General features: G+C 39.7%; 52 protein-coding genes (2 of these 52 running past the window's edge). 28 read left to right on the top strand and 24 right to left on the bottom strand.

What is annotated here, in order from left to right; all coding sequences use genetic code 11:
- The 12 genes from AAC000_RS03540 to rmf form a co-directional block, all read left to right on the top strand.
- Nucleotides 1-382 carry the 3' portion of a sodium-dependent transporter gene (locus AAC000_RS03540; protein WP_339720155.1) on the top strand. Its footprint begins 956 nt before the window's first position, so the window shows 382 of its 1338 coding nt (coding positions 957-1338); its start codon lies beyond the left edge, outside the window; the stop codon is at nucleotides 380-382.
- 39 nt (nucleotides 383-421) lie between these two features.
- Nucleotides 422-1921, top strand: a complete 1500-nt coding sequence (gene nhaC, locus AAC000_RS03535) for a Na+/H+ antiporter NhaC (protein WP_339720153.1) — start codon at nucleotides 422-424, stop codon at nucleotides 1919-1921.
- Between the two features lie 69 nt (nucleotides 1922-1990).
- Complete coding sequence (gene pepN / locus AAC000_RS03530) at nucleotides 1991-4600, top strand: aminopeptidase N (RefSeq protein ID WP_339720151.1); 2610 nt, start codon at nucleotides 1991-1993, stop codon at nucleotides 4598-4600.
- 31 nt (nucleotides 4601-4631) lie between these two features.
- On the top strand, nucleotides 4632-4853 hold the full coding sequence (locus tag AAC000_RS03525; protein WP_339720149.1) for a DUF2835 family protein: 222 nt from the start codon (nucleotides 4632-4634) through the stop codon (nucleotides 4851-4853).
- Between the two features lie 565 nt (nucleotides 4854-5418).
- Nucleotides 5419-10257: an NAD-glutamate dehydrogenase gene (locus AAC000_RS03520; protein WP_339720147.1), complete on the top strand. Its 4839-nt coding sequence runs from the start codon at nucleotides 5419-5421 to the stop codon at nucleotides 10255-10257.
- Between the two features lie 137 nt (nucleotides 10258-10394).
- Nucleotides 10395-11402 (top strand): quinone-dependent dihydroorotate dehydrogenase, encoded by a 1008-nt coding sequence (gene pyrD, locus AAC000_RS03515; protein WP_339720145.1) that lies wholly within the window; start codon nucleotides 10395-10397, stop codon nucleotides 11400-11402.
- A 116-nt stretch (nucleotides 11403-11518) separates the two neighbouring features.
- On the top strand, nucleotides 11519-12043 hold the full coding sequence (locus AAC000_RS03510; RefSeq protein ID WP_339720143.1) for a cell division protein ZapC domain-containing protein: 525 nt from the start codon (nucleotides 11519-11521) through the stop codon (nucleotides 12041-12043).
- 145 nt (nucleotides 12044-12188) lie between these two features.
- Nucleotides 12189-14288 carry a bifunctional 23S rRNA (guanine(2069)-N(7))-methyltransferase RlmK/23S rRNA (guanine(2445)-N(2))-methyltransferase RlmL gene (gene rlmKL, locus AAC000_RS03505; protein ID WP_339720141.1) on the top strand — a complete coding sequence of 700 codons (2100 nt, stop codon included), beginning with the start codon at nucleotides 12189-12191 and terminating at the stop codon, nucleotides 14286-14288.
- Nucleotides 14289-14303: 15 nt separating this feature from the next.
- Nucleotides 14304-14537, top strand: a complete 234-nt coding sequence (locus AAC000_RS03500) for a glutaredoxin family protein (RefSeq protein WP_339720140.1) — start codon at nucleotides 14304-14306, stop codon at nucleotides 14535-14537.
- On the top strand, nucleotides 14534-16435 hold the full coding sequence (locus AAC000_RS03495; RefSeq protein ID WP_339720138.1) for an ABC transporter ATP-binding protein: 1902 nt from the start codon (nucleotides 14534-14536) through the stop codon (nucleotides 16433-16435). The genes AAC000_RS03500 and AAC000_RS03495 overlap by 4 nt, the downstream gene beginning before the upstream one ends.
- A gap of 61 nt (nucleotides 16436-16496) precedes the next feature.
- A complete protein-coding gene (locus AAC000_RS03490) occupies nucleotides 16497-18233 on the top strand; it encodes a DUF3466 family protein (RefSeq protein WP_339720136.1) in 1737 nt (578 codons plus the stop codon).
- A gap of 408 nt (nucleotides 18234-18641) precedes the next feature.
- The gene (gene rmf / locus AAC000_RS03485) at nucleotides 18642-18818 is read left to right on the top strand and encodes a ribosome modulation factor (RefSeq protein ID WP_339720135.1); all 177 of its coding nucleotides are present in this window, start codon (nucleotides 18642-18644) and stop codon (nucleotides 18816-18818) included.
- Between the two features lie 58 nt (nucleotides 18819-18876).
- On the opposite strand, the gene fabA is transcribed toward rmf, so the two are convergent.
- A complete protein-coding gene (gene fabA / locus AAC000_RS03480) occupies nucleotides 18877-19395 on the bottom strand; it encodes a 3-hydroxyacyl-[acyl-carrier-protein] dehydratase FabA (protein WP_339720134.1) in 519 nt (172 codons plus the stop codon).
- Between the two features lie 127 nt (nucleotides 19396-19522).
- On the opposite strand from fabA, the gene AAC000_RS03475 reads away from it, so the two are divergent.
- On the top strand, nucleotides 19523-19774 hold the full coding sequence (locus tag AAC000_RS03475; protein ID WP_339720133.1) for a hypothetical protein: 252 nt from the start codon (nucleotides 19523-19525) through the stop codon (nucleotides 19772-19774).
- Between the two features lies 1 nt (nucleotide 19775).
- Complete coding sequence (locus AAC000_RS03470; RefSeq protein WP_339720132.1) at nucleotides 19776-20495, top strand: heparan-alpha-glucosaminide N-acetyltransferase; 720 nt, start codon at nucleotides 19776-19778, stop codon at nucleotides 20493-20495.
- 57 nt (nucleotides 20496-20552) lie between these two features.
- Here the strand turns inward: AAC000_RS03470 and AAC000_RS03465 are convergent, their stop codons facing one another.
- Complete coding sequence (locus AAC000_RS03465; protein WP_339720130.1) at nucleotides 20553-21845, bottom strand: NAD(P)/FAD-dependent oxidoreductase; 1293 nt, start codon at nucleotides 21843-21845, stop codon at nucleotides 20553-20555.
- A gap of 372 nt (nucleotides 21846-22217) precedes the next feature.
- Between AAC000_RS03465 and AAC000_RS03460 the strand changes: the two genes are divergently transcribed.
- The 7 genes from AAC000_RS03460 (at nucleotide 22218) to AAC000_RS03430 (ending at nucleotide 30940) form a co-directional block, all read left to right on the top strand.
- On the top strand, nucleotides 22218-23582 hold the full coding sequence (locus AAC000_RS03460) for a dicarboxylate/amino acid:cation symporter (protein WP_339720129.1): 1365 nt from the start codon (nucleotides 22218-22220) through the stop codon (nucleotides 23580-23582).
- On the top strand, nucleotides 23570-25225 hold the full coding sequence (locus AAC000_RS03455; RefSeq protein ID WP_339720127.1) for a Na/Pi symporter: 1656 nt from the start codon (nucleotides 23570-23572) through the stop codon (nucleotides 25223-25225). The genes AAC000_RS03460 and AAC000_RS03455 overlap by 13 nt, the downstream gene beginning before the upstream one ends.
- A 23-nt stretch (nucleotides 25226-25248) precedes the next feature.
- Complete coding sequence (locus AAC000_RS03450; RefSeq protein WP_339720126.1) at nucleotides 25249-26652, top strand: MBL fold metallo-hydrolase; 1404 nt, start codon at nucleotides 25249-25251, stop codon at nucleotides 26650-26652.
- An 18-nt stretch (nucleotides 26653-26670) separates the two neighbouring features.
- On the top strand, nucleotides 26671-27555 hold the full coding sequence (locus AAC000_RS03445; RefSeq protein WP_339720125.1) for a TIGR00730 family Rossman fold protein: 885 nt from the start codon (nucleotides 26671-26673) through the stop codon (nucleotides 27553-27555).
- A gap of 71 nt (nucleotides 27556-27626) precedes the next feature.
- Nucleotides 27627-28577, top strand: a complete 951-nt coding sequence (locus AAC000_RS03440) for a universal stress protein (RefSeq protein WP_339720123.1) — start codon at nucleotides 27627-27629, stop codon at nucleotides 28575-28577.
- A 159-nt stretch (nucleotides 28578-28736) separates the two neighbouring features.
- Complete coding sequence (locus AAC000_RS03435) at nucleotides 28737-29756, top strand: DUF21 domain-containing protein (RefSeq protein ID WP_339720121.1); 1020 nt, start codon at nucleotides 28737-28739, stop codon at nucleotides 29754-29756.
- Nucleotides 29757-29902: 146 nt separating this feature from the next.
- Nucleotides 29903-30940, top strand: a complete 1038-nt coding sequence (locus AAC000_RS03430; RefSeq protein WP_339720119.1) for a mechanosensitive ion channel domain-containing protein — start codon at nucleotides 29903-29905, stop codon at nucleotides 30938-30940.
- A gap of 20 nt (nucleotides 30941-30960) precedes the next feature.
- Here AAC000_RS03430 and AAC000_RS03425 read toward each other — a convergent pair whose 3' ends face one another.
- The 17 genes from AAC000_RS03425 to AAC000_RS03345 all read right to left on the bottom strand — a co-directional run bounded on the left by AAC000_RS03425 (nucleotide 30961) and on the right by AAC000_RS03345 (nucleotide 45358).
- Nucleotides 30961-32109, bottom strand: coding sequence for an ABC transporter permease (locus AAC000_RS03425; RefSeq protein ID WP_339720117.1), 1149 nt, complete (start codon nucleotides 32107-32109; stop codon nucleotides 30961-30963).
- The gene (locus tag AAC000_RS03420) at nucleotides 32106-33044 is read right to left on the bottom strand and encodes an ABC transporter ATP-binding protein (RefSeq protein ID WP_339720115.1); all 939 of its coding nucleotides are present in this window, start codon (nucleotides 33042-33044) and stop codon (nucleotides 32106-32108) included. The genes AAC000_RS03425 and AAC000_RS03420 overlap by 4 nt, the downstream gene beginning before the upstream one ends.
- Nucleotides 33041-34012 carry an HlyD family efflux transporter periplasmic adaptor subunit gene (locus AAC000_RS03415; protein WP_339720113.1) on the bottom strand — a complete coding sequence of 324 codons (972 nt, stop codon included), beginning with the start codon at nucleotides 34010-34012 and terminating at the stop codon, nucleotides 33041-33043. Before AAC000_RS03415 ends, AAC000_RS03420 begins: the two co-directional genes overlap by 4 nt.
- Before the next feature lie 241 nt (nucleotides 34013-34253).
- Entirely contained in the window at nucleotides 34254-35153 is a 900-nt protein-coding gene (locus tag AAC000_RS03410) for a F0F1 ATP synthase subunit gamma (RefSeq protein ID WP_339720112.1), read from the bottom strand.
- Entirely contained in the window at nucleotides 35146-36771 is a 1626-nt protein-coding gene (locus AAC000_RS03405; RefSeq protein WP_339720110.1) for an alternate F1F0 ATPase, F1 subunit alpha, read from the bottom strand. The genes AAC000_RS03410 and AAC000_RS03405 overlap by 8 nt, the downstream gene beginning before the upstream one ends.
- Nucleotides 36768-37610: a hypothetical protein gene (locus AAC000_RS03400; protein ID WP_339720108.1), complete on the bottom strand. Its 843-nt coding sequence runs from the start codon at nucleotides 37608-37610 to the stop codon at nucleotides 36768-36770. The genes AAC000_RS03405 and AAC000_RS03400 overlap by 4 nt, the downstream gene beginning before the upstream one ends.
- A gap of 3 nt (nucleotides 37611-37613) precedes the next feature.
- Entirely contained in the window at nucleotides 37614-37892 is a 279-nt protein-coding gene (locus AAC000_RS03395) for a F0F1 ATP synthase subunit C (RefSeq protein ID WP_339720107.1), read from the bottom strand.
- Between the two features lie 2 nt (nucleotides 37893-37894).
- On the bottom strand, nucleotides 37895-38617 hold the full coding sequence (locus tag AAC000_RS03390) for a F0F1 ATP synthase subunit A (protein WP_339720106.1): 723 nt from the start codon (nucleotides 38615-38617) through the stop codon (nucleotides 37895-37897).
- Nucleotides 38607-38942, bottom strand: coding sequence for an ATP synthase subunit I (locus AAC000_RS03385; protein WP_339720104.1), 336 nt, complete (start codon nucleotides 38940-38942; stop codon nucleotides 38607-38609). Before AAC000_RS03385 ends, AAC000_RS03390 begins: the two co-directional genes overlap by 11 nt.
- The gene (locus AAC000_RS03380) at nucleotides 38935-39339 is read right to left on the bottom strand and encodes an AtpZ/AtpI family protein (protein WP_339720103.1); all 405 of its coding nucleotides are present in this window, start codon (nucleotides 39337-39339) and stop codon (nucleotides 38935-38937) included. The genes AAC000_RS03385 and AAC000_RS03380 overlap by 8 nt, the downstream gene beginning before the upstream one ends.
- Nucleotides 39336-39731: a F0F1 ATP synthase subunit epsilon gene (locus AAC000_RS03375; RefSeq protein WP_339720102.1), complete on the bottom strand. Its 396-nt coding sequence runs from the start codon at nucleotides 39729-39731 to the stop codon at nucleotides 39336-39338. The genes AAC000_RS03380 and AAC000_RS03375 overlap by 4 nt, the downstream gene beginning before the upstream one ends.
- On the bottom strand, nucleotides 39732-41165 hold the full coding sequence (gene atpD, locus AAC000_RS03370) for a F0F1 ATP synthase subunit beta (RefSeq protein ID WP_339720101.1): 1434 nt from the start codon (nucleotides 41163-41165) through the stop codon (nucleotides 39732-39734). It lies immediately after the preceding gene.
- Nucleotides 41166-41591: 426 nt separating this feature from the next.
- Nucleotides 41592-41891 (bottom strand): chaperone modulator CbpM, encoded by a 300-nt coding sequence (locus AAC000_RS03365; protein ID WP_339720099.1) that lies wholly within the window; start codon nucleotides 41889-41891, stop codon nucleotides 41592-41594.
- A gap of 2 nt (nucleotides 41892-41893) precedes the next feature.
- Nucleotides 41894-42856 (bottom strand): DnaJ C-terminal domain-containing protein, encoded by a 963-nt coding sequence (locus AAC000_RS03360; RefSeq protein ID WP_339720098.1) that lies wholly within the window; start codon nucleotides 42854-42856, stop codon nucleotides 41894-41896.
- A 168-nt stretch (nucleotides 42857-43024) separates the two neighbouring features.
- The gene (locus tag AAC000_RS03355) at nucleotides 43025-43414 is read right to left on the bottom strand and encodes a response regulator (protein ID WP_339720097.1); all 390 of its coding nucleotides are present in this window, start codon (nucleotides 43412-43414) and stop codon (nucleotides 43025-43027) included.
- 104 nt (nucleotides 43415-43518) lie between these two features.
- A complete protein-coding gene (locus AAC000_RS03350) occupies nucleotides 43519-44157 on the bottom strand; it encodes a response regulator (protein ID WP_339720096.1) in 639 nt (212 codons plus the stop codon).
- 7 nt (nucleotides 44158-44164) lie between these two features.
- Nucleotides 44165-45358, bottom strand: coding sequence for a PAS domain S-box protein (locus AAC000_RS03345; RefSeq protein ID WP_339720094.1), 1194 nt, complete (start codon nucleotides 45356-45358; stop codon nucleotides 44165-44167).
- A 219-nt stretch (nucleotides 45359-45577) separates the two neighbouring features.
- Between AAC000_RS03345 and AAC000_RS03340 the strand changes: the two genes are divergently transcribed.
- The 3 genes from AAC000_RS03340 to AAC000_RS03330 all read left to right on the top strand — a co-directional run bounded on the left by AAC000_RS03340 (nucleotide 45578) and on the right by AAC000_RS03330 (nucleotide 47478).
- On the top strand, nucleotides 45578-46342 hold the full coding sequence (locus AAC000_RS03340) for a helix-turn-helix domain-containing protein (RefSeq protein ID WP_339720092.1): 765 nt from the start codon (nucleotides 45578-45580) through the stop codon (nucleotides 46340-46342).
- Between the two features lie 123 nt (nucleotides 46343-46465).
- The gene (locus AAC000_RS03335) at nucleotides 46466-46891 is read left to right on the top strand and encodes a universal stress protein (RefSeq protein WP_339720090.1); all 426 of its coding nucleotides are present in this window, start codon (nucleotides 46466-46468) and stop codon (nucleotides 46889-46891) included.
- A gap of 20 nt (nucleotides 46892-46911) precedes the next feature.
- Nucleotides 46912-47478, top strand: a complete 567-nt coding sequence (locus AAC000_RS03330; RefSeq protein ID WP_339720088.1) for a cytochrome b — start codon at nucleotides 46912-46914, stop codon at nucleotides 47476-47478.
- A 49-nt stretch (nucleotides 47479-47527) separates the two neighbouring features.
- Here the strand turns inward: AAC000_RS03330 and AAC000_RS03325 are convergent, their stop codons facing one another.
- Nucleotides 47528-47716, bottom strand: coding sequence for a DUF2892 domain-containing protein (locus AAC000_RS03325; protein WP_339720086.1), 189 nt, complete (start codon nucleotides 47714-47716; stop codon nucleotides 47528-47530).
- A 97-nt stretch (nucleotides 47717-47813) separates the two neighbouring features.
- Here AAC000_RS03325 and AAC000_RS03320 point away from each other — a divergent pair, with 97 nt between their 5' ends.
- From AAC000_RS03320 to AAC000_RS03305, 4 genes are read left to right on the top strand one after another with little or no spacing between them, the layout of a single operon-like run.
- A complete protein-coding gene (locus AAC000_RS03320) occupies nucleotides 47814-48113 on the top strand; it encodes a metalloregulator ArsR/SmtB family transcription factor (RefSeq protein ID WP_339720084.1) in 300 nt (99 codons plus the stop codon).
- A 9-nt stretch (nucleotides 48114-48122) separates the two neighbouring features.
- The gene (locus tag AAC000_RS03315; RefSeq protein ID WP_339720082.1) at nucleotides 48123-51431 is read left to right on the top strand and encodes an efflux RND transporter permease subunit; all 3309 of its coding nucleotides are present in this window, start codon (nucleotides 48123-48125) and stop codon (nucleotides 51429-51431) included.
- Nucleotides 51428-52477 carry an efflux RND transporter periplasmic adaptor subunit gene (locus tag AAC000_RS03310; RefSeq protein WP_339720081.1) on the top strand — a complete coding sequence of 350 codons (1050 nt, stop codon included), beginning with the start codon at nucleotides 51428-51430 and terminating at the stop codon, nucleotides 52475-52477. The genes AAC000_RS03315 and AAC000_RS03310 overlap by 4 nt, the downstream gene beginning before the upstream one ends.
- 28 nt (nucleotides 52478-52505) lie before the next feature.
- Nucleotides 52506-52862, top strand: a complete 357-nt coding sequence (locus tag AAC000_RS03305; RefSeq protein WP_339720080.1) for a rhodanese-like domain-containing protein — start codon at nucleotides 52506-52508, stop codon at nucleotides 52860-52862.
- A 173-nt stretch (nucleotides 52863-53035) separates the two neighbouring features.
- On the opposite strand, the gene AAC000_RS03300 is transcribed toward AAC000_RS03305, so the two are convergent.
- The 4 genes from AAC000_RS03300 to AAC000_RS03285 form a co-directional block, all read right to left on the bottom strand.
- On the bottom strand, nucleotides 53036-55000 hold the full coding sequence (locus AAC000_RS03300) for an LTA synthase family protein (RefSeq protein WP_339720079.1): 1965 nt from the start codon (nucleotides 54998-55000) through the stop codon (nucleotides 53036-53038).
- 261 nt (nucleotides 55001-55261) lie between these two features.
- Nucleotides 55262-55627 carry a diacylglycerol kinase gene (locus AAC000_RS03295; RefSeq protein ID WP_339720077.1) on the bottom strand — a complete coding sequence of 122 codons (366 nt, stop codon included), beginning with the start codon at nucleotides 55625-55627 and terminating at the stop codon, nucleotides 55262-55264.
- Complete coding sequence (locus tag AAC000_RS03290) at nucleotides 55627-57315, bottom strand: phosphoethanolamine--lipid A transferase (protein ID WP_339720075.1); 1689 nt, start codon at nucleotides 57313-57315, stop codon at nucleotides 55627-55629. The genes AAC000_RS03295 and AAC000_RS03290 overlap by 1 nt, the downstream gene beginning before the upstream one ends.
- An 11-nt stretch (nucleotides 57316-57326) precedes the next feature.
- Nucleotides 57327-57671, bottom strand: the final stretch of a protein-coding gene (locus AAC000_RS03285) for a hypothetical protein (RefSeq protein ID WP_339720074.1). The gene runs 1266 nt beyond the window's last position; the window shows 345 of its 1611 coding nt (coding positions 1267-1611); its start codon lies off the right edge, out of view; the stop codon is at nucleotides 57327-57329.

The following is a 57671-nucleotide window of genomic DNA, read 5'->3' as shown; positions in this document are numbered from 1 at the left end:
AATTGCAGCGCTAACCTCGTCAATATCAATGCTTGAAGTGCCAGTTGCCTTTGTAGTTGAAAGCAAGGGAATTGGTAGAAAACGTGCAGTATGGTCACTCACACTGATTATTTTTGTACTCAGTTCTACAATTGCATTTAATATGGAAAGTTTATTTGGTTTGGTCATTGATTTAACTACTAAATATAGCCAGCCTTTGCTTGGCTTAGTATTATGTATATTTGCTGGGTGGGTCTGGAAGCGGGATCAAATATTAACGGAATTGAAATTAGGTAATGAGCAGGCTGAACATAGCATTTTTTGGAAAATTTGGCCTTGGTATATACGTTTTGTGTGTCCAGTGGTGATTGCCATCATGTTTTACCGTTCGATAGCGGCTTAAAATACCCCCTTTTTAGACCTTTCAGGATTGTATAGCGTTATGACAGTTGAAAAACCAAAAGTAGAAGCCTCATTATCTGATGCACTTATTCCCATAGTATTATTAGTCCTGTTGTTAGGTGGGTCAGTATATTTATTTGAAGACAACTCATCATTTGGGCCTAATCAAATTGCGTTATTGATTGCCATGGGCATAGCGGCGATTATCGGCTTAAAGAATGGTTACAGTTGGGATGATATTGAAAAAGGCATCATAAAAGGGATATCTCGTTCCTTAGGTGCGATTCTTATTTTATTAGCAGTAGGATCACTTATAGGAACTTGGATGTTAGCGGGTACTGTTCCTACTCTCATTTATTATGGTTTGGATCTATTAAACCCCTCTATGTTTTACGCGGCTAGTTGTCTTATTTGTGCCATAGTTGCTATGAGCATTGGTAGTTCATGGACTACAGCAGCAACAGTGGGTGTTGCACTAATGGGCGTTTCTATTGGTATGGGAATGTCTGAGGCGATTACAGCCGGTGCCATTATTTCTGGAGCCTATTTTGGCGATAAGATTTCGCCTCTTTCAGAAACGACTAATTTGGCACCCGCAATAGCCGGCACTAATTTGTTTGAGCATATTCAATACATGTTGTGGACTACTATTCCGAGCATAGTTATTACGCTTATTTTATTTGTGGTCATTGGTTTAGGAGCTGATTTACCTGAATCTGCTAGTAGCATTCAAGAAATGCAACTGTTGTTACAGCAAGAATTTAATTTGGGTTTACATATGTTGGTGCCATTATTGGTATTGCTCACTATGGCAATTAAGAAAGTGCCGGCATTTCCTGCAGTGGCTATAGGTGCTTTGTTAGGTGGTGTATGGGCGGCAGTGTTTCAACCAGAAGTCATTTCCAGCTTAGCGGGCGAGGGGATAAGCGCACTGCGAGGCTCAATTGTTGTGGTTTGGACGGCACTATTTGATGGCGTTTCATTTTCGACACCTAGTGATACCTTAAATGACTTATTAAGTCGTGGTGGCATGTCAAGTATGCTGAATACCATTTGGTTAATTATGTGTGCAATGACTTTTGGGGCTGTACTAGAGAGAGTCGGGCTGCTGAAAAGAGCGGTAAGTGCCTTCTTAAAAGGTGCTACAACGGCAGGTGATATGATTACTCGAACAATTTTGACTTGTATAGGTACAAATATTATTACTGCAGATCAATATATGGCGATTGTCATGCCTGGTAGAATGTACAAAAATGAATTTGAAAAGCGTGGTTTACATCAATTAAATTTATCCCGCAGCCTTGAAGATGGTGGCACATTAACTTCACCACTTATTCCATGGAACACTTGTGGCGTATATATGCACGGTGTGTTGGCGGTTAACCCCTTAGATTATATATTTTATACATTTTTTAATTTAATCAATCCAGTATTAGCCATTATTTACGCTTACTTAGGAATTAAGATTTTGCGCATACCCGTTCCTGAGATTGCCCCTGAACCGGCTCTTATTAAGGAACCGGCTGAAACTAAGGCCTAATTTACAAACTTGCTGCTCAGGCAGCAAGTCTTGTTTGTCCGTTAAAACATTTTCATTATTGAGGATATAATGTCCACTATTAATCCCGCTGTAAAAAAACGAGCTGATTATCTTCCACCCGATTTCTTAATCAATCATGTGGATCTTGAATTTACTTTGATTGAAACCAATACCAAAGTGGTATGTGTTTCACAGGTAACTAGGAATGGGCAACATGACAAGGCACTGGTTTTAGATGGCGAGGGTATTCATTTAATTTCTGTGCACATTAATGGCATAGCAATTACCAATTACCAAATAACCGACAGCTCTTTGATTATTGATACTGATTCTAATGAGTTTGAATTGCGTATCGAAAACACGGTCAATCCTAAAGGTAATTCTAGCCTGGAGGGGCTCTATCTATCAGCTGGTGCTTATTGTACCCAATGCGAGGCTGAAGGGTTTAGAAAAATCACTTACTTTTTAGACCGACCAGATGTGCTGGCTAAATATGATGTCACTATTATTGCAGATAAAAAAGCGTTTCCTTTTCTGCTTTCTAATGGCAATAAGGTGGATTCTGGTGACTTAACAGACGGAAAGCATTGGGTAAAATGGTCTGACCCTTTTAACAAACCTTGTTATTTGTTCGCGTTGGTCGCGGGGGACTTCGATCTTTTAGAAGATTCATTTGTTACCCAGTCGGGAAGAACCATTGCCTTAGAGCTTTTTGTAGATAAAGGTATGCTTGGTCGTGGACAACACGCACTCGATTCTCTTAAAAAAGCCATGAAGTGGGATGAAACAGAGTTTTCACTTGAGTACGATCTTGATATCTACATGATAGTCGCCGTGGACTTTTTTAATATGGGAGCAATGGAGAACAAGGGCCTAAACGTATTTAATAGCAAATTTGTGTTAGCCGAAGCAGAAACGGCCACCGATGAAGATTATTTTAATATTGAAGCGGTAATCGCCCACGAGTATTTCCACAATTGGACAGGAAATAGAGTAACCTGCCGCGATTGGTTCCAATTAAGCTTAAAAGAAGGGCTAACGGTTTTTCGGGACCAGCAATTTAGTGCCGACATGTCTTCTGCAATTGTGAATCGTATTCAAAACGTCAAAATTATACGAGAGCGTCAGTTTGCTGAAGATGCGAGTCCTATGTCACATCCCATTAGGCCTGATGAAGTGATAGAGATGAATAATTTCTATACGGTCACTGTCTATGATAAAGGTTCCGAAGTGATCAGAATGCTGTTTACTTTGTTAGGTAAGACAGGATTTTTAGCGGGCATCAAATTGTACTTTAAACGTTTTGATGGCCAAGCAGTCACTTGTGATGATTTTGTGCAGGCTATGCAAGATGCCAATGATAAAGATCTCACACAGTTTAGGCTGTGGTATAGCCAATCTGGCACCCCCCAGATAATTGTGAAAGACTATTATGAGCCAAGTACAAAGCTCTATCGAATAGAATTTGAGCAGCAACATTCAGTTACTTCTGATCAAAATGAAAAACAAAATTTAGTGATACCCATTCAATTTAGTTTGCTGAACGACAAACTTGAGACGTTGCCTTTAGGGGAGGCAAACGAAGTACAAACAACACTAGAACTCAATGAAAACAAACAAAGTCTTGAGTTTGAAAATGTTGATGCTAAACCTATTCCTTCATTACTACATGGATTTAGTGCGCCAGTTCGCCTTGATTACCAATATGGCGAGTCGCAGTTGGGTAAAGTTATGTTGGGCTCACCTGATGAATTTGCTCGCTGGGATGCGGGGCAAAAGTTATTCAGTGATTGTATTCACAATTTAGGGGGAAAAACTGCACAACAGCAAAGCACTTCAATTGGGGAAACAGTCGCGCTGTTTGAACCTATTATTCAAGCAACAGAAATATCCTTAGCCTTAAAGGCTGAAATTCTCACCTTACCTAGTTTTGAAACCCTGTTTCAACAAAAGGATTCGGTGGATATTGACGTTTTGAACCAGTCTAGAAAACTATTATTTAAGGCGTTGGCAGACACATTCCAGAATGAGTGGTTAGCGCAATATACAGCGTTCGAAATACATCCTTATGCCTATGAATCAAGTCAAGTTGAACAAAGAAAAATGCGTAATTTAGCGCTTAAATATCTCACATTGTCTGGTCATTCTGAGGTGGAAGCACTTTTAAACGCGCAGTTTTCCAATGCAGACAATATGACCGATTCCTTAGGGGTACTTGGTGCTGCACAACTTGGAGATTTGCAATTATTTGAAAGTCTAATGTTAGCATTTGAACAAAAATGGCAGGCCGATCCGCTAGTTCTAGATAAGTGGTTTGCATTACATGCAAACACCGATCGTAGTGATATTTTGGCGCGTATAAGTATGTTAATGGGGCACAGCCAATTCACCATCAATAATCCTAATAGAGTGCGTGCATTAATCGGTACTTTTAGCTTTTTTAACGAGGCTGGTTTTCACAATATTGACGGTACAGGCTACAAATTTGTAGCGGACTATTTGATTAAATTAAATGAAGTGAATCCGCAAATTGCAGCTCGTATTATTACGCCCCTAATACAATGGCAGAAAGTGGATAAAAAGAGGCAACAACTTATGCAACATCAACTGATGCGTATTGGTGATACAAAGGGGTTGAGCAACGATCTATTTGAAAAAATATCCAAAAGTTTGCCTTAGAGCCAATAGATATTAGATTAAGAAAAGAGAAATGCAGACCTTTTATTTTACCCTGTCGCTCAAATATGAATTGTGTGAGCAGCTTTATGTACCCGGTATAAATTCTGTTGTTATGCAAGCTGATAATGGCAAAAGGATCCAGTTGCCAGTAAAAAACTTAAGACCCCATGTTAGCCCTATTGGCATAAAAGGGCGATTTAGATTGATGATTGATGAAAACAATAAAATCAAAAGTTTTGAGAAGATTGCGTAGCAGTAAATAGTTAATAATCCCCCTTAAAATAGGGGGATTATTAACCCTTATTTGATGCTGTGTTATTCCCCAGAATTGAGTTGCACCAAGGGCAAGACTATTTTTCCATTTTAAAAATTTCTATTTTATTGGTTTAACCTATCTATGAACTAGACCTTCGATTCGCATTTTAAAACACGCTAAACATTGCTGTCATATAACGATCCAACCGACTCTAATTCTGTAAAACCCTACAACCCCCTTGTATACGCTGTAACCTCATACTGAGTCGCACTTTGTTACGAAAAAATATTTGCATAAATATTAAGTTATTTTCGGGCTAGTACCGGTGTTTTTGACTTTTTTATGCGGTGAATTTGCATAGCTATTAATTTTGTTAAAATTAAGTAAATATAAGTCTTTTATTGCGTGATAATTTTAGCGAGAATGAACCATAAAATACAAAAAACTGTATATATCTCAGTCTTTTGTCTAATCTAAGTAGGGCTAACGTTTAAAAGGTTAGTATGCTTGATAATGACAAATTTTCCTACCACTCACATGTTACAAAAGAATGGACAAACACATGACGGTTGCAGATAACCAACATTCAATTCTACTAGAAAATGTCTTTAAATTAATTAATAAAAAAGTGGCTCCTGAACGAGTTGAACAAGTGACAAATTTTTCAAAGATATTATTTAAAAATATTGCCCGTGACGATTTGGATAATCGCAGTGAAGATAATTTGTACGGGGCAACGTTAAGTTTGTGGAATCAATTTATTGATTATAAAGGTGAAGCTCCTTTTATTCGGGCATTTAATCCAGCAATAAGTAAACATGGGTGGCAATCAACCCACACTATAGTTGAAATCATTGTTACTGACATGCCGTTTTTAGTGGATTCGGTGCGCATGGCACTCAATAAAATGGGGATAACCGCACACTTGTTGTTGCATTGTCCAATTGATCTCAAGCGTGATAAACAACATTCATTTGTGGCATTTGAAGACACTAACAGTGCTAAAAAAGAGAGCATTAGACAAACTGTTTTCATGATTGAAGTGGACAGACAAACCTCAAAACTTGCGTTAACACAACTGACTGAAGAATTAATGTCAGTGGTTAATGATGTGTCGGTTGCCGTGGAAGACTGGCAGCCAATGCGCGCTAGACTAAAAACAATCATTGACGAGTTTGAAAACAGTAATTGCCCAATTACTGCTGAAGAGAAAAAACAAACCGAAAACTTTTTGGCATGGTTATATGATCATAATTTTACTTTAATGGGATACCGCTCCTATAGTGCCAAAGGTATAAAAGGAGACTACCGATGGGTAGCCGATAACGATTCTAGCTTAGGATTGATGAAAAACTCTAAAACTGACCGTGAAAGGGTATTGTCAAATATTCCTCCGTCAGCACGAGAAGAAGCCTTAAGTAACAATCCATTGATGCTGACAAAAACGAACTCTCGCTCTAGGGTGCATCGTCCAGCCTATTTGGATTACGTGGGTATTAAACGTTTTAATGATGAAGGTAAGGTCATAGGTGAAGACAGGTTTATCGGTCTTTATTCCGCGTCATTTTATAATAGTAGCGCTACACAATTACCTGTACTGCAGGATAAAATTAATGCGATTTCTAAATTGTCTGGTTTTGATCCCGATTCACATGGACATAAAGCCTTTTTAAATATTATTGAAACCTATCCTAGAGATGAATTATTGCAAGGCAGCGTAAAGGAACTTGCGCAAATTATTTTGGGTATTTTCCAAATGCAAGAACGCGGAATATCTAGGTTGTTCGCTCGTAAGGATGTATTTGGAAGGTTTATTTCCTGTTTAGTCTTTGTTCCAAGGGAACGCTATAACACTCAGTTACGAAAAGATACTCAGATTCTTCTTCAACAATCATTTGCCAGCGAACAAGAAGTTGAATTTACCACTTATTTTTCAGAGTCTGTATATGCTAGAACGCATTACATTGCCAGAGTGAAAAACAACAACGCGGATTATAATGTGAAGGAAATCGAGAAAAACATCATAGAATTAACTAAGAGCTGGGATGACAGACTAGCCAATACAATTCGTTCTAATCATGGTGAAGCAAAAGGTAAAAGGCTCGAACAGAGATATGTCAATGCTTTTCCTAGTAGTTATAAAGAATATAATTTGCCAAGCGCAGCCTTAGTCGATATCGAAAAGCTCGAGTTGCTTAACACAGAACATACTTTAGATATGTTGTTTTATCGCCCTCAAGAAGAAGGGCCCGAAAGTAAAGCGGTGCGCTTAAAACTCTTTCACAAAAATGAGCCTATCCACTTATCTGCCGTATTACCTATGTTAGAAAACTTTGGTTTACGAGTCATAGATGAAAGTCCTTATAAGATCAGTCCCAATGAAGAGCAAGTTAACTGGATTATGGATTTCTCGATGTTGCATAACACCAGTAACGATATGGATATGGAGCGAGCTCAAACGTTATTTCAAACCGCTTTCTCAAAAGTTTGGTACAAAGCGTTAGAAGACGACCCCTTTAACCGTTTAGTCTTAGGTGCTGGGTTAACGGGTAGAAATGTGACTATTTTGCGCTCATACGCTAAATATATGCGTCAAATTGGTAGTTCATTTAGCCGTGATTATATTGCTAATACACTGGCTAATTATCCAAATATTGCCAGGCTACTGGTTGAATTGTTTCATCAAAAATTTGATCCAAATGCTAAGCGCAGTAATAAATTAGAAGAAACCACGCTTAATTCTATTAAAGAACAATTAGAAAACGTGTCTAACCTAGATGATGACAGGATCATACGTCGTTATCTGGATTTAATTTTGGCTACGCTGCGCACTAATTTTTATCAAAAAGATGAGCAGGGTAATGAGAAGTCTTATGTTTCATATAAAATGTTACCTGAGCTTATTCCTGAAATGCCCTTGCCTAGACCTAAATTTGAAATTTTTGTGTATTCGCCTCGTATTGAAGGGGTGCATTTAAGAGGTGGGAAAGTCGCCCGAGGTGGCTTGCGATGGTCTGACCGCCAAGAAGATTTTAGAACTGAGATTTTAGGACTAGTAAAAGCCCAACAAGTAAAAAACACTGTGATTGTGCCTGTGGGTGCAAAAGGTGGTTTTGTTTGTAAAAATTTACCCATGGACCAAGGACGTGAAGCCTTCCAAAAAGAAGGTCAAGAGTGCTACAAAATCTTTATCCGTAGTTTACTAGATATCACCGATAATATAGTCGAAGGCAAAGTGGTGCATCCTAAAGAGGTGGTCAGATTAGATGAAGATGACGCCTATTTAGTGGTGGCAGCAGATAAAGGAACGGCCACTTTCTCTGATATTGCTAATGGTATTTCAGAAGAGTTTAATTTCTGGTTAGGTGATGCCTTTGCTTCGGGTGGTAGCATTGGATATGACCATAAAAAAATGGGGATTACCGCAAGAGGCGCGTGGGAGTCTGTAAAACGCCATTTCAGAGAAATGGGCAAAGATTGCCAGAGCAGTGATTTTACTTGTGTTGCAATAGGTGACATGGCGGGGGATGTTTTTGGTAATGGAATGTTGTTATCGACTCATACTAAGTTAATTTGTGCGTTTAACCACTTGCATATCTTTTTTGACCCTAGTCCAAATATAGAAACGACTTATAAAGAACGTAAACGTTTATTTGAAAACCCCTCTCTGAGTTGGGACGATTATGACCGTAAACTTATTTCTAAGGGCGGGGGCATTTTCAACCGTTCAGCTAAGTCTATAAAGTTAACCACAGAAATGAAAAAATGGTTGGGGACTAAACAACAAACTATGACTCCAAACGAACTTATCCATAATGTATTAAAGATGCCTGTTGATTTACTTTGGAATGGCGGCATTGGCACTTATGTTAAAAGTACTAAAGAAAGCCACGCCCAAGTTGGTGACAGAGCCAATGACGATGTGCGAGTTAATGGTAACCAGTTACAAGCCAAGATAATTGGTGAAGGTGGTAATTTGGGCGCGACGCAACTCGGACGCATCGAATTTGCTGCTAATGGTGGCAAGGTCAACACTGACTTTATCGATAATGTCGGTGGCGTGGATTGTTCAGACAATGAAGTCAATATTAAGATCTTACTTAATTCATTAGTCAATGCCGGTGATTTAACGGTTAAGCAGCGCAACAAAATTTTATATGACATGACCGATGAAGTGGGCGATTTAGTTATTCAAGATTGTTATCGCCAAACAGAGTCCATATCTATATCCGCGTTAGGTGGGGTTGGTCAATTAAGAGAACAAATGCGCTTTATTCATGGACTAGAGCGAGAAGGATATTTAAATAGAGAGTTGGAATTTATTCCAACTGATGACGAAATTTCAGACAGATTAGCGAAATCATCTGGTTTAACCAGACCTGAGTTATCGGTATTGATTGCCTATGGAAAAATGGTCATGAAAGAGCAATTTAATGTTGCATCTATTACTGATAATCCATATCACGGGCAATTGTTGATAGAAGCCTTTCCTAAAAAGTTACAAGAGAACTTTTCAGTGCAGATGCAACAACATCCACTTCGAAGCGAAATCATAGCCACAAAATTAACGAATAACATCATTAATGATATGGGCATGAATTATGTCTTTAGGATCCAAGAAGAAACAGGCGCCGCCATTGATGAAATAGCAACGGCTTATGCTGTTGTTAAAGGCATTTTTGGTATGCAAAGTTTATGGGATGATATTGAGGATTTAGATAACAAAATATCCTCAGAAGTACAATTGCGTATGTTAGATAGTATGCGAAGAACGATGCGTCGGGCGTCTCGCTGGTATTTACGTCATGGTAGTAAAACCCTTAGTATTCAAGATTCAATTGCTAGTTATCGTTCTACCTTTGATGATCTTTTTGCCAATATTCAAGACTATTTGGTAGAAAGTGAATACCATCAACTTGAAAGTTTGAGTCTAGAATTGACCTCTGCTGGTGTACCGGACGCAATTGCCTATCGGGTTTCTTCACTTAGCAATATGTTCCCTTGTATGGATTTAGCACAAATCGCCGAAACAGAGAAACGAGACATTAAATTAGTGTCTAACTTGTACTTTAAGTTAGGTTCAAAACTCGAATTACATTGGTTCTTGTCACAAATAGATGGACAAGCCGTGAGTAATCATTGGCAAGCTTTGGCCCGAGCTTCTTACCGTGAGGAGCTTGATTGGCAACAAAGATCTATTACTACAGTGCTGTTGGCAGGCGATCCAAAGAATAAAGATGCAGAATCGATTCTAAATAATTGGATGGACAATAACCAAGTCTTGCTCGATCGCTGGTATCATATGATGTCTGAATTTAAAACCAGCAGTACACATGAGTTTGCTAAGTTTTCAGTTGCTCTTAGGGAGTTAATGCTGCTAAGCATCAACGCCAACAGCTGATAATTGCACCTAGTGATTTAGGTCCAATGCTCATACCACCTCATAATGCGCCGTTCGAAGTGGTATGAGGATTTGTTTAACAACGCCCTGGTTTTCGTTAATACGTGCCGGGGCTTTTTTATGTTTAAAGAGAAATTATGTATCCACTTATCCAAAAATTATTATTTACCCAAGATGCCGAATGGAGTCATGACTTCACTATAAATTGGCTTAAACGCACTCAAAATACCTTATTAGATTGTGTATATAGGCAAAATTTAGCCGATAAACCAGTGCAAACATTGGGTTTAACCTTTAAAAATCCTGTGGGGTTAGCTGCCGGTTTAGATAAAAACGGTGAGTGTATTGATGCCTTTGCCGCTATGGGTTTTGGTTTTATTGAAATAGGCACAGTTACACCTAAGCCACAACCTGGTAATGACAAACCAAGAATGTTTCGTTTACCAGAAGGGCAGGCCATTATTAACCGGATGGGATTTAATAATAAGGGAGTCGACTATCTTATTGAAAATGTTAAACGCGCAAAGTACACCGGTATTTTAGGAATAAATATTGGTAAAAATAAAGACACACCGGAAGAGCAGGCACTGCAAGATTACCTGATTTGCCTTCGAAAAGTGTACAACTATGCGAGTTATATCACAGTCAATATTTCCTCGCCGAATACTCCTGGATTAAGAAATCTTCAGCACGGTGAAGCATTAGATGAGCTTCTAATGGGACTTAAAACAGAGCAACAATTATTAGAAATTAAACATAGTAAATATGTGCCGATCCTCGTTAAGATCGCTCCAGATCTAACGGACCAAGAAATTGTCGACATGTGCAATTCTCTGATCAACGCGAAGATCGATGGAGTCATAGCAACCAACACAACTTTAGATAGAACTGAAGTGTTGGGACAACAAAACGCACAAGAAATGGGAGGCCTTAGCGGTGCGGTGTTGTGCTCTAAAAGCCAAGCGGTTACTGAGAAGATATGCAAATTGATCGCTGGTAGAATGCCGGTTGTAGGGGTAGGGGGTATTCACTCCGCTGACACGGCAAAGGCAAGGATCAGTGCCGGATCAAGCTTGATCCAAGTCTATTCCTCTTTGATCTACCAAGGGCCAAAAGTGATCAAGGAGATCATTAATTCCATATAATGATCTTGTCCAGATCTGCTTCTTTTATACTAAATAAATAGGTAATAAATCACCCAAAGGCTAGAGACATATGTTAATTTTTTAGCCTTTGTTATTTATTGAGTTTATGGTCGTATATGCTTCAACCCATGTCAGATTGGTATTGGTTTTCTGAAAATAGTCAACTTATGTTGTCTATGGGAAAAGAGTGGCAGTGTACAACGGCATATGGGCAACAACACATTATAGATTTGCCAAAATCTCATCAGTTATTTAATTTATCCGATACTGAATATTATTTGTCCTTTGCCAATCATCTACTTGCCAGTGGTGCACAATTTTCTGATGCACAGCTTACTCACATCTTAATTAATGCCACAGCTGCAATAATGTTTCATAAACCAGTGGCGCCAAAAAGCTGGTTTTTTGATGAAGTTGAGTCATATGGTTTCCACCATCGCCTAGCCAGAGTTTCCAATAAGTTTAATTCAGGTGTTGTATTGGTGTTGACCGATGAACATTCTTTGGCGACTTGTATGTTGATTTCCTCGAAACTACAGCTAAACGAAAACAAATTTTTAAGGCAGTTTGAATTAATTAAACTCGCAAAAAACCGTCTTGAACCTTTACTGTCAGAAGCCAGCTCTCAACTGACCGCATAATTTTTATAATTTTGCAGCTGTAAATAATCTTGTAAATATCTCCTACCTATTAAATATCGATTAAACATGCGCTTAGCTGTCATTTACCGTATAATCGCGCCCGTTTTAATCAATGAGTAACTTGAGTCACACAATGAGCCAAACCATGTTCGAATTTTTAATCACTACGTCTAAGGGCTTAGACGGAATGCTATTGGAAGAAATAGCAAATATATGCCCAGACGTGGCACTAAAATCTAAACCCGGACAAGTGTTGTTTAGCGGTGAACTTGCTGACGCCTATAAAGTGTGTATTTGGTCTCGTTTAGCAAACCGGGTGTTAGTAAAACTAGCTGAAGGTGAAGTCAATAGTGCAGACGATGTCTACAAAGTAACAGATCAAGCAAACTGGCCCAGCCATTTTGGTGTAAAGGATACCTTTATGGTCGACTTTACTGGTACTAATCAGAGTATCAATAATACTCAGTTTGGTGGCTTAAAAGTCAAGGATGCCATAGTCGACCAATTTTCCACTTTCTTTGATGAGCGTCCATCAGTCAGTAAAATTTTACCTAACATCAGAGTGCAAGCTCGCATGTGGCGAAGCATTCTTGGTGTGTATATTGATTTAACAGGTCAGAGCCTACATCAAAGACATTATCGAGCTAAAACTGGTATAGCACCCGTGAAGGAACATTTGGCCAGTGCCATGTTAATCAGAAGCGGCTGGTTTAAGCATACCCAAGCACCACTTATCGATCCCATGTGTGGTTCTGGGACCATTGCTATCGAAGCTGCAATGATAGCTTCAAATATTGCACCTGGGTTAAAACGTCAATCTTGGGGATTTAATGCGTGGAAACAACATGATAAATCTACCTGGAATAAATTAATTGAAGAAGCGGAGCAGGCTATAAAGCCCCATGAAGGTGTGATTTGGGCCAATGATATAGAAAGCTCAATAATTACAGTGGCCAAAGAAAACGCCGCAGCCGCTGGTGTGGCAGATTTAATCAAATTTAGTCAACAAGACGCTTGCCTTCTTCCCGCTACAGATTTACCCAGTGGATACATAGTGAGTAATCCGCCCTACGGTGAAAGATTAAGTGAAACAACGCAACTTATTCCAGTGTTTCAAAAATGGGGAAGTTGGTTAAAGCAAGAATTTAAGTCGTGGCATTTGTCTTTGTTAACATCAGATCGTGATTTATTGCGTCAATTGAAGTTAGCGGCCAAAAAAGAATACAAATTGATGAACGGCAAATTAGAATGTTCATTAGTTAATTTTGAATTAGATGAAAAAAACTGCCAAGTTCGAGAAAACAAAACCGTTAACAATGATTTTGCTAATCGCCTAACTAAAAACTTGGTGAAGGTCAATAAATGGTTAAAAAATCAAAATACCAATTGTTATCGAATATATGACGCAGATCTACCTGAGTACAATGTGGCCGTGGATAGATATGCCGATTATCTCGTAGTGCAAGAGTATTCAGCTCCCAAAGATATACCTGAACAAAAAGCCAAGAGACGCGTTCAAGAAGTCATGATGTCTTTACCCCAAGTCACGGGCATTGATGCAAATAAGATTATTCTTAAGGTGCGAGAGCAACAAAAAGGTAAAAACCAATACCAAAAAGTCTCGCAGCGCAAAGAAACCATCGAAGTGTTCGAAAATGGTGCAAAATTTCAAGTCAATTTATATGACTATTTAGATACAGGGTTATTTTTAGACCATCGCGTCACCCGTCAATTAATCCAAAAGAAATCTAAAGGAAAAGATGTTCTTAACTTATTTGCTTACACTGGCAGTGTATCTGTACATGCGGCTTTAGGTCGTGCCAAATCGGTGACAACAGTCGATATGTCCAATACCTACATTGACTGGGCGAAAGAAAATTTCAAGATTAATAACTTAACTGGGGCTTACGAATTTATCCAAGCCGATTGTTTGACGTGGTTAAATCGTCATAATGGTAAATATGATTTAATGTTCATTGATCCGCCGTCTTTTTCTAACTCTAAACGTATGGAAGGGACTTGGGATGTGCAAAGAGATCATGTTGCGTTAATCACAGATGCCTTAACTTGCCTCAATCCAGGTGGTGAAATCCTGTTTTCCAACAACTTGCGTCAGTTTAAGTTAGACGAAGCAGCGTTAAATGCTTTGGGGTTAAAGGTAAAAGATATTTCCAAACAAACTCTGCCAGAAGATTTTCAGCGCAATCCGAAAATACATCATTGTTGGTCACTTGTTAAACAGTAAGGTGTGTTAGATTTTATGAGTTTAATTTTGTATACCGGTCAGGGCTGTTGTCTTTGCGAACAAGCCGAGGCTTTACTTAAAGAAGTAGATACACGCGCGGCATCGACAGTTAAAAAAGTGGATGTGCGTGCCAGCTCGGATTTGTATCATTTATTTGGTGCGCGTATTCCGGTTTTATTCCGCGAAGACAATAATAGTGAATTGCCTTGGCCATTCGATTCTTTTCAATTAGGTGAGTTTTTACGTTGAGTTTATTGCAGTTAAAAAATGCCAGTATCATCCTTGGTCATCCTCCTTTATTAAATGGTATTGAACTAGTCATTCATCCCGGTGAAAGATTATGTTTAGTCGGCCGCAATGGTTGCGGAAAGTCCACCTTGCTGAGAGTCATTGAAGCAGATATCAAACTAGACGACGGTCAACGTTTGATAAACAAAGAAGTGAAAATTTCTCGATTACCACAGGATCCTCCGGCAAGTGTGCAGTGCACTTTGTTTGATTATGTGGCAGAAGGATTGGCTGAAGTAGGCGAGTATCTAAAAGGATATTTTCATACCGCAGATTTGGTCGCTGAAGACCCGTCTGATGCCAATATGGCCAAGTTGGAATTCTTTCAACAACAACTTGACCATCACAATGGTTGGCAGCTAGAACAACGTATCCAGCAAGTGTTAACTAAACTTCAACTTGATCCTAACCAAGAACTCAGTAACTTGTCTGGTGGCTGGAGAAGAAAAGCAGCCTTAGCCAAAGCCATGGCAAGCGAGCCAGATATTTTGCTGTTAGACGAGCCAACCAACCACCTTGATATTGATATGATCAAATGGTTAGAAGACGCCATTATAGGTTATGCAGGGGCTGTAGTATTTGTTAGCCATGATAGGGCGTTTATTCGTAGAGTCGCCAGCCGTATAATTGATTTAGACCGTGGAAACTTGGTGAGTTATCCTGGTAATTATCAAGCCTATCTTGATCAAAAAGCCCATGACCTAGAAGTGGAAGAAGCGCAGAATGCGTTGTTTGATAAAAAGTTAAGTATTGAAGAAACCTGGATCAGACAGGGTGTTAAAGCACGTCGTACTAGGAACGAAGGACGAGTGCGAGCACTTAAAGCCTTAAGAACTGAACGCTCTCTCAGAGCTAACAAATTAGGCACAGCTAAGGTAAGTGTAAGTGAGTCTAAGAGTTCAGGGAAAATCGTTTTTGAAACTGAAAATTTACATTACACCATTGCTGATAAACTCATTGTTGAGTCGTTAACTACCACTATTCTCAGAGGCGAAAAGTTAGCCTTAGTGGGTCCCAATGGTTGTGGCAAGAGTACCTTGATTAAGCTGTTTTTAGGGCAATTGTCCCCAACATCCGGAATAGTTAAATCAGGCTCAAAACTTGAAGTGGCTTATTTTGATCAGCATCGAGACCAATTAGATGGCGAACTTAGAGTCATAGACGCTATTGCTGATGGTAGAAGAGAAGTGACAATCAATGGTAAAACAAAACATGTCATGAGTTATCTACAAGACTATTTGTTTACGCCAGAACGAGTCAATTCACCAGTGAAGTCCTTATCTGGTGGTGAAAAGAATCGCCTATTGTTAGCTAAATTAATGTTAAAGCCGAGTAATATTCTTATTCTAGATGAACCGACAAATGACTTAGACGTAGAAACCTTAGAGCTGTTGGAAGACACTATATGCAATTATCCAGGAACGGTTATTTTAGTTAGCCATGACAGGGAGTTTGTTGATAACGTAGTGACATCGAGTTACTTCTTCGAAGGTAAGGGTAAAATAAGAGAGTTTGTCGGTGGTTGCACTGATATCAGCGATTGGTACTCACAGCAAATACCTCAAAAAGTGGCGACAGTTGCAACTAAATCGCAAACTCAGAGTCCTAAAAGCATTTCACCGGAAGTAAAAGGTAAAAAGTTATCATATAAGCTGCAACTTGAATTAGAATCTTTACCTTTGAAAATTGAAACCCTTGAAAATCAAGTTAAAAATTTACAAGAATTAGTCAATGCTCCTGACTTTTTTAGCCAAGGCGCATCAAAATCAGACCCAGTGCTTGCAGATTTAGCGGAGGCTGAAAAGTTGCTAAACCAAAGTTATGAAAGATGGGATGAAATTGAAGCTATGAACGAATAGCAGATGACAAAATATAACTATAACAACTTAACATATTAGTAGTAAGTAGGATTAATTATACATGACTAAAACAAGGCTAGCCGCCGCATTATCTTTAGCCCTTTTAGTGGCACCTGTTAGCCAAGCGGCTAAGTACACGGTAGTTGAATTACCTGTTACTGACGAAGGGCGAAATAGCTTCCCCAGCGCAATCAACGAAGATGGCAATATAACGGTAAATGTTAAATCGCCATTCAATATTCCCATAGATCTAGATTTATTAGACTTTGAATCAGATACGTTGGTCGCACTATTAACTGATGTGCAAGCAGCGAGTAATGGCGATTTTAATAGCGTTGATTATCAACTGCTACTGGCGTTGATAGGTTCCGCAGATGGATCACAAAGTGCCCAACAAATTGCCAATACCGTCAGCTTTTTAGCCACTGAAAATGAAACAAATTATATCACTGGTTTTGATGAGCTAATCGACCAAAGCAATCAATACTCCATTTCTACCAATACTACTGTTAGAGATATTAACAATGCAGGTATGAGTGTAGGTGGTGGCGAAGGCTTTTATAATAAAGTTGACTATACCTTGGACGATGGTGACGACGTCACCTTTGTTGTTCATGAATTTGGCACCCGAGGATTTGTTAGTCTCGGTAATACAGTAGTGGATTTGCCGGCACCAGAAATAATTGCCGGCGGTTTTAGTGATGCCTTTGGCATTAATGAAAGTAATCAAGTTGTTGGTTACGGTACAACTTCATTTTTATCTGACGCCTTAGAAACAGCTGTCACTGACTGTGAAGATGAAGAATTAGTAGATGATGATGACTCGGATAGCACCGATTTTCCATCAAGAGGTGACGTGCCTATTGAATCTTGCATCAGCAGTGTGGTGAGTACTTTTACTAGCTCAATTACTTCCTATGCACAACTGAGAGGTTTGATTTGGCAATTAGACGACCAAGGTAACTTGTTAGACACCAAAGAACTTGGTTTACTTTTTGAACCAGAAGCTGACGATACTAAGATTTATAGTAGCCAGGCAATTGCTATTAACGACAACGGTATAGCAGTGGGTATTTCAAATGGTGAATACACTGAAAGTGATGTGACTGTTATTCGTAACTACGCTGTAATATATGATGGTGACGAAGTTATTAATTTAACACCGGATCCAGAACGCATTGTTGCTAGGACTTCTGTCACTATTAGTTCAGCGAACGATATCAATAACGATAATTTAGTAGTGGGTTATCAAAGAAAATCTATTAATGGAACCAATAGAAAAAAGTTTTTTGTTTACGATATGAACTTGTCAGAGTTAACTTTCCCAGATGATTTTTTCTTAGGTTCTTCTAGTGAGGCCCTAGATATAAATAATAATGGCTTAGTAGTGGGTTATGGCGAAGTGGATGCATCATTAACTGGTCGTAGAACAGAAGGTTTTTTATATGATCATGTCTCCAAAGAATTTAATGGCATGCAAAGCCTAGTGGGTTGTGATTCACCTTATACTATAGTGCAAGCCAATAGCATCAACGACAACAATGAAATTGTGGCCACTGCCTTGTATAGAGGCCCATCAAAAGATGCAAGCGGGGAGGTCATTCTCGATACAGACGGCAGTGAAATAATAGTCGACTTAGTTAAGGCGATTAAATTGGTACCAATTGTTGGTGGCGAAACTGAATCATGTGAAACACCTGATGAAATTAATAGAGATAGACAAGGGGCTAATCTTTCTTGGATTTTAGGTTTGGGTTTGTTGTTATTAGGTTGGAGACGTTTTAAAAATTCAATCTAACTTGATTGCGTTTCGACTTTAACTAACCCGCCTCTTGGCGGGTTTTGTTTTCTTAGAGCCTTAAAGGCTCTAAGACGCAGCTTTTGACACTACGCTATAGGATGTTGGAGCAGCAATCAGGTTAATTCTTTATACATAACTTTCCCCGTCATTTGTCGCTAATTTGATTTCCCTCTCTCCTTTGAAGACAATAAACTGCCGTTAATTGTATTATTACAAATAGTCTTAAATCGGCGAGTTTATATACAAATTTAGTTTATGGGCAAAAAACACATTTATTCAAACAGTTAATAAATGTCAAATAATATAAGTGACATTTACTATTGAACCAATCATCAGTATCCACTATCTCTATTACGTGGCCATTAAGTCACTACGGGTAATTAATCATTCAAAAGAGGAAACTCAATGAAAAGACAAAAGAGAGATAAACTTTCAAGGGCGCATTCTAAAGGTTACCAAGCAGGCATTACAGGTCGTTCAAAAGAGAACTGCCCATTTCATACATCAAATACAAGATCTGAATGGTTAGGAGGGTGGCGAGAGGCCATCGGTGATAGAAATATCGGACTAATTAGTCGTTAAATACCAATACATAAGCCCCAATTTTTGGGGCTTTAATACGTTTAAACTTCGATTTTAATTAAAAACTACTGGTATCTTGAAATAAACCTACTTTTAAATCTTTTGCTTGGTAAATCACTCGACCGTCAACTGCTACTGTTCCGTCACCTAAACCCATAAACAGTTTACGTTTGATAACACGTTTTAAGTCAATCCGATATGTAACTTTTTTAGCTGTAGGTAACACTTGACCAGTAAATTTCACTTCACCCACACCTAAGGCTCTACCTTTGCCTGGTCCACCAGACCAGCCTAAGAAAAATCCAACCAGTTGCCACATAGCGTCTAATCCGAGGCAACCTGGCATCACAGGATCACCGGGAAAATGGCACGCAAAAAACCATAGGTCCGGTGTAATATCTAGTTCCGCTACAATATAACCTTTGTCATGCTCGCCGCCGGTTTCATAAATTTCTACAATGCGATCCATCATTAACATGTTTGGTGCAGGAAGCTGGCTATTTCCAGGGCCGAATAACTCCCCTGTGCTACAAGATAAAAGTTCTTCTTTGGTGAAACTATTTTGTTGTACTGTCATTCTATATACTGCCTAATTATTCTGAGGAGGGTAATTTAGCGAACAGTTGTACGCTAAACAACTCTGAACAGTGATATATTTCATCTTTTGAGCAATTTAAACCTAAACAAATGATTATTTGAATGATATGACCCAAATTAAACGCAGTGCTAACGCTGAAAAACAAAAACGCTTCAGGGAAAAACAAAAAGACAAAGGTAAAAAACAGGTAAGGGGATATGTCACGCCTCAAGCAATGGACTGTTATTCAGAGTTATCTGATAAAACCGGTTGGACAGACAGTGAAATGTTGTCAAATGCGTTACGCATAACCTATGCGGCCTATAAATGCGGGCAAATTAAGCTTTTAAATGAATGGCTTAAGGATCACGATAAGTAAAATGGGCAATAATACAATTATTCAGAAAAGTAGAATCTATGAAATTGATTTACTTCGCGGCTTAGCCATTGTTCTGATGGTTATTTTCCATTTTAGTTATGACTTAACGATATTTGGATGGGCCTATTTCAGCACCAGTGAAGATCTTGAATGGAGAGTTTTTAGGGCGATTATTGTTAGCTGTTTTTTGTTGGCGGTAGGAATGAGTAGTTATTTAGCCTACCAAAAACCTGTCAATAAAGAGAAACTAGCAAAAACAGTCGCTAAACTGTGTTTGGTGTCGCTGTTGATTACTATAGGTAGCTTGCTATTAGATCCTAAAACCTGGGTGTACTTTGGGATAATACATTTTATTGCGGTGGCGTTACCTGTCTCAGTCTTATTTGTCCGTGTTCCTAACCTTGCATTAATCATTGGTGTTATCAGTCTAGCGGGTTATTGGACTACTATCTTTGACTTATACTGGCTTTGGGAGTGGAGTGTTTTAAACTTAGGGATACCGACGTACACAGTGGACTTAGTTAGCTTTTTCCCCTGGATAGGTGTGGTATTAATAGGCGTATTTGTGATGCACAGCGAGATGTTTCACATAAAAGTCAAGCCAAGTGCCATTGCAAATAAACTCGTATTTTTAGGGCAGCATTCATTGATTATTTACCTAATACATCAGCCTATTTTATATGGCTTATTTGGTCTCACAGACCTCATTCTCGGCCGTTAAATTCAAGCAAAAAGATAAATTGGTTTTCGCCAATTTATCTTTTATTAATCTAGCGATTTAGTGAAGCTTTAACTTAGGTCCAACTATATTGCTTAATTTTCGGCTTAACAAAACCAATATTCCTTTACGCCAGCCATGAACAGCGAACTGATGCATATTGTAAAGAGAAATATAGACCAATCTTGCAATTCGGCCTTCGATAAACATACTACTATTACTTAAACTACCCATCAGGCTACCCACAGTGCTGTACTTACTTAAATGCACTAAAGATCCATAGTCGGTATATCGGTAATCAATTAAAGGTTTGTTCTTGATAATATGAGTCAAATTTGTGGCCACTAAGCTAGCCATCTGGTGAGCAGATTGGGCTCGTGGAGGAACCCAAGTACCATCTTGTTGTTTAAAACCACAACAATCGCCTATTACAAATATTTTTTTACAAATGGTACTTTGCAAATGTGTATTGACCAAAATTTGTTGGGCTTTGTTGGTTTCAAATAAATTAAGTTTTTGAATAAAATCCGGGGCTTTAATGCCCGCCGCCCATACCAACAAGTCAGCCTCGATTAATACGTCTTGGTTAGTTAAAAAGCCTTCTTTTTGGGCTTTAATAATTCGTGTACCTTCTAATACTTTAATCCCCAATTTGGTTAACGCCTGCCTTGCTGATAACGCAATTCTCTCTGGTAAAGCCGGTAATATTCGCTCTCCGGCTTCAATAATGGAGATAACCAAGCGTTTTGAAGACATTTTAGGCATGCCATAAGAACGTGCTAAATTTGCTACATGATGGAGTTGCGCCGCTAACTCGGTGCCAGTTGCCCCCGCACCAACAATCGCCACTTTTAGGGTACTGGAAAGGTCGGTTTGTTGATTGATCCTCAATAATTGGTTGAGTAACGCCTTATGAAAACGTTCAGCCTGAGCCAGAGAATCTAAAAAATAGGCATTATCACTCACACCTGGCGTGCCAAAATCGTTACTGACACTGCCAATGGCCAAAACTAAATAATCGTAGTCAATCTCTCTATGAGGTAGCAATATTTCTCCTTGTTCATCAAGGATAGGATCTAATTTTATTTTCCTATTCAACTGATCGATATCACTCATGGTACCGAGTTGGAATTGATAATGGTGCCGAGCAGCATGGATTCGATAATCCACTCCGTCAGAGTTTTTATCGATCACACCAGCTGCTACTTCATGTAACAGAGGTTTCCACACATGGGTCGGCTGCCTGTCTACCAATATAATTTGCGCCAAGCCTTTTTTGCCTAGTGTGCGACTGAGTCGACTAACGAGTTCTAAGCCACCCGCACCTCCGCCTACAATAACGATTTTTTGCATGGTATTTCCTAAAAGTAATGTAAAAACTGGGGGCGTCTGTAGGCAGAAAAGGAAAAGTGATTGGAAAAAAGATAACTTGAATAAACACAATAACTGCAAATCTAAAACGCGATGTCATGATCATGCACAAAACTTCTTTAGCTGTCCAGCTACTGCACTAGTACTTGGTTAAATTAGGTTGGCGCTTAAGAATATTGAATGGCATTGACTTGTGACTTGGGGGAAAACCTAGTGGGTCAGATAATTGATTTACATCAAGATGATGACTGCGGCAACTTGTTATGATTTTTTAACTATTTTGAATCACTACATATTGTTTACTTTGATTAACATTAAGTGGTGACTCAAACTCCTAACTTTAAGTGGTTACAAATGAAATCATCTATTGTCAGTCCCTTTAAAAATCTCGCAAATCAGCTTGAACATCTCATCAATGGTCGACTTTGGCTGAAAGTAATAATTGCGTTGATGTTAGGCGTCGTTTCAGGTGTCTTATTAGGGCCAGACCTAGGGTTGATCAGTACTGAAATGGTTATCCCACTAACGGCTTGGCTTGCGCTACCTGGACAGGTTTTCTTAGCCATCATTCAGATGATTGTTGTTCCATTGGTCGTTGCTTCTATTGTGAGAGGGCTAGCAGCGAACAATAATCCTGCTGCCATTAAGAAAAATGGTTTGATTGCATTGCTATTTATTGTGCTATCTACAGCAATTGCCGCTGCTATTGGTATTGCCTTGGCGTTAAGTATTCAACCTGGACAATTTGTTGATGCCAGTGCTTTGGTAGATATGACTGCCACTCCAGCAGCCGGTAATGTGGTTCAAAGCTTTCCAGCCATGGCGGAATTACCTAACAAAGTGTCTGCACTGATCCCTAAAAACCCCTTAGCTTCTATGGCTTCTGGTGAAATGCTGCAGATTATTTTGTTTGCTGCAGTGTTAGGAGCGGCGATGCTGTCAATTCCAGCACAACAATCCAAACCTTTATTTGATTTAATGGGCGCATTGCAGGATGTGAGTCTACGTATTGTATCTTGGGCAATGTTATTGGCGCCTATTGCTGTTTTTGGACTCATCACTCGCTTAGTTGCCAACTTAGGAGTAGAAGTACTTGCTGGCATGGCCGTTTATGTTGCGACAGTCATTCTTGGTCTACTTAGTGTTGCTTTACTTTATTTTATGGTCGCCAAAGTCACATTGAGGCAACCGTTAAAGGCGTTTTTTAGTAACGTTAAAGAATTACTTTTATTGGCGTTTTCTACCAGTAGCTCAGCGGCTGTTATGCCTATCAGTTTACAAGTGGTTGAAGACAAATTACATGTCAATCCAGAGATAGCGCGCTTCCTGATCCCCTTAGGTGCGACTATCAATATGACAGGCACAGCGATGTATCAAGGGGTAGCAACGGTATTCCTAGCTCAGGTTTTTAGTGTTGATCTGAGTCTATCTAGTTACCTTTTTATCGTCACTATGTCGGTTGCCGCTTCTATTGGCTCACCAGCAACACCCGGTGCTGGCATCATAATATTAAGCATGGTGCTTGAAGGGGTGGGCATTCCTGCTGCCGGCATTGCACTTATCCTTGGGGTAGACCGAATTTTGGACATGTGCCGAACCTCAGTGAATGTGTTAGGCGACGTAGTGGCCTGTACTACGGTTCAATATTTCACCCGCAATGGGAATCTCTCTGAAAACCCAATCAATAGATTAGAGAGTAAAGCTGAATGCAAACCATAACCCTAATTGGCACGATTTTAGGTGGCTTAGGCTTATTTTTGCTGGCTATCGCTATGATGACTGATGGCCTGAAATTAGCCGCGGGCACGTCTCTTAGAAAGCTACTTTCAGAATCCAGTAGGACCCCGTTGAGGGGCATATTTTCTGGCTGTTTTATGACAGCTATAGTGCAATCTTCCAGTGCGGTAACTGTGGCTTCTTTAGGTTTTGTTAACGCGGGGCTTATCAGTATGCGTCAGGCGTTAGGCATAGTATATGGCGCCAATATTGGTACCACTATGACAGGGTGGTTAGTGGCCCTTCTGGGGTTTAAGTTCGATATTCAGGCGTTTGCACTTCCAATGGTGGGGGCAGGCATGATATTGAAAATGGTTAAACAAAAGGGGAAATTGGCCTCCTTTGGTTTGGCTTTAGTAGGGTTCGGATTATTCTTTATCGGTATCGATGTACTTAAAAATGCGTTTGAGGGCTTGGTTCAAACATTTAATGTAAGTGAATTCACCGCCGAAGGTATCTCAGGTATTTTTACCTTTCTTTTAGTGGGTATTGTCATGACAATGCTCACTCAAAGTTCCAGTGCTTCTATTGCTCTGACCATTACCGCTGCTTCCACTGGTGTTGTGGGGATATACGCCGCAGGTGCTATGGTGATTGGGGCAAATATTGGTACCACATCCACAGCTTTGTTAGCTTCAATAGGCGCGACGCCTAATGCAAAACGAGTGGCGGCTGCACAAGTTATATTTAACTCCTCAACGGCTTTAGTAGCATTAGTGATTATGCCGGTAATATTTTACCTTATAGATGGCTTCACTCAGTTTTTTACTATACGTTCTGATGCCGCAATTTCATTGGCACTTTTTCACAGCATATTTAATGTACTTGGCGTAGTCCTGGTTTATCCACATAATGATCGACTTGCGACCTTTCTTGAGGGGCGCTTTCATGCACCAGAAGAAAAAGATTCCCGTCCACAATATTTAGATAACACTATTGCGCAAACCCCAGTGCTCGCAGTTAATGCGCTGTTACTCGAAAATCTCGCGTTGTCAGAGAAAGTCATGAACTTGTATTCAAAATCAATACAAACTAGTGCTTCACAACCATTTGATTTCGAAAACGAAGTCAAAATAATAAAGTTACTGTCTACAGAAATATCCAAATTTATCGCTAACATTGGTAGCTCTGAAATGAGTGAAGACACAACAGCTGATCTCGCCACGCTGTTGAGAATTGAGCAGTATTTTCTTAGTTGCACTATAACACTAGAGCATATTGTTTATCAGTTTGAAAGAAGGGAAAGCTTCGCAGCTCATACTCTTGAGCAGGATATGACGGATTACCTCGCTAAAGTGGCGACATTTATGCAAAGCAGTCGTGGGACGGAATTTGGCACATTAGACATGCTGCAAGAGCAAATAAGTCAATTGCATTCGGAGCACGACAAGTTGAAGGCGAAGCTACTTATTGAAGGAACACGCTCACACATCTCCATTAGCCAAATGTCTGACTCGATTGATGGTCTAGCTGAGGTGTTTAGGTTGGCACAACAGTGGAATAAAGCGCTTATCAGGATTAAAGCGTTACAAGGAAAACTCGACTTTGAAGATAGGCCAGTGCCAGATGTTGTCGCTGATGAGTAAACTCACAATTTTTGGAGAATATAATGGCTAATTTAACTTTTTATGGCGCAATTGAGGGCGTGACTGGTAGTTGTTATCTGCTTAACAACGGCAAGTCAAAGATATTACTTGATTGTGGTCTATTTCAAGGCCGGCGTGAGGAGGAAGAAGCCAACCTTAAACCACTGCCATTTGATATAAATGAGATAGACGCTGTGGTTCTTTCCCACGCCCATTTAGATCACTCAGGGCGTTTGCCCCTGCTGGTTGGACAGGGGTTGAGCTGTCCTATTTATATGACATACGCAACCCGAGATCTAATTGAAGTGTTATTGAAAGATGCCGCATCTTTGCAACAACGGGATGCAGAATGGGAAAATAAAAGGCGACGCCGTTCGGGGAAAGTAGAAATTGAACCTTTGTATAATTTAAACGATGTGGAAGACACATTAGATCTTTGTAAGGCAATCAATTATCACCAAAAAAACATTGTCGCTCCTGGTTTCGAAATTAATTATCTAGATGCTGGACACATATTGGGGTCAGCCATTGTTGAAGTGTATATCGAGGAACAAAGCGCAGTTAAAAAACTCGTGTTCTCGGGTGATCTTGGTAATTCACAAGCAGCGTTATTGCAAGATCCTGAATTGGTTGCCACAGCAGACGTCCTCCTACTTGAATCTACCTATGGTGACCGCGATCATCGTCCAATGGATGAAACCTTGCAAGAGTTTGAAGATGTGCTTGAAGATGCTTCGCAAAATGGCGGAAATATTTTGATCCCATCCTTTGCTGTAGGCCGAACCCAAGAAATCCTGTTTAGGTTAGGGGAGTTATATCAAAAGGGTAAACTAAGACAACAGGTGGTTTATCTAGACAGCCCAATGGCCATAGCGGTTACCGAAATCTATCATCGCTATCAAAATATTTTTAATCCAGAAGACCGATCCGCTATGGGTGGCTCAAACAATCAACAAAGTTTGCATAAATTTTTACCGGTTTTACGTTACTCAAGCTCTACCGCCGAGTCGATGGCGCTAAATAACATAGACAGTGGTGCAATTTTTATTGCTGGTAGCGGTATGTGTAATGGTGGCCGAATTCGCCATCATCTTAAACATAATCTTTGGCGACAAAAATCTCATGTCATTTTTGTTGGTTTTCAAGCCATGGGTACCCCAGGAAGAGCATTAGTTGATGGCGCAAAAGTATTTAAAATTGTAGGTGAGGAAATAGCCGTCAAGGCTAAAATTCATACTATGGGTGGCTTTTCAGCTCATGCCAGCCAATCACAACTAATAGATTGGTTAGGTGGCTTTACAGATAAAAAACCACAATTGTTTTTGGTGCATGGTGAAGAAAACGCCAAGCTCACATTGCAAACAGCGTTAAAAAGTAAAGGATGGAATTCGACCATCCCAACTCTAAACCAATGTATTCAATTTTAAGTTGATGGACCATTTTGCATGAAGCAATCAAGCAATAAAAATAGGTATTTCTGCTCAGCAGCAGATGACGCCGAGGTGGCAAAAACTGCACAGTTAGAGTCAAGCGAATCCTATCGACTTGCTTATACTGATGAAGATTTTTTATTACGAGACGATTTGCGTTCGGTTCGGTTGCAACTTGAATGGATTAAAGCCGATTTGGTGCAACAAGAAAACAAAATTGATACCACTGTGGTGATTTTTGGCGGTGCACGATTTCCTGATGTTGATAGGGCTCAACAAAGCTTGTTAAAAGCCAAAACCATGTTGGCACAATCACCTTCTGATGCACATCTTATCAAGCAGCATGTGATTGCAACAAATGTGCTAAAAAATAGTCATTATTATCAGGAAGCAAGACTGTTAGCCAATAAAATAACTCAGCTATCCCTAGCATTGAATGGTCGTCAATATGTGGTGGTGACAGGCGGTGGACCGGGCGTCATGGAAGCCGCCAATCGAGGTGCTAGTGAAGCTGGCGGTAAAAGCATTGGGTTAAATATTGTTTTGCCTTTTGAACAAGATCCTAATCCTTATATCACCCCTGAGCTGTGTTTTCAGTTTCACTATTTTGCAATACGCAAGATGCACTTTTTAAAGCGAGCGCGTGGTTTGGTGGCGTTTCCTGGTGGATTTGGCACCTTGGATGAACTCTTTGAAACACTGACGCTAATTCAAACTAAAAAAGTTAAGTCGGTACCTGTCGTACTAGTCGGCATTCATTATTGGAATAAGCTAATTAATTTTGATTTTTTAGCTGAACAGGGGGCAATAAATCAAGCTGATCTTGAGCTATTTAAGATTGTGGATACAGCCGAAGAAGCCTGGAGTTATTTATGTGAGTTTTGGCAGGTAGAGCCTTAAAAATTGACTGCTAATGATTATATTTTTTAAACGAAGAACCGTTTTCCTCGTTTTCAGGAGCCGAAGTTATTATGTTTACTAATATTGCGATTTATATTGATCCTAGTGTCAACAGTCAACCTATGCTCAACTGCATCATACCTCTTGCGCTAGTTACAAAAGCAAGGATCACTTTGGTTGGTGTTGTAAAACCACTGCCACCATTAGCCCGCATGGCTATTTCATCGGCCTTTTTAGAAGACATCAATAAGGACATGATAAAAAACACTCAACAGTCTTTAGACAAGATAGCCAGTACCTTGGAAGTGTTTGCCCTCGAAATCAAAACTATGGTCGCAAGTGGAGAAACCTTTATCGAGTTAATTCGTCAGGTACTCAAGTGTAAGTTTGACTTATTGGCAATTATGGCCGCAAAAAAACAATTAGGTTTACCCACAAGTTTTTTTGGTAGCACCCAGATGCACTTGTTACGTCAATGCCCTTGTCCACTTTGGATAGTTAATCCCCACACCACTGCAGATATTAAAAATATTCTGACTCCTGTAGATGCAGCAAGCGAGGAATCAAGTGAAATTTCATTGAATACTTCACTCATCGAAGCGAGCAAACTAGTTGAATCAATCAGCCATGCGACTGTGCATTTTTTACAAGTTTGGTCTGTGTATGCAGAAGGATATTTGTCAGTAAGAGGTGGCTTATCTGAACAGAGTATTGAAGATATGCGAAAAGATACCTTGGAAAGTTGCAAACAAGCCTTGTTATCTTATACGGAACTTCAGGATTGGAGTAAATCAACTATGCACATGGATTTGATATTATCTAATTTCCCATCCTCAGAAATCATTAATACCGTTAAACAAAAACAAATTGATTTATTGATTATGGGTACCGTTTGCCGAACTGGAATAGCCGGATTTTTCATTGGCAACACGGCTGAAAAAGTATTCACCGAAGTGTCTTGTTCAGTACTTGCATTTAAACCCAATGACTTTTTAACCCCAGTCACTCTGTTAAAAGAGTAACCTTTGAATTTCTCACTAGTTGGTAAAAAGGCCGTAATTGTGCGAAAGAGTTAACGAGCTAAGCTTGGGACTATCGTTTTAATACAAGTTTCGCAATGGTTTTTAATTGTGTCATGTTGACTTGACTAAATTTCACCCTGTTGTAAGGACAGATAATGTATGACAAATGATATTTTTATTTGGATTGGCATAATCATTTGTATTAGCCAATCAGCAATCTTTTCAGGGTTAAATTTAGCCTTTTTTAGTTTAAGCCGCTTGCAGTTAGAAGTAGAATCTAAACAAGGCAGTAGCAGTGCCGACGTTATTTTGTCTTTGCGTGCTGACTCCAATTATTTATTGTCTACGCTTCTTTGGGGAAATGTGTCTATAAATGTACTGCTGACCTTATTATCAGATTCAGTACTTACCGGTATGAGTTCATTTCTCTTTTCAACGGTACTCATCACTTTTTTGGGTGAAGTATTTCCACAAGCTTACTTTTCACGTAATGCCCTTAAAGTTGCTTCTAAGCTTGCTCCTATCATTAGGTTTTATCAGATTTTGCTATTTCCCGTAGCTAAAACCACAGCGCTTTTGCTGGACGTTTGGTTGGGTAAAGAAGGCATTGCCTATCTGAGAGAAAAACAACTATCGGCTTTTATAAAAGCTCACCTAGATTCTAAGGAATCGGGTATAGAGCAAGTGCAGGGTAGGGGGGCAATGAATTTTTTGCAGATTGAAAACATTACAGTGCTTGAAGAAGGAGAACTATTAGATCCGTTCAGTATTATTACTATGCCTCATGTTCTCGATTTACCCAGTCTTCCAATGCCAGACACCCCAGAATTTAAGGCGTTTGTTACTGCAGTCAATCGCTCAGATCAGACTTGGGTGTTAATTAAAAATAATGAAAACAAACCTCTGTTAGTGCTTGACGCAGATAGTTTTATTCGCTCTACAACATTAGTTAATGCAGCTAAAGATCCGTACTCTTTCTGCCACAGGCCTATTATCATAGATGATCCTAAGACTACTTTAGGAGAGGCGGTGCAATTACTGAAATCTGTTCATGACATAGAAGCCGCATCCGACTCTGTGTTGCAAAAGGACGTGATTATTGTTTGGACTGATTTAGCGCCTCGGGTCATTACTGGTTCAGATATACTGGGGCGGCTATTGCAGGGTATTGGGGCATAAACGGGACAATTGAAGCAAGAGACTTGTATTGCTCCAAAAACTAGTGATTTATAAGCGTAATGGATATTAACGATGGACTATCAACTATATAATTATCGCTCAGTGGCGAAGCGTCCGGTGTTTATTAAATTAGGAATGTATTGAAGATGAGTAGTGTATTCGACCTTTTTCTAGCCTCAGGTAGTACAGCTAAGTTATTTACGACTATATTACTGAGTTTTATTTTGTTGGCATTACTAAATCGCTACCTTAGAAAGTATTGGGAAAAACGTAAATTTCAATTCCAATTTTTAATGCTCTGCCTGACTATCGTTGTCATAGTGGTTATTATTATTGTGTTACCTCTGAGTGATGCACTGCGTGGTCAGTTGTTATCATTATTTGGTATATTACTGAGTGCCGCGATAGCCTTTGCCTCCACTACTTTTATCGGTAATATCCTTGCTGGTGTGATGTTGCGAGTCATCAAAAATATCAAGTTAGGTGATTACATTACAGTTGATAACATCACCGGCCGCACCACAGAAATGAATCTATTGCATGTTGAAGTACAAACAGAGCAAAGTGATCTCGTCACAATTCCTAATATTCATATGGTGACCTTTCCCGTAAAAGTAGTACGAAGCTCAGGAACTATAGTGTCAATCGATCTCTCTTTAGGCTACGACATATCTCGTCATCAAGTTAGCAAACAGTTATGTTTAGCAGCAGAAGACGCGGGGCTGTCGGAAGGGTTTGTGCAAATAAGAAATTTAGGCGATTTTTCTATAACCTATCGTATTGCTGGGCGTTTAGAGGATACCTCCAATTTATTATCAGTAAGAGCCAATTTATATAACTCGGTATTAGATAGATTGCACGGGGATAATATTGAGATTGTGTCACCGAGCTTTATGAATACTCGTGCAATAAAAGAACAGCCAATTATTCCCACTTCCCATACAGTCGAAGCAGAAGCGAATGACAATAAATTGGAAACATTAGCCTTTGAAAAGGCTGAAATGGCGTCATCAGTCGCTAACGTTGAGACTGCTATTGAGCAATTAACGTTGGAATTAGAGCAAGGAAAAGACAGCCTAAGTAACGAGGGCCGTAAGGCGATTGAAAAAAAGTTGGAAGTTTTAAATGCTCAGCTAAATGAAGAGCAAGAGCGCTTGAAAACGCAAGATGTAAAAAATGACTAGTTAAGGACACGGCTTCTTTTCTAGTCTAGATTTTTCTTAAAGCGTAAAGAAGTAAAAATCAGCCCTGCAATTGTAAATAGGCTAAGCCAATACACATCAGGAAGCATATCGCTAAAACCTACATCTCTTAATACTACCCCTCGAACTAATCGCATAAAATGTGTGGCCGGTAGAGCCTCAGCTATGTATTGAGCTATTTCTGGCATACCTTCATAGGGAAACATAAAACCTGATAATAAAATCGAGGGTAATAATACAAATATGGTCAGTTGCATAGATTGTAATTGATTGCTCGCAATAGTCGAAATAACTAACCCTAGGGTTAGGCTAGCAGCAATAAAAAGCAACGTAATACAAAACAAAGCCCATAAACCTCCATTTATAGGTACGTTGAATACTAAATAACCTAAACCTAGAATGATTGCTACCTGCAATAACCCAATGAATATGTAAGGGATAATTTTACCCAACATCAATTCGATTGGACGTATTGGGGTAGTAATTAACATTTCCATATTGCCATGCTCACGCTCGCGCACTATGGCGGCAGATGTAAACATAATCATCGTCATAGTCAGAATAATGCCCACTAAACCAGGCACAATATTGACAGCTGTTCGCTGCTCAGGGTTATAAAAAAGTGTCACTTCAAAGGTCGCGGTAGAACGATTAGCAGCCTTACTGAGTAGCTCTGACAAAGGCATATTTCTGAGCCCTTTAATTGCAGCTGCAATCATGGTGTCTGAACCATCAACTAGCCACTGTGCTATGGGGCGACTGGTTTCTTCATCACTAGAAGCGGGTAGGCCAAAGCCAACACTAGGATGGCGGGCGATACGTTGGCTAAGATCCGCAGGGATGATAAATATGGCGCGTATTTCACCTTGGTCAAGGGCCTGTTCTGCGCTTTTAATATCATAGAATTGGCGAGTAAAACTGACTACTTGTGTAGCCGTTACTGTTTGTACTAACACTCGGCTCATTGCACTTTGACTGTGATCAACCACTGCAACAGGTATGTGGCGCACCTTAGTATTGATTGCATAACCAAATAACATTAATTGCACCAATGGGATCATAATCACCATGGCAAAGGTCATTTTATCACGTTTTAATTGCATCAACTCTTTGATAAAAATAGCTTGAATACGATAGACACTTTTTATCATTGGCGGCTTTTTCCTGTACAGGTGATAAACACATCTTCTAGGCTAGGTCGCACAATACTGAATTGATTCGCCCTAATGGTGGTGTGATGTTGTAAAAAGTTTATTGGGTCACTTACAGTATTTTTGATCAGCACTCTTAACCTTGCGCCTAACTGGGCCGCTGTGACTATTTCCGGTATTGTTATTAGTTGTTGTTTTAATTTTCGAAGCCCCTCTGCTTCTATTTCAACTACATGAGCCGCAATATTATTCATCAGTTGCTCTGGGGTGCCATCTGCGCGTTTTATTCCGTCTTCTAGTATCGCCAATTTGTGGCAACGCTCAGCTTCATCCATGTAGTGGGTTGAGACTAAAATACTAGTACCTTGATCACAAAGGTCGAATAATTGCTCCCAAAATTCACGACGATTCTCAGGATCCACTGCAGAAGTAGGTTCATCTAAAAATAACAATTCTGGACGATGCAGCGTGGCTGCAGCTAGGGCTAAACGTTGACGTTGACCACCACTCATGCTGCCTGCTAGCTGTCGCTGTTTTTGATTGAGACCATAGATAGACAGCAACTCATCGATACGTTTTTTTTGAGCTGTACCTGATATTCCATAAATTTTGGCGATAAACTGCAAGTTTTCTTTTACGGTTAAATCATTGTAGAGAGAAAATTTCTGAGTCATATAGCCCATTTTTAAACGCAGTTTTTCAGCGTCTTTTGGCAAGGTTAGACCCAAAACTTGTATCTCTCCCGAAGTCGGTTTCAGTAAACCTGTTAGCATACGTATTGCGGTGGTTTTACCACATCCATTTGGCCCCAAAAATCCATAGATACGATTTTTATCAATGTGTAAGTCTAATTTATCTATCGCTTTTAAGCTTCCAAATTGACGACTTAGCTGCTTTGCCTGTATAACCCAATCTAGGGGAGGGCTTGTATTCATGGAAGTTCTACTTGTACAGCCACGCCATTGGGTAACGCTGCATAACTATCGGGCAATTGCACTTCAGCTAAGTACATTAACCGTGCTCGCTCTTCTTGATTCAATGCATAATAAGGTGTGAAAGCAGGCTCACTGGAGATCCAGCGTACTGAACCTGTAATCGTTTCTGAAATGCCATCAACATGAATAGAAAGTGTATCTCCTGCTGATATTTTAACCCGGTAGGGTTCTGGAACATAAATACGGGCATAAGGTGTGTCACCTGCCAATACTATGGCTAATGGACTTCCCAAGGTTACGCGTTCACCTAAATTCCATGGGAGATTATCGAGCAATCCGTTTCGTGTCGCAGTAACAGTTAAGTCATCTAGCTTTTTATTTTCGCTGGCAAGTGCCGCTTGCATTATTGCAAGGTTGGCTTCAGCCATTAACAAGTCCTCATGGCGAGTACCGTTGGTAAGTATCAATAAGGCTTCTTGCGCCGCTTGTACTGCGGCACTATTAGAATCTTTAGAGGCAAGCGCCTGGTCTAGACTTGCTTGACTAACCAGTCCCTTTGAGACGAGATTTTTAGCACGGATATAAGACGCTTCACTTTCCGTTAGTGCAGCTTTGGCGCCTAGTAATTTTGCACTGGCAGAGGCCACTTCTTCAGGTCGAGCGCCGTTACGGTATTTTTCTAAGTTCGCCTTAGCTTCGGCAACATGTGCTGCCGCTTTGGCAGTTAACGCTTTTTGTTGGCGATTATCTAATTGCACTAGTACATCACCTACACTCACATTTTTGCCTTGGGCTACCGGCAAAGACACTACTACTTCGCTTGCGGTTGCGGTGTGAGCAATTCGATCTCGCTCTAAGGTACCCAAGGCTAAGCCAGATGAGCTTTCTTTACAGGCTTGCAGCGAAATGACTGCCATTAATAGGGCAATAGCACATTTACTATTAAATTTTTCTACTAGATTATTCATGTAATTTTCCAGTGAGAGGATAAAAAACTTTGTCTAAAATTCTCATTTGCATAGCGATAAAGGTCAATTGGCTCTAGTTTGTTAAATTCCCATTTAATGACTGCTTTTGCAGTTGCCGCGAGAAGCCCAATGGATTAACAGAGTATGGTCAATAAAAAGTACAGTAAAGTTGTTTGAACATTGAGTTTGGGAAACATCAGCGATTATCACAAATGCAGAATTGCCCTATATTTTTATAAAATCATTTCCTTTGATTTTTTGTGATTAAAACTTCGTAACCTGCAACTAGATCAAACAATTCTTCATCAATACCAGTTTGACGCATATGGCGAAAATTTTGGTTTAGGCCATCCAATAAATCTTCAATGTTTTTCTCAGCCCGCAACATTGCTTCTAAGCGGCTGGCATTTTCACTCGCTAAAGACTCTGCACACGCTTTGTATATAGATACAAACAGGTATTCACTTATCAAAGCCTTAAAGGTATTTTTTTTATCATTAAGTAACTCGGGTAAACTTTTAGTCGGCCATTGTGTCATCATAATTTGGTCTTTCCAGTTTTGATCAAAGGGCAAGAGTTTGTGGAAAGTAGGCGCGTAAGTTGATTTGGATGTTGGCGTATTGTGAAAAACAATTATTTGGCCTATGTCATGGTTTTCACGTTGCCATTCAATTTCTAAAATGAGTTCACCCACAAGGTCAGAAATTGTATCTAGGGAGGTAGGCAGTTGATAACTTTCTGCTGGGTTCATTTTTGCCTCTAATAATAGTGGCTGTATACGCTCACCAATAGCCCACACGATCTTGTTTTCTGGATAGGGGTGCATAGTTTCAATTAGAAATTCGGATAAAAGATTATTAAACTGACCAACCAGTCCTTGATCCGAGCCAAACGCTAATACCCCAATATTTTTGTGTTTGTTATGTGTTGTTTGAAGTGTGTCAGTCCCTAAAACATGGGTTTGATGAAAACAGATATTTAGCCCTAAAATAATAGTTTGGTAATAATCGCCTAAAGAGTCCACTGCATTTTCGTATTGAGTAATATTAACTGCTGCCATAGCTTTCATTGTCCGCACGACAGACTGTAAATCCCGAGCACTGGATATTTTGTGCTGAAGCTTGGCCAGTGAATTACTCATGTTTATCCGTATGCTTACCTAGATTATTTAATGCACTTTCGGTGGAGCCTTCTACTAACTTGTGGGCTCGCTCCTCAACTTGCGTCTTATTGATAAAAGGCGCTAAGGTTTGTTTAGCAATTTTAATGACTAACAACCTTTCTTCATTCGTTATATTTTGCGCATTTTCTAGGGATGTTTTTAATGTATCAGGCATGCTTTGGGTTGCTTCACGCAAACTAACTTGCGCTTTAGCCATTTTGTTCAAAGGCACAGCATCAAATAAATGTTGCCCTAAAACTAACAATAAGGTTATTTGTTCTGAAACGGTTAAAGGATCTGATTCAGATTGACAAAAATAGGCTCGAATATGTCGGCCATGCTCTATTGTATTTAGGGTATTGTCATCCAATCGTGCACCAAACCGCGCGAAACTTTCTAGCTCTTCAAACTGTGCATAGGCCAGTTTTAAATCACTCGCTACTTTTCTATAGAGGGGACGCTGAGCTTTGCCACCCACTCGTGACACTGACTTAGCAACATCGACAGCAGGTAGCACACCCAAATCAAATAAAGTGGGCGACAAATATATTTGTCCATCAGTAATAGAGATCAGGTTTGTTGGAATATATGCTGACATATTTTGTCCTTCAGTCTCGATGATAGGTAATGCAGTTAGCGAGCCTCCGCCATTGTCTTGATTCAAATGGGTAGAGCGTTCAAGCAACCTTGAGTGAAGGTAAAAAATATCACCTGGAAAAGCTTCTCTACCTGGCGGGCGACGCAGTAGTAACGACAGTTCACGATAGGATCGCGCGTGTTGAGTTAAGTCGTCATACACAATCAATACATCTTTACCGGTTTCCATAAAATATTCTGCAAGGCTAGTTGCAGCATAAGGCGCGATATAGTCAAGTCCTGGCGGGTCGTTACCTTCAGTGACCATAACAACGGTATATTCCATAGCGTGGTTGTTTTTTAAAACCGCTAAGGTTTTCGCAACTGAAGACGCTTTTTGTCCAATGGCGCAATATACACATAAAACATTCTTGCCTTTCTGATTCAATATTGTGTCAATGGCAATAGCCGATTTACCAGTTTGCCTATCTCCGAGTATTAATTCACGTTGTCCCAGGCCAATGGGCAGAAGTGCATCAATAACCTTAATACCGGTTTGTAATGGCTCTGTTACAGGAGAGCGTTTTATAATGGCGGGGGCAGGGCGCTCTATAGGGAGTCTTTGAGCTAATACGGGCTGCGGACAACCATCTAGTGGTCGACCTAAAGGGTCAATGACGCGACCAAGTAATTCTGGACCAACAGCTATATCCATCACTCGACCTGTACGCTTAACGTCATCACCCACATTTAGTTGCCAAACATCACCTAGCATTACTACACCTATTTCTTCTTCATCAAGGTTGAAAGCAATACCGTAAAGGTCGTTACCAAAATATAAAAGTTCATCGAAGCCAACATTTGGTAGGCCGCTCACCAAGGCGATTCCTGTAGATACACTAGTTACTGTGCCTACTTCTTGAGCACTTAGATCCGGCTCAACATCTAAGCGTCCTTGCTTCAATGAGCTAAATAAGGTGTGTAACCTTGAATGTTTTATGTCTGGTTTAAGGGCTATCATGCTGAAACTATGTTGGTATTCGGTTGATGGGGGAGTTGCGCTGCGCGATTGTGTAATGCTTCACGTTGTTCAATGAGTAGCTTATTAACATGTGTTTTTAGCACTCTTAAATAGTCTTGATGATTCCACGCAATTACCCAAGTATCTGAACGTAATTCGAGACCACAGATAAGCGAAGTTTTTACCTCCTGCTTAAGGCGCCAAGTATTGGTTACTGATAACGTTTTTGCCATTACCTTATGTAAAATGGCGTCTATTTGTTGTATTTGATCTTGTGAAAGTTCAAATGCGCTATATAAAACTAACTCATTGTTACCCGCTATTACGGTTTTATTTAAGTTGTTTGATTCATCAGGGCTCATGTTTTTTAGATGTTTACAAAAGCACTCAAACATTTTTAGCTCAAGTTCAACATCAGCAAGATCGGCAAGCACTTTATGTGCTATTTCATATATTTCTTGTAGTGTTTTTAACGCAATATCATCTTGATAATGTTCAAGTTCTTTTTCTAATGCTAGCAAACGGCTGTTACTTATTTCATCGGCATTTTTATGTGCTTGAAGCAGGATCTGTTCACTTTGGTCATGGGCAGACTTAGTCGCCTCTTGCAGCAATGTATTGCGTTTTGAATCAATTGCTGAGATTTTTTGTTGTAGCTGACTTAGCTGCGCTTCTGCCTCTATTTTTAGCGTGTCAGCCTCCCTCAGAACTTTTGTAACCTGATTCTCTCTGGCATCGATCGCTTTTAATATAGGGCCATAAAGATATCGCTTTAATAACCACACTAGCAGCAGAAAATTGAGGGTTTGTGCAGCCACTGTAAACCAATCTATCGTCATAGTTTAGTTACCGCTTTGTGTAATAAAATAGTTCCAAAACGGATTGCTAAATAACAGGATCATGGTCACAACGAAGCAATAGATGGCTGTAGATTCAATCATTGCCAAACCAACAAATAAAGTGCGTGTTATAGTCGATGAAGCATCGGGTTGTTGCGCCAACGCTGTTAGCGCATTGGCTACTGCTCTACCTTCCGCAAACGCCGGTCCTATGGCGCCAAAACAAATCGTGACACCTCCTGTGATGATTGACACAATGGCAATAATAGTCAGGCTATCCATATTTATTTCTCCTCGGTTGATTTGTTGGGAACAATGTTTTTGCTTAACTGAGATTGGGTAGTGCTAGTACTCGTTGCAGCAGCGATGTAGACGCTTGCGAGAATGAAAAAAATGTACGCTTGCACCATGCCAGTCAACAAACCCAGCGCTGTCATAACGATGGGGAAAATAAATGGTGCTATGAGCATCATAATGGCTATAACCATGGTGCCACTCATTATATTTCCGAACAGGCGTACCGCTAAGGCGAAGGTTCTGGATATTTCACCAATAATGTTAAAGGGCAACATAATAACTGTCGGTTTTGCATAAGATTCTAAGTAGTCTTTTACCCCTCTTTTTTTAATTCCATAATAAGGCACGGCAATAAACACACATAATGCCAAGGACAAAGTAGTAGATAGTGAGCCAGTTGGTGGTTCATACCCTGGTAAAATAGTTAACAGGTTAGCAAGGGCTACAAATAAAAATAATGTTCCGAGAATACCCAAATATTGCCGAGGTTGGGTTAAACCTACGCTAGTAATTTGCTGTTCAATACCTAGAACAATAGTTTCCAGAGCATTTTGCCAACGAGTACGTTTATTACTATGTTTTAATGTGTATTCAAGCACTTTGGCACTGATGAAAAAAATCAGTATTAAGAACCAAGTAAATATTATCGTTGCGTTGAGCTTGATAAAGCCCAACTGCCAATACACTATTTCATCAGGACTAAGTTGCATTTTTAATCTTCACCTTGGTGTGGGTGTTGTTATTCGTTAAGTCAATTAATAACTTGGTTGCGGGCCTAGCAAGAATAAAACCTATCAGGCTAATGGTTAATGGTTGCCAATGGCCATCAGCAATAAAATAGAAGCCAAACAAAGCAGTGGCGATTCTGATGAAAAAGCCACTTACAAACCACATAACCGGGCGTTCTGAAGTAAGACCTCTGAAGACAGTCCACCACAAACTCAAAAAGAATAGGCTACCTAATACAAACCCAAAGAGTAAATTGATACACAGCTCTAAAGGTGAGTAGAGTATTTCAGTTAAGGCATTAATCATTATTTGACTCCCTATGCTGTTTTTTGTGTGCTGTATTTAGCTCCTGAATATCTTCTTCATTAACTTCACGCATTGCTTTATCCTCTTTACTTACCCAATTCCATGCGGTAAAACAGCCCAGTGTTAGGCCAGCAAGAAGCAGAGCTAAGGTCCACGAATGTGCAACTTGGTAATGTTTATCTAGCCATATTCCAAAGGTGGCACCTAAAATCGTCGGTAACGCAATCGACCAACCAATTAACCCCATCATGCCTAATCCAAACCAAGCGCTTGTTCCCGATTGTCGTTGTGCCTTAAGCTTACGTTTAGCCTTTTTGTCAATCTGTTCAGCCAACAATGTTTTCTGACTAGCTGTTGTCTTAATCACAGTATTGGGGTTGTTAGGCTTATTGTTCATCTTGCAGCGGTAGACAATTCTGTTAAACCCTGTAAAAAACTACTTTCTAATTTATCCATGGCAAAACGTATTTCTTGTTGTTTTTCATCTAGTGCTAAAAATTCGGTCTTAATCGTATTTCTTAGTTCGTCAAGCCCAATGCCTTGAACGGCTTGCCTGGTGGAAACTAAAATGTCATGACCTTTTTTCACAAACACTCCCTGATCGATAGCGATATATAATTCTTTACCAGATTCTATTTCGTAGGTCAGTATTCCTGGCGTTAAGGCTGCGGTACAGTCGAGTCTATTAGGAAGCACTCCATATGAGCCTTCTAACGTTTCTACTATTACTCGTAATACCTTCTTATGTTTAGCGAACACTTTATTGGGTAGTAGTATGTTTAGGTTCATTTACGAGACCTCTGCGTTAGTTTCGTGTCTTACTTCAACTACTTTTTCATGATCTAGTTTCGCTTCGTTGATTGAACCTATCATGTATAAAGACTTTTCAGGGTAGTGATTAAACTCACCTTTTAGAATACGCTCACACCCATCTAAAGACTCCTCCAAAGTAACAAATTTGCCTTGTGCAGAGCTGAATTGTGCGGTAGTAAAAAATGGTTGCGTAAAGAAACGTTCCAAACGCCTCGCGCGTTTTACGATGTCTCTGTCTTGAACCGATAGCTGCTCAAGGCCTAACATGGCAATAATATCTTTCAGTTCATCGTATTGTGCAAAGAGCTGCTTAATCTCATGAGATAAGGCAAAATGTCGTTCGCCTACTATATTAGCCGTGGTCATTTTTGAGTTCGATTGCAGAGGGTCAACTGCTGGATAAAGTCCTTCGCTCGCTCGTTTTCGAGATAAAACTAGTGAAGCGGACAAGTGAGAAAAGGTGTGCACAGCTGCAGGGTCTGTAAAGTCATCTGCGGGCACATACACTGCCTGTATTGAGGTGATCGCTCCATTTTTTGTATTGGCTATACGCTCTTCAAGTGCAGACAACTCTGTACCCAAAGTTGGCTGATAGCCCATTCTTGAGGGGATTTGTCCCATTAATCCTGACACTTCTGAACCAGCTTGAATAAATCGGAAGATATTATCGATTAACAACAGTACGTCGCGATGTTCTTCATCTCGAAAATATTCGGCCATCGTAAGTGCACAATGACCTATCCTAAAGCGACTTCCTGGTGGTTCATTCATTTGCCCAAATAACATCACCATATTCTCAAGTACACCTGCTTCTGCCATCTCTCGATATAACTCTTCACCTTCTCTACATCGTTCACCAATTCCACAAAATATGCTGACACCCTTATGATGGCCTATCATGTTGTGGATCATTTCAGTGAGTAGCACCGTTTTTCCTACACCAGCACCACCAAATAATCCTGCTTTACCGCCACGCTCTATGGGTGCCAATACGTCAACTATTTTTATGCCGGTTGTAAATATCTCGGATTTAGTTGAACGTTCGACTAGCGAAGGCGGTGTTTGGTGTACATTTTGCCAGCGTATTCCATCAGGCATGGCTCCACCATCTATAGGAGTGCCAAATACGTCAAACATACGAGACAGAATGTTTTCGCCGATCGGCGCAGCAAGGGGGGCTCCTGACGCTTCGACTAACATCCCTCGGGCCAAACCTTGAGTGGGTGTGAGAGCAATAGTGCGCACTTTATTTGCGTTCAGTTGTGCCATTACCTCCAAAACAATATTTTTATTGTCGGCATAAAGTATTTCGTGGATATGCGGCAAGCCTTTGACAAAATTTACATCTACTACGCTGCCTCTTACAGACAAGACTATGCCGGCTTCGGTCACAACATTTTTGTTTTCCATGGTTTCTAGCAACTAGGCTCGCTGTATCTGAACCTCTATTATGCGAAATTGAAAGTACCGGTACTTGACCTCGATCAAAATATTGACTGTTAGGATTTAAAAACAGAATTAAGGAGTGTTATTGGTGTGCTTGTTAAGCATTTTTGAGTCTTATAAATGATGTGCGCAACTCTCTTAAAGCAAGTGTAAATTATCCTCAGTATCAGGACCGTTTAAAACCATTCCTTAGAACTGTTGCTATGGATCTTGAGTCAGTTGTTTGTACCCACTTTTAAAGTACGCATTTACAAGGACTTAATTTATGGACACTTATTAACACACTTTAAGTGTAAAACGATTATGGGTCATACAGAGTGTCGGCATGATTGCAAAAAAGTGACGTCATTTGTGTCATCACTTTTTTATTAAAACATCCAATAGCACAAACTAAAGTAAACGACTTAGTCTTGCTTTTAATTGAGAATTTTCCTTTTCCAATTGTTGTTTTGTTCTCATTAATTCTATCACCATAGCCGTGGCTACCCAGTCAATTTGTAATTCTTGACTAAGTTTAACGGCCTTTTTTATCCAGTGGGCACTTTCTAAATCGAATGCCCATTCTGACAAAGTGTCACCTTCTATAGGGGTAACTATGCCATATTCAACCACTTCAATTATCGCTTCTTGGTTTATGTCCGCATTAAGGCACAATTCATCTATGTGTATATGTAATGTGATCTGGGTCATGCTTAGTTACTCCAATCTTGCCTTGGGTTATATTGATCTTTTTCAGCTAATTGTTCCCATAACTTTTTGGTTTCGTTGTTGGTTGTAGGAGGAATATCGATTTTGATGATAACCAGCATATCTCCCTGTGCCGTTTTGTTTTTAAGTCCTTTCCCTTTTATTCGCAATTTTTTACCTGTATGACTATTAGCAGGGATATTGAGATTAATTTTTCCATTCAAGGTGGGCACTTCAAGTTTTGTTCCAAGCACCGCTTCCCAAGGCGTAATAGGCACAGTTAACAGCAGATTGATACCTTGTACGTCAAATAAAGGGTGGGGTACTAAACGAATATGTAGGAATAAGTCACCATTTAATTGTTTATCGTCATTACCAGCTCCGTGACTAGGGGCGCCTTGTCCTTTGACTCTAATGCGTTCGCCATCGGCAATACCTGCAGGTATTTTGACTTTAAGAGATTTCTTAACTTGTTTGCTTTGTTTACCGTCGAAAACCGGTATCACATACTCTAAGGTTTTTGTGAGTCCAGACACAGACTCTTCCAGAAAGATGGGGACTTCCATTTCGAGATCCTGACCTTTATATTGGTGGGACTGTTGCTGACCTGACTGCCTGAAACTATCTGATGCCCCTCCAAAAACTGAATTAAAAAAGTCAGAAAAATCGGCTGATGAACCCGCGTTACCTCCTCGATTTCCTCCTGAGGGCTGCCAACCAGGAGGCGCTTTAAATCCTTGTTCTGCGCTGGATCCATAACGTTTCATTTCATCATATTCAGCCCGCTTATCTTCATTCTTTAAGACTTCATATGCTTCGGCAACTTGTTTGAATTTTTCTTCAGCTCCTGCGTCTGGATTCATGTCTGGGTGAAATTTAAGGGCAAGTTTGCGGTAGGCTTTTTTGATGTCTTTCAGCTCGGCACTGTCATCCACACCTAAAATTTTGTAGTAATCTTTAAATTCCATTATTGGTTCCTTTACATAAAAATAGATTATCAAAATGTAGCGGAAGTTTTTCGCTATAAACTCTAAGTAATCTTCATTATCGGATTATCAGGGTGATCAATGAACTCGCTATATTTTCTATAACTGAAATGAGTTCGAAAGCACTAGTAAGTTAAGTGACCTACACAATTATGATCGCTCTATCACATCCAATATTTTTTTAACTAAGGTGTTTTCTACAAAAGGTTTTTCAATGAAATCAACGGCTTTTGCTTGCATGGCGCGAACAGCATCTGTGACATCGCTGCCTGAAGACAAAACTATTGTGGGTAATCTGACACCAAGGTTATTAATATGTTTAAGTAGCGCTATGCCATCCATCTTGGGTAAATTCACCTCGACTATTAGGCAAGATGCTCTGCTTCTTAATTTTGTAGCAAGAAAATCTTCTGCCGACTCAAACACTTCCACTTTTAAACCATGTAATTGTAGGCGTGTCGAGAGTGCCCCCTGTAAAGTCAGATCGTCATCGACTATATAGACAATCGGTTTTTCTAAGGTGCTTATTTTATCTACCATCGATGACCTGAATGACATTGTTATTATAATTTTGAGAACAACTAAGATTGCAGCTAAGTATCGGTGTCTTTGTCAGTTAATGGCAATAAGCATTTATACCTAAATTAGTTCGTTGAAGAGGCATCTATCACTACTTTAACTAGCTCAGCAAGGGACTTTACTTCCATTTTCTCCATAACATGTGCACGATGTATCTCTACTGTTCTTTGACTCAAATGCAAATCAATAGCAATGACTTTATTGGCTTTTCCCGAAACAATAGCATCAAGGATCTGAGTTTCACGGCTCGTTAAAGTTGCTAATTTATCTTGAGTTTGTTGTATTCTTTCGAGTCTATTTTGCGCTTTTAAATTTATTTGTAGTGCTTTTTGAAGGGCATCTAAAAGTTGTTGTTCACGGAAAGGTTTTTGAATAAATTCCAGAGCACCATGTTTCATCGCCTCCACTGCAGTGGGCACGTCGCCATGACCTGTGACAAATATAATCGGCAAGCGACAACCCATTTTTTCGAGTCTGTGTTGACATTCTATGCCGCTAATTAATGGCATTCGAATATCCAACATAATACATCCATTGTGTTTATCGAAATTTTCGTCCTCGTAAGCGTCTAAAAATACTTGGGCATCTTTGTAACATTTATTGCTCAGTCCAATGCTGTCTAACAACATGCCCACTGAATCTAATACCGCTTCATCATCGTCTACAACGTGCACAATAGGTGTATGTATAGTGGTGGTATTCATTTGCAAATTATTTCTCTATATCTTCATGGTTAATGGCGGTTGCAGGTAAATTAAAGGAAAATATACATCCAGATGGTTGATTAGTGTCAAAATAGATCCTGCCGCCATGTGAATGAATAATGGTTTGACTCACTGACAACCCCATTCCCATGCCAGATTGTTTGGTGGTGAAAAAGGGACTAAAAATACTGCCACTAGTTTGCGCATCCATTCCAAGTCCACAGTCTTTAACCGAAACTTCAATCAGTTCGTTTGATATCCATTGGCTTTTGATAATGAGTGGGGCGCCTTTTATATGCTCCATTGAATCAATTCCATTACGGATAAGATTCAATAACACCTGCTGAATTTGTACAGGATCCACTAACAATTTTGGCTTTTTAACTTGTTCTAATTCTAGTATTACTTTGTGGTCGAGAATACGTGTATCTACTTTAGCTAAATTGACTGTCTTTATTATTAACACATTGAGTTCAACATATTCACGTTGGGCGACTCGTTTTTTAACAAAATTTCTGAGTCTATCAATAACGTCACTGGCGCGAATGGCTTGGTCGCAGATTTTATCCAGTGCAGCTGCTACTTTTTCTATATTATTTTCTGAGGTTGATTGCAAAAGTCGCTTAGACGCTTGGGCATAACTGGATATGGCAGTAAGTGGTTGGTTCATTTCATGGGCAATACCCGCTGCAAGTTCTCCCATAGAACTTAATCTCGACGCATGAGATAAACGGTTTCTATTTTCTTGAGCCTCAATTCGGTCTTGCTCCTGCTCTGAAATATCTCGAATAATGCCAACAAACTGGGTGTGACTAGAATCTTTCACTTCTCCTACACTGAGAAATATGGGGAATTCGTCACCGTTGGATTTTTTACCTTTTACTTTTCTACCTTTGCCAATAATTTTGGGTTGCCCTGAGGACAAATAAGAGGAAAGGTAACTGTCATGTTCGCGACTAAATGGCGCAGGCATTAACATCTTTATATTTTTGCCCAATACTTCTTGGCTGCTATACATAAACATTTTCTGGGCTGCGCTATTAAATAGCTCAATATTGCCCTTTTTATCAATAATGATAAGACCATCAACCGCGGCATTAAGCAATGCAATAAGCCTTTCGTTAGCATCTTTAATGGTCTCTTTACAGCCAATAGTATTCAACAAAATCTGCCCCGGGTTTGAATTGTCAGCTTCTGACATTAGATGTTTCCTATTTAATACAACTATTCCCGAAGTAACACTGTATCCGTGTTTAAAACTGCATTGAAATATAGGTAGTTACCGAAACAATTTACGCGACAATTCGGATAGAGCGCACTGTTAGTTAAGGTATAGTATTTAATCAAGAAGTGAAAGCGTCAGCTCGACAATTATGCTGTATGTCAGTTGCTACCCCAGCGTTAACGAGGCATTAATAGTATGAAAAGTGTAAATCTACAGAAAAATGACTATTACAATGAAACTGCACTTCTAGACACCTTTATGGCTAGAACTTACAAAGACAACAACCTCATTCAAGGTCATTCACATCGAATTTTCCAGCGTAGAGATAGTCTTTTTTCTGCTGGCGATGTTTTTGAAGGGGTATATATTTTGCGATCGGGTAGTGCTAAGGCATTTATTACTTCCAGAGAAGGTGAAGAACATATCACTAAATTTTACTATCCAGGGGATATGATAGGAATGGATGGCTTTGATGTGGGTATGCAGACACAAAGTGTGCGCTTTCTTGAAACGAGTAGTGTATGTCTTATCAACACATCTCAAGTCAATAGTCTGTTAAGCACCAATAAAGGTTTCCGCGATGGTTTATTGCAATCAATGAGCCATAGTTTAACCAGTGACAGTGCCATGATGATGTGTCTGAGCACATGTTCTAGTGAACAAAAAGTCGCTAGATTTTTGCTGGATTTATCCATTGGTTTTTCTGAAAGGGGCCTCTCTGGAGGTGAGTTTATTCTCAGCATGACACGTACCGATATTGCCAGTTATTTAGGAATGGCAATTGAAACCGTAAGTCGCATTTTTGCTAGTTTTCAAGAAAGACAACTTATTGCGGTACAGCAACGCTTTTTAACTATTCTCGACTTTGCTGCATTAAACCAGTGCGTTTCAATAGATGTTTGTGCCAACACTGCTGACAATCGGTCTCGTTTGAAAAAATCTAAGCAGACCATGAATTGATGCGAAAAGTGGGTGTTTGGAGGGAATTTAAAACTCTTGAATGCGCCTTTTTAGCCAATCCATTCTCTACAAGTTTACGAATAAACCATAAAAAAGTGTACGTCACTTTTAGGAAGGCTTTATATGAAAATGTATCAACAAATATTAGTGGCCATTGATATTTATTCTGAGTATGACCAAGTACTGAAAAGAGCGTTAAGTATTGCCCCTGAAGCCAGTCATCTGAATCTTGTCTTTGTGACTTTGCCTACCACTTATTTTCAACCTTATATCAATGAAGTGGGGGGTGACTATGTTGCTGAAATACACAAGCAGGCAAAAAAGTGTTTAGAAGAGATTGCCAGCAAACATACTATCCCGATTAAACAAGTTTATTTACCTATTGGTAATACTGCAGAAGAAATTCATACATTAGCGGATGAAATTCATGCGGATCTTATTGTAATAGGCACGCATGGCCGTAGCGGTATTAAACTTTTGTTGGGGTCGACAGCTAATTCAGTGTTGCACGGTGCAAAACAAGATGTCTTAGCGGTGCGGATCCTTTAAACAATTGGGCAAAATTTAAAATGTTAAGACCGATTCATAACAATCAACAACGCTATGCTACCTTATCAATCGTGATGCACTGGGTAATGTTCTTATTGCTTGTGGCCGTATATAGCTGCATTGAACTAAGGGAACTTTACCCTAAAGGTAGTGTGCCTAGAGAAACCCTTAAAACGTGGCATTTTATGCTTGGGCTAACTGTGTTCACCTTGGTATGGATAAGACTTATTGCTAGGTGGTTTAGTCCAACCCCTGAGATCACGCCAGCCATACCAAGATGGCAGCACTTTTCCTCTAAAGTGATGCACTTAGCCTTGTATCTTTTAATGATTGCAATGCCCATAGCAGGATGGTTAATCTTAAGTGGTGAAGGAAAAACAATCCCTTTTTGGGGTTTAAACTTGCCCAGTTTAATAACCGAAAATAAACCTTTAGCTGAAACGATAGAGGAAGTGCATAAGACAGCAGGAACTGTGGGATATTACCTTATTGGGATACATATGCTTGCAGGGATGTTTCATCATTATGTACAACGGGATAATACTCTAACACGGATGCTACCAAAATTTCTTTCTAAGACAGACTAGAATAAGTGGGATCACAGTTGCGTGATCCCCATTCGAAAGCACTTGCAGTCTAATCCTGTAGACCTGACTTTCTGAGTATTGTCATCATTGGGCACCATTTTGTAAACGCTGACTGAATTAAATTTGCTGCAATAAATAGTGTAAAAAACACCCAGTTTGCATGTACAAAGTATGTCAAAGCCAACGAAATCAAAATCATGATCCCAGCGATTAATCTTAATGCTTGATTAACGTTCATTTTAAACCTCTCGTTACATTAGAATATTCTAATATTAGACAAATCTAATATAATGTTTATAATATAGCAAGTGTCAATTAAATCGGAGTGTCTAAAGTTGGATCTAGATCAAATAAAAGCCAATGCATCTGAGGCAGAATCATTTTTAAAGATGATAGCCAATAAAAACAGGTTAATGATTTTATGTAGCTTAATAGACAAAGAGTGCTCGGTAACCGAATTAAACCAGGCTGTTCCACTTACTCAATCAGCATTATCACAGCATTTAGCAGCACTGAGAAAGGCTGAGATGGTAGCCACTAGACGCGACGCACAAACTATTTATTACTCAGTAACAGATGTCAAAGTGAAACAAATCATTGAGAAAATGTATGAATTTTTCTGTAATGCAAAGTAGTTGAATGAAATGAAACAACATCCAATAGACAGACTAGTCGCATATTCGTTAAATGGCGGGTTTCCCCAATTTATTTTCATTATGGCGATATTTTTAGGGGCAATTGCCCTGACTTATACACCACGTGAAGAAGAGCCTCAAATTGTTGTACCTATGATTGATGTGTGGGTGGACGTGCCTAATTTATCTGCCCGTCAGGTAGAGCGACAAGTTACCGTACCTCTTGAAAAACTCATCAAACAAGTCCCTGGCATTGAACATATTTACTCTGCTTCCCATGACGGTGGGTTAAGTGTCACGCTGCGATTTGAAGTAGGCCAAGACAGAGAGCGTGCTTTACTTAATACCTACAATAAACTTCACTCTAATCAAGACAATATTCCAGAGGTGGCAGAAAACTGGATTGTTAAACCTATTGAAGTAGACGATGTGGCGATATTAACTGTGGGCTTGTATAGCACAGCAGCAGATCTCTATTCTGATTATGAACTACGTAGAATGGCTCAAGAAGTCTCTACTGTTATTCAAAGCCTGCCCAATACCAGCGAAGTGAATATAGTAGGTGGCCGTTCGAGGCAGATCCAAGTTCAGCTCGACCTACAGGCCCTTGCGGCGCGTCAAACCAGTGTCATGAATGTAGTAGACGCACTGGCGTTATCTAATCAGCTTGCTAGACATGGCGAGGTGTCCTTAGGACAAGAGACAATAGTACTTGAGTCTGGTGATGTTATTCGCGATTTACAGGCATTGAATAATATTGTGGTCAATGTCATCAATGGCAAAATGGTGCTGCTTAAAGATATAGCAACAATCAGCGATGGCCCATCAGAGCCAACAAGTTATCAATGGTTAGAGTTTGCTAGTGCTGCCAAGAGTACACTTAAAGATAAATACCCTATGGTCACTATCAGTGTGGCTAAACAAAAAGGCAGTAATGCAGTAACAGTGGCCAATGATGTTTTGGCAAAAATGGCAGAATTAGAAACCCAATTATTACCTAAGGAAGTGCGCTACGAATACCTTAGAAATTATGGTCAAACAGCAAATGAGAAAGTGAATAACTTGACCTCAAGTTTGGCATTTGCGGTGTTTACTGTAGTGGTATTTATTGGTGTATTTTTAGGTTGGCGTCAAGCCATAGTAGTGGCCTTAGCGGTACCCATTTGTTACGGATTGACTTTGATGTTGGACTTTGCGTTTGGTTACACTATCAATAGGGTGACACTATTTGCGTTAATTCTATCACTAGGTTTATTAGTGGACGATCCTATTACTGGCATTGATAATATCACGCGGTTTTTGGGTAATAAAAACACCTCAAAAAAAGCCAATATCATTGAAGCAATGTCAGAAATTCGCCCAGCACTTATCATGTCGACTATTACAATTATTTTGGCGTTTGTGCCGCTGGCGTTTATCACCGGCATGATGGGGCCCTATATGGCGCCTATGGCGTTTAATGTCCCTGTAAGTGTAGTGATTTCTACCTTTGTTGCCTTTGCAATCACACCTTGGTTAGCGGCTAAACTGTTAAAACCGTCAAATGAGCCTATTGATGATAATAAACAAGGCCTATATTCGCGGTTGTTAAATCCGCTCATCGCCCAAAAAGGCAGAAGCAAATTAGGTTTATGGCTAGTGTTAGTGTTATTTATCATTTCCTGTGCTTTGCCACTGATGCGAAGCGTACCCCTAAAACTGCTACCTTTTGATAATAAAAATGAGTTACAGGTTTTAATTGATATGCCTGAGGGTACATCACTTGAAAAGACTGCGGCAACAGTGGAAGACGTGATTGAAACCGTGAAGTTAATGCCAGAGGTGAAAGCGATTGCCAGTTACATTGGTCAACCGTCACCCATTGATTTTAATGGTATGGTGCGCCAACACTATTTACGTCAAGCGCCTAATCTTGCAGAACTACGGGTGACTTTGTTGGACAAAACCCTGCGTGAGCATCAATCCCATGGGATTGTGTTACGACTCAGAGAGCAGTTAGCAAGCTTACAACAAGCACATCTATCCATAAAAGTCATTGAAGTACCACCTGGCCCCCCAGTATTAAGTACTTTTGTTGCCGAAATCTATGCTGAACCTTTTGTAAGTCCACAAGTACATCAAGACGCAGCGCTTGGTTTGATGGCACGTCTTAAAGCAGAAGCCCATGTAGTAGAAGTGGACTCCACAATTAACAGTGAGCAACAAATTTGGCGTTTTGTCACCGATAAACAAAAGGCCGCATTGTCTGGTATTTCCACAGTCGATATTAATAATGCTTTAGGCGTGGCGGTTGCCTCTAAAAGAGCTGGCACCTATCAAGTGGAAAGTGACGCAACGCCAGTGCCTATAGAAGTCAAATTACACTATGAAAATAGGCAATCATTAACTGACATTTTGGGTCTTCAGGTGTTGGGGCAAAATGGTATCGCACAACAAAACAACGGGCTTGGACTAGAGTCATCACCACAATCATTGGTGAGTCTGGCTGAATTGGGACAGTGGCAACAAACTCAAGTTTCGCAACCTATTTTACATAAGGATTTGGTGCCTGTTATTTATGTAACTGCTGAGTTATCAGGACGCACACCAGCAGAAGTGATTTCAGACCTAAGCGCTGATCTTGACTCTGATACTGATAACCCTTCAGTTAAAACAACTGAGTGGGAGAATAGAACGTATTTACAAGCCGGTGGTGGGGCGTCATGGCAATTACCCGAAGGCACGTCTTATTCATTTTCTGGTGAAGGTGAGTGGAAAATCACAATTGATGTGTTTAGAGATATGGGTATCGCGTTTGCCTTTGCGTTAGTAGCGATATTTTTTCTGCTTAAATTGCAAACCTCGAGCTCGGCGTTAGCATTAATTATTATGTCTGCAATCCCACTCACTATTATTGGCATCATGCCAGGATTTTGGTTGCTGAATCAATTTGGTGAAAGGAGCATAGCAGGCGCGCCCGATCCGATTTTATTTACTGCGACCGCTATGATAGGCATGATTGCATTGGCAGGTATAGTAGTCAGGAACTCATTGATTTTAGTGGAGTTTATCACCTTAGCCAGAGACAAAGGAATGAATATTAAACAAGCACTTCTAGCCGCTGGAGAGGTGCGCATGAGACCGGTATTACTTACTGCTGGCACCACTATGTTAGGTAACTTAGTGATTACCTTAGATCCTGTATTTAGTGGTCTAGCTCTAGCTATTATTTTTGGCATCATTGCATCGACACTTTTTTCACTCTTTGTAGTACCTATGGTGTATTACCTAGTGTTTGAAGATACCCCCTTAGAACCCTTAGAGGAACACAGATTATGAGCATTAGAAAATGGGCTATCCCTGTACTAACAGTATTGGGGTTATTGCTGGTTGTGGCGTGGATGGCTGGGGTATTTACTAACCAAGTAGCGCCCGAGTTGTTAGTGCCCCCTAAGGATAAAGTTGTCACTAGTTATAAGGTTAATCCCAGTACTCAGCCAAAAGTGGAATCTATCCCTGCTGGTATTAAAGCCAGAGAAGCCACACTGGTATCGAGTCAAATTTTGGCTCGGATTAAAAATATCCATGTAAGGGCAGGGGACAGTGTAGTCAAAGATCAGTTGCTGGTTACCCTTGAAAGTGCAGGACTAAAAGCGCAATTGGCTCAAGCTGTAGCGATGGAAGATGCGGCTCAGGCTTCGTTAACTGAAGCTCAAGAAACTTTTGAGAGAACCCAAACCCTTAAAGATAAAGGCTTAGTTTCACAAAGTGTGTTGGATAATGCAGTCGCAGCTTTTCGTCGCTATGACTCAGAGGTTGTTGCAGCGAAGCAGCGCAAACAAGCGGCACAAACGGCCCTTGAATATAGTGTTATCACTGCGCCTTTTTCAGGCGTAGTAGTCGAAAGATCTGCCGAGCCTGGCAATATGGCGTCTCCTGGGCAGTTACTTTTATCCTTATATGACCCACTGACTTTGCAGATCGAAGCTGACGTGCGTGAATCATTGGCGACACATTTGCAGGTTGGTCGAAACATCAAGGTCAAAATTGATTCTATCGGTAAAAATATTGGCGCTACCATAGTAGAAATTGTGCCTGCTGCTGATCCCAATGCACGGTCATTTTTAGTTAAAGCTGGCATTGAATTTGATCCGCAATTAAAGCCTGGCATGTTTGCCCGAATGTTAATCGAAGAGGGCAACGAAGATGTATTAGCGATCCCATTAGAGTATGTTAACAGTTATGGACAACTTGATATGGTTTGGCTAGTAAAAGATGACCATATAAACCGTCGTTTTGTGCGTTTAGGCAAAACACAACTTGGTCAGGTTGAAATTGTTTCAGGACTTAATTCTGGTGACACTTTGGTACTTCGCACTAAGTAAATAAACTATAAACCTTTAGGAATTTAAAATGTTAAAAACACTTCCACAATTAATGCAACTTGCCACCCAAAATGTTCAACTTGTAACGGCTAAAACTGCCGCACAACAAATGAGTCAAAATAAAGGTTTACTGATTGATGTGCGCGAGTCTGCAGAACATTTAGCCTCTCCCGCTGTTGGCGCAATCAACATTCCCAGAGGCGTACTTGAAATGAAAATGTTAGAAATAGAAAAAGATCCCGAACGCCCTATATATTTACATTGTGCCTCATCGCTAAGAGCCGCGTTGGCAGCAGAGCAATTAGCCAGAATTGGCTATACAAATGTCAGTGTAGTCAGTTGTAAAATGGATGAAGTACATAAAATTCATCAGTATTGTGAATGAGTCTTTATCCTTGAAGAGTATGCAGGCGCTACTAGCGCCATAAAATTTGCCCCAGCTGCATACTCATTTTATTGTCTTTATTACTATGCTCTACTCCTGCTGCAATACAATATAATGCACAACTTTGCGATTTAGCCATAAAAAATATAGTCTGATAGCCAACCTAACTGAGATTATTTATACCTATACCAAGCTTTTTCGTAGGCCAAACTTCCCCACAGAGCATGAGCTAAGGCTGTATCAGTTAACACAGGGTTAGATTGTGTCGATACCATAGTCTTATCGTTGAAATTATAGGTAAAATTGATTGCGGATTTTTGCGGCTGCAAGATGGTGACTTCACTACCTTGCATATAGGCAAAGTTTGCAGCGTATTGCATCATGGCGCGGCCGGAAGCGTTACTGTCATTCAAATCGTGCCCTAACATAGGGGAGTTATTGGTGATCCCCATTTGTGAAAGTAGTGTTGGCGCCAAATCAATCTGGCTAATAATCCTTTCATCAGAGAAGTATCCCTTTGATGAATTTAAGATAACACCGGGAATGTGAAAATTTTTGATTGGCACAAGCTCACTGCCTAAGGCTCTTGCATCATGATCAGCTACCACTAAGAATAAGGTATCTTTCCAATAGGGGCGAGTTTTCGCTTTATCAATAAACTTGCCTAAGGCGTAGTCTGCATATTGAATTGCTTTATGGCGCATGCGTTCTTTTTCGTCATATAGTGACAATTGTGCATCCGAATATTCAATGGGGGTTATAATGCCCTCTGGTATTTCAAAAGGATCATGATTACTAGAGGAAAAAATAAAACTTAAGAATGGTTTATTGGTGTTATGGAGTTTGCTCAATTCACTATCGGCTTGATTAAATAAGTCCCCATCACAGGCACCCCATGACGCCACAAACTTGGGGCTAGCAATATCCTTAAAATCCACAATATCCGTAAATCCATTTCCCAAGAAGAAACTTTTCATATTATCAAAGTGACTTTCTCCACCATAGATAAATTGCGTTGTATAACCGTTGTCTTTTAACAAACTAGCAATGGTAAAGAAGTTACGCTGAGATTTATCTAGTTTTACCACTGCTCTTGCAGGTGTTGGCGTGAATCCAGTAATTACGGCCTCGATGCCTCTGACAGAGCGTGTGCCGGTGGCATACAAACGCTTAAAAGCCCAACCTTGATTATTTATCTTATCCAATTCAGGCGTTAATGGCAGCCCTCCTAATGAAGAAACAAATTGTGCACCAAGACTTTCTTCGAGAATAATCACCAAATTTTTAGGTTTACCTGTATAAACCGGCTGACGAGAAGAGAAAGAGGGGCGCGTATTATCCTGGAATACCCCTTGGTCTAAACCTGTTTTTTGTTGAATTAATCGAATAACCTGCTTGTCATCCATTTTGCCATAAAGTTTGGCGGCATTTTTTTCATTGCCAAACTGCTTATAGGCATGTGCCACACTATAAATTGAATTTAAGGTTAATGAATTCACTAAAGGGTCGGTTGAAAAATACACTAATGCGGGGTTAATGGGTCGATGCCCTAGGGTGCCTCTTGCACATATAAGAAAGACTAACACCATCATTACCCATGACAACGCTGTAGCCATTGGGGCAGGGCGATGCCTAGTTTTTTGTAATCCTATAACTCTATCTAACAAGGGCCAACACATTTTACCGATGGCGATAAGAAATGATATGACCAATATTAATGTAAGCAAATGCCCATTGCATAACATCTTCATCACTTCATTTGGATAGGCTAAATATTCAATAAATAATCTATTGGGACGAAATCCGTATTCATTGATAAATGCAGGCGTAGCCAGTTCAAAGAAGAGCACGGCAATAAAAGCCGTAAAGAACAAAAACTTTAATGTCTTTAACCATAGAATGGCATGTCGGGAACCCATAAACCATGGATGTAATATTGCGGGTAAAAGTAGTAAATAACCTATTGTACTTAAATCAATTCTTAGTCCATTAAACAATAACGTTGCTGTACTTGGTAATGCCTTGAATCTATCTAATTGCCATATACCTAATCCCATTCGAGACAGTAAAAGTGTCACTAAGAGTAGTAATGAAAATAACACAAAAGGACGTAATAAATAACGTACAGCAGTAAACATCGCTATTAAAATCTCTAATAAAAACAATGTTTAGACTAACAATCGAACCTTAAGAATGGCTTAAGTTAAACTGAAACGAACAAAAAATGGTGAAAAATATACAGCGATATAACTAAACAACAAATATTCATAAAACTGTTGCCTACTGCAAGCTTACTAAATCGACAGTCGAAGCGTCACTCATGCAGCAAAACTTCAGAATTTAGTGACACCTATACACATTCTAGGCTCATTCATCTTGGGAAAGCAGTAAGTCATTGTTTATAGCAAAATGACTAACCAAACACTGCCAGCCACTATTAGACTCACTAACACAGCTGCAGAGCCTAAATCTTTTGCCAATCCAGATAAAGGGTGAATGTCTAATCCTACTCTGTCGACTACTGCCTCTATTGCAGTATTAATGATTTCTGTAAACAGAATAAATATTATCGCTAAAATGAGTATCAGCTGTTCTTTGATACTAATGTCAAACACAAAGCTTGTTGGTATGACAAATATCAAAAGAAGCAGTTCTTGTCTAAAAGCTGATTCGTTAGTGTATAACCATCTGAATGCTCGAAGGGAATTAAGGGACGCTAGGTAAATTCTTTGTATGCCTTTAGGCTTATTTATGTTGTCAAACACTAGTTTATTATCTCCAATTCTAGTTCAGGTGAATTTGTAGTGCGAGCAATGGCACTTAGGGATTTACAATGAATAAATGCATCATTCGCTGTTTCGTAAGCGTTTGTTCTTACCGACATAATACTAAGTAAAGTATCGAAAATATTGTCATGACTGATATACGCGTTGGCAGAATCTTTAAGGCAGGTCAGATTAAAGTCAGTTTGTTTCGCATCTGTCCAATAAATCATGGGCACATGGGTCTGTTCTTCAGGCGCAAATGTATAAGGTAAACCATGTAAATAAATACCACTTTCACCTAAGGACTCACCATGATCTGATATATATAACATGGAGGTTTCCACATCTTGTTTTTCAGCTAAGTCTGATAATTCACTGATAATTTCTGCCAGTACATAATCTGTATAGGCAATAGTATTGTCGTAAGTATTTATTAATTGTTGTTGCGAACAATTTTGTATGTCACTTCTATGGCAATCAGGAGTAAACAGTTTTTTATTATCTGGGTAACGCATAAAGTAGCTAGGTCCATGGGATCCAATCATATGCAAAACAATCAGGGTGTTTTCATGGGTCAGGTGATTAAGTTTCATCCGCATTGGATCCAAAAGCACCTCGTCATAACAATACTCTCCATTACATAACGGATTGATAGGGCTGATATCCACTTTTTGTGTGTTAACACGGCTGCAGACACCTTTGCAGCTACCATTATTGTTACTTATCCATAAAACGTCAGCCCCAGCTAAACGAATCAAATCAACCACGTTTTGTTGGGCGATAGCTATACGTTTGTCATAATCTTCTTTATTTAATCGCGAAAACATACAAGGTACAGAAACTGCTGTAGCTGTGCCGCAAGAATGCATGTTCGAAAACGACACTACCTGTTGCTTTTCAGTGTATTGATTAGTTGGCTTACCATAACCATTTAGCGAAAAGCTTTGTGCTCTTGCAGTCTCACCAAGCACCATAACAGTTACATGTTTTCTGGTAGTATCACGCTCAATAGTGGGTTTTGTATCTAAGACTTCAAATTCTAAAGGAGGCGTAAAATACTGATTCCGTAAAAATTTGTATGAAGAGTCAAACATTTTATAGGGGGTAATATAACCTATGAGTGCTTTATTGCTTCTGCCAACAGAGACGTAATTAGAATAGAAAGAAACACCAATCAACGCCACCATAACAAGGTTTACGCCAATCAATTTTAGGCGACTCAATAACTCTTTTAAAAAAGGTTGATAACGCAGTTGCACCGCATATATGCCTATGGATGGAATAATCCCAAAGACAACAAAAAATAACACTGCGTGAAGGTTAATGTAGGAAAGCGCTTCTGCAGAGTCTGTTTCAAGTGTGTTTTGCACCATGCCATAATCAAACACTAAACCATAAGAAATGGTCGTGTAAAACACCAAAGAAGAGCAAATCACTGTAACAATAAGAATAGGTTTAGTTACCCACCTAAATGAAAAAACACTTTGCACAATAATGGTGAGAGATAATAGAAAAATAGGCAGAGACAGTAAAAACAACACATTGTAGTTATCAAGGGCTACAATCACATCTGCGGTTTTCAACAAGAAAGGTAAATTCAATATTAATGCGATATAACAACAAGTAAAAAACACTAATTGACTAGTTGTCAGGGTTAATTTTTTTAAAAACAGTATAAATTTCTTCATGTCATATAGCCTTAAAAAGAGTGTTTGGAAGTAATGCGAAATTCAACGCTATTGACGTTGGCAGCAGAAGAAATTGGTTTGATAATATCTAGGTGTATGACATTAGCTTCGCTAGAGTGGGGGGAGAAAAAGCGCGCTCCTATACCAACAGACGTCATCCAGCTTGTATCACTGATAGATTGTTCAGATTGACCAAACACTCGGCCAGAATCTATAAACGCAGCAGCACCTAATTCGAGTAGTTTGTAAATGTTAAAGTGCGGGTAGTAACGGGCTTCAAATGTAAATTGGGTGCTATGTTTGCCGTGTCTATACTGCAACGGAAATCCTCTAACACCGGACTCACCGCCTAAAAC

This window comes from uncultured Paraglaciecola sp. (genome assembly GCF_963977085.1).
Taxonomy (GTDB): domain Bacteria; phylum Pseudomonadota; class Gammaproteobacteria; order Enterobacterales; family Alteromonadaceae; genus Paraglaciecola.
Note: the sequence above shows the minus strand (reverse complement) of the source record. Positions and strands in the feature narration are given on the sequence as shown.

What these genes read in the sequence shown, in the direction of transcription:
- pepN (WP_339720151.1), top strand. Translation starts at nt 1,991, where the DNA reads ATGTCCACTATTAATCCCGCTGTAAAAAAACGAGCTGATTATCTTCCA.
- AAC000_RS03300 (WP_339720079.1), bottom strand. Translation starts at nt 55,000, where the DNA reads ATGTTTACTGCTGTACGTTATTTATTACGTCCTTTTGTGTTATTTTCA.
- AAC000_RS03460 (WP_339720129.1), top strand. Translation starts at nt 22,218, where the DNA reads ATGAAATCATCTATTGTCAGTCCCTTTAAAAATCTCGCAAATCAGCTT.
- AAC000_RS03525 (WP_339720149.1), top strand. Translation starts at nt 4,632, where the DNA reads ATGCAGACCTTTTATTTTACCCTGTCGCTCAAATATGAATTGTGTGAG.
- AAC000_RS03395 (WP_339720107.1), bottom strand. Translation starts at nt 37,892, where the DNA reads ATGGATAGCCTGACTATTATTGCCATTGTGTCAATCATCACAGGAGGT.
- rlmKL (WP_339720141.1), top strand. Translation starts at nt 12,189, where the DNA reads ATGTTCGAATTTTTAATCACTACGTCTAAGGGCTTAGACGGAATGCTA.
- AAC000_RS03365 (WP_339720099.1), bottom strand. Translation starts at nt 41,891, where the DNA reads ATGACCCAGATCACATTACATATACACATAGATGAATTGTGCCTTAAT.
- AAC000_RS03450 (WP_339720126.1), top strand. Translation starts at nt 25,249, where the DNA reads ATGGCTAATTTAACTTTTTATGGCGCAATTGAGGGCGTGACTGGTAGT.
- AAC000_RS03360 (WP_339720098.1), bottom strand. Translation starts at nt 42,856, where the DNA reads ATGGAATTTAAAGATTACTACAAAATTTTAGGTGTGGATGACAGTGCC.
- AAC000_RS03490 (WP_339720136.1), top strand. Translation starts at nt 16,497, where the DNA reads ATGACTAAAACAAGGCTAGCCGCCGCATTATCTTTAGCCCTTTTAGTG.
- AAC000_RS03315 (WP_339720082.1), top strand. Translation starts at nt 48,123, where the DNA reads ATGAAACAACATCCAATAGACAGACTAGTCGCATATTCGTTAAATGGC.
- AAC000_RS03410 (WP_339720112.1), bottom strand. Translation starts at nt 35,153, where the DNA reads ATGAGTAATTCACTGGCCAAGCTTCAGCACAAAATATCCAGTGCTCGG.
- atpD (WP_339720101.1), bottom strand. Translation starts at nt 41,165, where the DNA reads ATGGAAAACAAAAATGTTGTGACCGAAGCCGGCATAGTCTTGTCTGTA.
- AAC000_RS03445 (WP_339720125.1), top strand. Translation starts at nt 26,671, where the DNA reads ATGAAGCAATCAAGCAATAAAAATAGGTATTTCTGCTCAGCAGCAGAT.
- AAC000_RS03430 (WP_339720119.1), top strand. Translation starts at nt 29,903, where the DNA reads ATGAGTAGTGTATTCGACCTTTTTCTAGCCTCAGGTAGTACAGCTAAG.
- AAC000_RS03305 (WP_339720080.1), top strand. Translation starts at nt 52,506, where the DNA reads ATGTTAAAAACACTTCCACAATTAATGCAACTTGCCACCCAAAATGTT.
- AAC000_RS03325 (WP_339720086.1), bottom strand. Translation starts at nt 47,716, where the DNA reads ATGAACGTTAATCAAGCATTAAGATTAATCGCTGGGATCATGATTTTG.
- AAC000_RS03335 (WP_339720090.1), top strand. Translation starts at nt 46,466, where the DNA reads ATGAAAATGTATCAACAAATATTAGTGGCCATTGATATTTATTCTGAG.
- AAC000_RS03340 (WP_339720092.1), top strand. Translation starts at nt 45,578, where the DNA reads ATGAAAAGTGTAAATCTACAGAAAAATGACTATTACAATGAAACTGCA.
- AAC000_RS03510 (WP_339720143.1), top strand. Translation starts at nt 11,519, where the DNA reads ATGCTTCAACCCATGTCAGATTGGTATTGGTTTTCTGAAAATAGTCAA.
- AAC000_RS03475 (WP_339720133.1), top strand. Translation starts at nt 19,523, where the DNA reads ATGACCCAAATTAAACGCAGTGCTAACGCTGAAAAACAAAAACGCTTC.
- AAC000_RS03425 (WP_339720117.1), bottom strand. Translation starts at nt 32,109, where the DNA reads ATGATAAAAAGTGTCTATCGTATTCAAGCTATTTTTATCAAAGAGTTG.
- AAC000_RS03500 (WP_339720140.1), top strand. Translation starts at nt 14,304, where the DNA reads ATGAGTTTAATTTTGTATACCGGTCAGGGCTGTTGTCTTTGCGAACAA.
- AAC000_RS03400 (WP_339720108.1), bottom strand. Translation starts at nt 37,610, where the DNA reads ATGACGATAGATTGGTTTACAGTGGCTGCACAAACCCTCAATTTTCTG.
- AAC000_RS03470 (WP_339720132.1), top strand. Translation starts at nt 19,776, where the DNA reads ATGGGCAATAATACAATTATTCAGAAAAGTAGAATCTATGAAATTGAT.
- fabA (WP_339720134.1), bottom strand. Translation starts at nt 19,395, where the DNA reads ATGACAGTACAACAAAATAGTTTCACCAAAGAAGAACTTTTATCTTGT.
- AAC000_RS03350 (WP_339720096.1), bottom strand. Translation starts at nt 44,157, where the DNA reads ATGAATACCACCACTATACATACACCTATTGTGCACGTTGTAGACGAT.
- AAC000_RS03465 (WP_339720130.1), bottom strand. Translation starts at nt 21,845, where the DNA reads ATGCAAAAAATCGTTATTGTAGGCGGAGGTGCGGGTGGCTTAGAACTC.
- AAC000_RS03290 (WP_339720075.1), bottom strand. Translation starts at nt 57,315, where the DNA reads ATGAAGAAATTTATACTGTTTTTAAAAAAATTAACCCTGACAACTAGT.
- AAC000_RS03435 (WP_339720121.1), top strand. Translation starts at nt 28,737, where the DNA reads ATGACAAATGATATTTTTATTTGGATTGGCATAATCATTTGTATTAGC.
- nhaC (WP_339720153.1), top strand. Translation starts at nt 422, where the DNA reads ATGACAGTTGAAAAACCAAAAGTAGAAGCCTCATTATCTGATGCACTT.
- AAC000_RS03390 (WP_339720106.1), bottom strand. Translation starts at nt 38,617, where the DNA reads ATGCAACTTAGTCCTGATGAAATAGTGTATTGGCAGTTGGGCTTTATC.
- AAC000_RS03385 (WP_339720104.1), bottom strand. Translation starts at nt 38,942, where the DNA reads ATGATTAATGCCTTAACTGAAATACTCTACTCACCTTTAGAGCTGTGT.
- rmf (WP_339720135.1), top strand. Translation starts at nt 18,642, where the DNA reads ATGAAAAGACAAAAGAGAGATAAACTTTCAAGGGCGCATTCTAAAGGT.
- AAC000_RS03375 (WP_339720102.1), bottom strand. Translation starts at nt 39,731, where the DNA reads ATGAACCTAAACATACTACTACCCAATAAAGTGTTCGCTAAACATAAG.
- pyrD (WP_339720145.1), top strand. Translation starts at nt 10,395, where the DNA reads ATGTATCCACTTATCCAAAAATTATTATTTACCCAAGATGCCGAATGG.
- AAC000_RS03520 (WP_339720147.1), top strand. Translation starts at nt 5,419, where the DNA reads ATGACGGTTGCAGATAACCAACATTCAATTCTACTAGAAAATGTCTTT.
- AAC000_RS03355 (WP_339720097.1), bottom strand. Translation starts at nt 43,414, where the DNA reads ATGGTAGATAAAATAAGCACCTTAGAAAAACCGATTGTCTATATAGTC.
- AAC000_RS03345 (WP_339720094.1), bottom strand. Translation starts at nt 45,358, where the DNA reads ATGTCAGAAGCTGACAATTCAAACCCGGGGCAGATTTTGTTGAATACT.
- AAC000_RS03420 (WP_339720115.1), bottom strand. Translation starts at nt 33,044, where the DNA reads ATGAATACAAGCCCTCCCCTAGATTGGGTTATACAGGCAAAGCAGCTA.
- AAC000_RS03330 (WP_339720088.1), top strand. Translation starts at nt 46,912, where the DNA reads ATGTTAAGACCGATTCATAACAATCAACAACGCTATGCTACCTTATCA.
- AAC000_RS03440 (WP_339720123.1), top strand. Translation starts at nt 27,627, where the DNA reads ATGTTTACTAATATTGCGATTTATATTGATCCTAGTGTCAACAGTCAA.
- AAC000_RS03310 (WP_339720081.1), top strand. Translation starts at nt 51,428, where the DNA reads ATGAGCATTAGAAAATGGGCTATCCCTGTACTAACAGTATTGGGGTTA.
- AAC000_RS03455 (WP_339720127.1), top strand. Translation starts at nt 23,570, where the DNA reads ATGCAAACCATAACCCTAATTGGCACGATTTTAGGTGGCTTAGGCTTA.
- AAC000_RS03415 (WP_339720113.1), bottom strand. Translation starts at nt 34,012, where the DNA reads ATGAATAATCTAGTAGAAAAATTTAATAGTAAATGTGCTATTGCCCTA.
- AAC000_RS03380 (WP_339720103.1), bottom strand. Translation starts at nt 39,339, where the DNA reads ATGAACAATAAGCCTAACAACCCCAATACTGTGATTAAGACAACAGCT.
- AAC000_RS03405 (WP_339720110.1), bottom strand. Translation starts at nt 36,771, where the DNA reads ATGATAGCCCTTAAACCAGACATAAAACATTCAAGGTTACACACCTTA.